Origin of the sequence: Desulforamulus aquiferis (assembly GCF_030577015.1) — a bacterium.
GTDB lineage: Bacteria > Bacillota > Desulfotomaculia > Desulfotomaculales > Desulfotomaculaceae > Desulfotomaculum > Desulfotomaculum aquiferis.
The window spans coordinates 1-57,671 of sequence record NZ_JARPTC010000020.1 but is presented as its reverse complement, the minus strand read 5'-3'; the positions used below and the strand labels follow the sequence as shown (position 1 = coordinate 57,671).

The following is a 57,671-nucleotide window of genomic DNA, read 5'->3' as shown; positions in this document are numbered from 1 at the left end:
TGTGAGTGATTTAGCAACTAACATCAACGTCAATACAAATGAAAGTCAACAACTTAAGAGATGTGCCGGACCTCTGCTGCTATGGGGACTGGGAGTAGGTTATGTTATCTCCGGCGACTATTTTGGCTGGAACTTTGGTATAGCTGCTGGTGGGTTCTGGGGGTTATTTATCGCAACTATTTTAATGGCTATTATGTATATTACTATGTGTTTAACAATTGCCGAACTAGCCACTGCCATACCCTTTGCCGGTGGCGCCTATGCCTTTGGAAGATCAGCAATGGGTCCCTGGGGGGGATATTTAGCGGGTATAGGTGTGGTGCTAGAGTATGTTTTAGCCCCGGCTGTTATTGTGAACGGTATAGTTGGCTATGTAAATATTTTGATACCCGGTGTCCCGGATTGGTTATGGGTCATAGGCTTCTATGGTATTTTTTTAGCCATGAATACCCTAGGTGCTAAGACAACCTTAAATTTTGAACTGGCTGTTACATCCATTGCTATTATTGGTTTGGCTATTTTTGCAGTTGTAGGTTTCTCTCATTTTGACATGAGCAGGGTTTGGGAAATTGCCCCCACGGCAGGGAATACCGAATTTCTACCCATGGGCTGGCTGGGGGTTTGGGCAGCAATTCCCTATGCGATATGGTTTTTTCTGGCAATTGAAGGGCTTCCCCTGGTTTCTGAGGAGTGTAAAAATCCGGCTAAAGATATGCCCAAGGGTCTCATAACTTCTATTGCAACTCTGGTTATCACAGCTTTTCTAGTGCTATTTTTAGCAGTTGGTCTTGGTGGAGCAGAGGCCATGGGTAAATCCGACAGCCCTCTGCCTGAGGCACTGGCCTTAGCTTTAGGGCAAGCTCATTGGTCTGTCAAGGGTTTGGCTTTAATTGGTTTAGCCGGTCTTATTGCCAGCTTCAACGGAATTATATTTGGTTATGGACGAGCTATCTTTGCCCTTTCCAGAGCGGGCTACTTACCCAGAGGTCTTTCTAAAGTTCATCCCCGTTTCCGTACCCCCCATGTGGCCCTGCTGGTAGGTGGTGCCATCGGTATTGTGGGTGCCATCCTTGGAAATGGAGATGTTTTAATACAAATCGCAGTATTTGGCGCAGTTATTTCTTATATTATGATGATGCTTTCCGCCATAGTTTTAAGGAAGAGGCAGCCTAATATGGAAAGGCCCTATAAAGTTCCCTTTTATCCTGTGACTCCTTATGCTGCTCTAATACTGGCAATGATTGCCTTATTTGCAGGTTTCTTTTATGCACCGAAGGTTATTCTTTGGACCGCTCTGGTTTATGCAATCTTTGTAGCATATTTTGCCTTCTATAGTCGCCACCATTTAGTGGCCAAGGCACCTGAGGAGGAATTTGCTATCCTTAAAAAAGCCGAAGAGGAATTAGGTTAATATTAAGTTCCGGCAACCTTGGGGTTGCCGGAACTACCACAACAAACAAATACCAGTGGTGAGGAGGAAAGAATAGTCTATGATGCTGAAGACTAAACTTTTTGGGCAGATCTTTTCTTTCCGAAATATTCGTGAGGTGCTGGCCAAGGCCAACGAGGAGAAATCCGGCGATATTTTAGCAGGAATAGCGGCACAATCTGCCGGGGAACGGGTGGCAGCTAAAATCGTCCTTAGTGAGCTTACTTTGGAAGATTTATTTAACAATCCAGCTGTGCCCTACGAAGAGGATGAAGTAACCAGAATCATTTACGATGGTATTAACCAGTCCATTTATAAAGAAATCAAGGGATGGACGGTAGGACAACTTCGGGAATTTATATTAAGTGACCATGCCGACATTGGCTCTATCCATCGTTTAAGCAGGGGATTAACCAGTGAAATGGTGGCAGCTGTTGCTAAACTAATGTCAAATCTTGATTTAATCTATGGGGCTAATAAAATACCCATTACAGCCCATTGCAACACAACCAATGGTTTGAATAACTGTCTGGGAATGAGACTGCAGCCAAACCATCCTACGGATAGTCCGGAGGGAATCCTGAGCTCCATGAGGGAAGGTCTAACCTATGGGGTAGGTGATGCACTAATAGGTCTAAACCCTGTGGAGGATACAGTGGCCAGCACCACCAGATCCCTGGAAACTATGTATAACTTTGTACAGGAATGGAATATACCCACCCAGGTCTGTGTTTTATCCCATGTGACTACTCAAATGAAGGCAATTGAAAAGGGAGCACCAGGGGACCTTATTTTTCAAAGTTTAGCAGGCACCCAGGCAGCTAACGATGCCTTTGGGATTAGCGTAGCTATTCTAAAGGAAGCCAGGGAGGTGGGGCTGAGGTATGGCCGTGCCACCGGGCCTAATGTAATGTATTTTGAAACAGGCCAGGGGTCCGAACTTTCCTCTGAGGCACATTTGGGAGTAGACCAGGTTACCCTGGAAGCCCGCTGTTACGGCCTAGCCAAACAATTCCAACCCTTTTTAGTAAACACTGTAGTGGGCTTCATTGGGCCGGAATATCTATACGATGCAAAGCAGGTAATCAGGGCAGGCCTGGAGGATCACTTTATGGGTAAGCTCAGTGGTGTCCCCATGGGGGTTGATGCCTGTTACACCAATCATATGAAGGCCGATCAAAATGACATTGAAAATCTGGCTGTTTTACTAACATCGGCAGGGGTGAATTACTTTATGGGCATTCCCATGGGTGATGATGTGATGTTAAATTACCAGTGCACAAGTTTCCATGATGCAGCTACTTTACGTCAATTAATGGGTATGAGACCTCTACCTGAATTTGAAAAGTGGATGGAAAAGATGGGGCTGATGGAAAAGGGCTGCCTAACATCAAGGGCAGGAGATCCTTCAATATTTGCAGGCCGTGGAGGTGTTTAAGGATGAATGAAAAGCAAATTGAAGAACTTGAGGATCTGGCTGCGGTAGACTTGCAAGGGGAGATTTTAATACCTGAACCGGAAGACAGTGCTGCCTTGGAGTATTTCAAACAATGTACTCCTGCAAGAATAGGTGTCTGGCGCAGTGGGCCTAGACCCCTTACTAGGACACTACTTAGATTCAGGGCCGATCATGCCACTGCCCAGGATTCAGTATTTAAAGAGGTTAGTGAGGAATTTTTAGCAAAATTTGACCTGGTGAAGGTTCAGACCTTGGTTAAAAATAAAGATCAGTATCTAACCCGGCCTGATTTAGGCAGAATGCTTTCAGAAGAGGATTTAGCAAAAATTTGCAAGGAGTGCCAAGGAAGCCCCCAGGTGCAAATTATAATTGCTGATGGCTTAAGTTCTAGGGCCATTGAAGCAAATTTAGAAGATATTCTACCAGCTCTGAAACAGGGGCTGTCGGCCTATAATTTACAAGTGGGAACGGATATCTTTGTTAAATATGGGCGAGTCGCCGTGATGGATGTTATAGGCATGGCCCTGGAGGCTGAGGTGATAGTGCTATTGGTAGGTGAAAGGCCTGGACTGGGAACCTCGGATAGCATGAGCGCCTATATGATTTACAAGCCCAACAAAGAAACGCTGATGGCAGACCATTCGGTGGTTTCCAATATACACAAAGGAGGTACACCTCCCGCTGAGGCGGGAGCCCATCTGGCCACAGTCTTAAAGAAAATCTATGATGCTAAGGCCAGTGGGGTTAAGCTTACCCTACAGTAAGCCAGGGGGTGAATAGTACGAATCGAGATGTTGAAAAAATAGTTAGTGTGGGTATAGATGTGGGTACAACCACCACCCAAATAGTAGTTAGCCGAATACAGGTGTGCAATACGGCACCAGGCTCCATGGTGCCACGCATGTCAATAATTGGGAAGGAAGTCCTTTACCGCAGCAATATTCACTTTACTCCGTTATTGTCCAGGGAACTGATTAATGCCCAGGGTGTTAAGGGGATCATTGACAAGGAATTTCATAAGGCGGGCATTAAACCACAAGAAATAGATACGGGTGCGGTAATAATTACGGGGGAAACTGCGAAAAAGGAAAACGCCAGAAGCCTATTAGATGCCCTGGCAGGTTATGCCGGTAATTTTGTTGTTGCAACTGCCGGACCATTACTGGAGTCTGTCCTTGCTGGAAGGGGTGCCGGGGCAGCAGCAATATCATCTGAGCTTCACCGGGTGGTACTGAATATAGATGTGGGCGGTGGTACTTCTAACCTGGCTGTTTTTAAGGAAGGAAAGGCGATAGATTCTACCTGCATCAATATAGGCGGACGGCTGATCGAATTAGATCCCAAAAGGGATTGTATAAAGTACCTGGCGCCTGCAGCAAGAATTGTCCTTGAAGAGAGTGGTCAGCACTGGCAAATTGGCCAGCGCCCAAGTATTGAGCAGCTTCGTTTCATCGTTGTGCAAATGGCAAAGGCAATTAAAAACTTATTAAATCCAGGCATATTGCCGGCGATAAGCAAGCGGATTCTTATGGGACCTCTCCTTAGGCATCAGTACCCTATACATTTAGTCAGCTTTTCAGGCGGGGTGGCGGACTTTGTATATTCTGGTGATGAGGCTACCATTGTACAAGATTTTAATAAGTATGGAGATATTGGTCCATTATTAGGGCTAGCCCTTAGAGAAGCCTTTAATGATGAGCAATGGCAGCTCATCAGGCCGAGGGAAACCATTCGGGCAACGGTAATTGGGGCCGGCACCCATTCAATGAACCTGAGTGGGAGCACAATAGATATTTCGCCAGAACTTTTACCCCTGCGCAATATTCCCGTAGTAAAACCCTTTGCTCAGGAGGTGCCCCTAAATCTTATAGAGTTTAGCAATATTCTTAAGGCACAGTTATCAGCCTATGACTCTGATGGATTTAAAGAACCAGTTGCCATAGCAATGAAGGGTCCAGGGGGTATGGGGTTTAAGAGAATCCAGGAAATAGCCTCAGAAATCGTACAGGTTACAAAGGAATATTTAGAATCCCAACCATTGATATTGATATTAGAAGAAGATTGCGGAAAGGTTTTAGGTCAGACATTAAGAGTATTGACCGGAGGAAAATGTGGCGTTATTTGTTTAGATCAAATAACTGCCGATGATGGGGACTATATTGATATCGGAGTTCCCATCATGGATGGAGCCACAGTTCCTGTGGTAATCAAAACACTTATTTTTGAAAATAGAGATTAGAACCCGTTGCCCATATGGCAGCGGGTTTTTTGCCATATTTAGCACCATTAATTAAGCTTCCCCAGGGCAAAAACAATTACTGAATAAAAAACTATGTATCCCGCTAAGATGCCTAAAAAATTTGCTAATATGTCCTTATACTCCGGGGTGCCTTTTCCTGACAGCTGATCATAGATCTCCTTGGCTATCCCAAGGGCCAGTGTCAGTAGGGCAGCAATATGGGGATGGAGGAAATGAATCAGTGTCATAAAGAGTAAAAAACTTATGAAAATATGCAGAAGTTTATCTTTTTTAAACATGTTATCACCCTTTTGCCTGAATACTAGAGTTAGATTATCCTATGGAGACATCGGTATTAATAGTCCTCAGTTCATAAAAAGTAGTAAACTATAGAGGAGAAAAAGGAATTTTCAAGGATAAATAGAACTAAACCAAACAGAGCTGGAGGAAGGAGAGTTAATATATGGAAAATCTATGGGCACCATGGAGATCAGTTTATATTGGCAAGCCTCAAACAGGCTGTATCTTTTGCGAAAAGCTTAATTCCAATGAAGATAAGGAAAACCTAGTCATACATCGCGGAGATAAAACCTTTGTAATAATGAACCTTTTCCCCTATAATAACGGTCATTTACTCATTGCGCCCAAAAGGCATGTGGGGGATATTACAGAACTTACAGATGATGAGCTTATGGAATTAAATAAGATGACGCAGTTTATGGTACAGGCATTACGGACAGCCTTTGGAAACCCCCACGGTTTCAATATAGGTATCAACTTAGGAAAGGTTGCCGGGGCAGGGATTCCAGGGCACCTACATGTACATATTGTTCCTAGATGGGATGGAGATGCAAATTTCATGGCGGTAATTGGTGACACTAGGGTAATCTCTGAGGCCCTTGATAGAACCTACGAAAAAATAATCGGTGCCATAAAGCAGCATGAATAAACATAAACAAATTGAGTCAAAGAACCGTCCCTAGACTTAAGCAACCTGACTCCTTTAGAGAAAGGAACGAGATTTCCCATGAGCCGAATTTGCATAATGGGCGGAACCTTTGATCCTATTCATTATGGACATCTTGTGGTGGCTGAAGAAGTAAGACACCAATTTGGGCTGGAAAAGGTTATATTTATTCCTGCAGCTCGACCGCCCCATAAAACAGCTAAGGAAATATCAAAACCTCACCACAGGGTAAATATGGCTAGAATGGCCACAGCAACCAACAAATATTTTGAGGTTTCCACTATCGAGCTGGAGAGAGAAGGCCCTTCCTATACAATTGACACTGTTGTAGCTATACAAGAAATATACGATGTTGATAAGGTTTATTTCATTACCGGGGCAGATGCAGTTTTAGAGATTCTGACCTGGAAAGAGGCTGAAAGGTTGCTTAGTATTTGTAATTTTGTCGCGGCAACCAGGCCGGGGTATGATTTAAATAAGCTTGCCGAAAACTTAAAGCCTTTGCCAAAGGATGTTTTTAAGAATATTATTCCCTTGGAAGTACCGGCCTTATCTATATCATCCACGGATATTAGAAACAGGGTCAGGGAAGGAAGGAGCATCAAATACCTTTTACCAGAGCCTGTGGAAGAGTATATAAGGAACAATAATATCTATCAAGGTTTTTAGCAAGGAAAAATTAATAAAGGTATTCTTACCTAAAATGGAAATATCTTAACCCAGGGTTACTGCATTTAGTGAACAGGTTCTGCAAATAATACTGCCATGAAAGAAAGCACCACAGAACCAATTGGAAAGAGGTGACATAATTGGCAACGTTATATGTAGGGAACCTTCCCTGGGCTACCAAAGCAGAGGATCTACAAGATGCCTTTGGACAATACGGCGAAGTACTAAGCAGCAGAGTTATTACAGACCGTGAAACAGGTCGCTCCCGTGGCTTCGGCTTTGTAGAGGTCAATGATCAAGACGCTGAAAAAATGGTGGCAGCCTTAAACGGAACAGAACTTGGCGGTCGTGTTATTACAGTAAATGAGGCAAAGAGCCGCGAGGCCGAACGAGCATAGTAATGACGAAACCTCCGCTTCGTTGGAAACGGAGGTTTTTTTCAGTGGAGGGTACTGGGAGTATTTGCCTGACCCTTTGGAGAAGCAAAACGGAGGGGAGAAAAAATGTATAACGAAGAATATATAATGAATAGTCTGGAGCTAATAATGCCTGAGGAAAGGTTTAGACACAGTGTTGGTGTAGCCCAAACCGCAGAAAAACTGGCGCTAAAATATAATGCTGACCCTGATAAGGCCAGATTAGCCGGCTTGCTGCATGATGTTGCCAGGGATTTTGATGATAATGAAATGTTGGCCAGGGCAAAGAAAGCGGAGCTTCAGATTAGCGAATTTGGCTTTGCCATGCCTATACTTTTGCATGGACCTATAGGAGCAATCATGGCCGGAGAAGAATTTGGGATAACTGATCAAGAGATTCTAAATGCCATAGCTTTACATACTGTTGGTTCGGAATATATGAGTCAACTGGATAAAATATTGTTTGTAGCAGATAAAATTGAGCCAAATCGAAAATTCAAGAACGTTGATATTATCCGTCAGCAGGTCGAAATGGATTTAGATCTGGCCCTGATAAGTTGTTTTGACGAGAGTATTCGCTATGCTTTAAAAATTGGCTGTCTGCTGCATCCCACAAGTATTAAGGCTAGAAATGAACTTCTTAGAGTAAGAGGTTCTTTTAGGAAATAATTGAATAGGATATAATTAGGGTATAATAAAATAATCTGTTTCCAAGGAGTGGTTTTATTTGTCGCTAAGCCCAAAGCAAATTGTGGATCTTGCTCGCAATGCAGCAGATGATAAGAAGGCAATGGATATCACGGTTTTAGATATCAGCCATATCAGCATAATTTGTGATTATTTCTTAATTTGCACCGGTAGGTCCGGCACCCAGGTACAGGCAGTTGCGGAACACATTCAGGATCAACTACGTGATGCAGGGGTAAAACCTCTACGTGTTGAGGGATTCCGTGAAGGAAACTGGATTCTACTGGACTATGGTGATGTTGTAATTCACGTTTTTAAAGAGATGGAGAGGGACTTTTATAACCTTGAAAGGCTCTGGGGAGATGCCCAGGTTGTTGAATTATCAGCTAAGAAATAAATTTCACAGCATTCGTTGACACCAGCACTTTACTTGGTTATAATAGCCACTATAGTAAATATTTTAGTTCGTTGATGGGGAGTAGTAAGGCCATTAATCCTACAGAGAGCCGCCGGTGGGTGCAAGGCGGTGGATGAAGGACTGAATCTCGCCCCGGAGTTGTTCGGTGGAAATTAAGTATACCGGACCGGGATGCCCGTTATAGCTTTATCAAGGGGGCAGGTGTTTTACCTGTCAACTAGGGTGGTACCGCGGGAGAAACCTCTCGTCCCTTATTGGGATGAGGGGTTTATATATTTTTCTAGACCAAAGCCACATATGAAGCTTATTGCACCTTTAATAAAAAGAAGATTCTGTAAAAAATACGGGAGGGATATCATGCAAAAACTTGACAGAATTACCGTGGGGGCCTTACTGGACCGTGTAGCAGCAGAGAATCCTGATAACGATGCCCTGGTTTATACTGATCGTGATTTGAGGTATAGCTACCGAGAATTTAATGAATTATGTCGTAAGGTTGCCAAGGGGCTAATGGCCCTAGGTATTCAAAAGGGTGAGCACGTGGCAATTTGGGCTACAAACGTGCCGGAATGGGTCACAATGCAGTTTGCCACAGGAAAGATGGGTGCTGTGCTGGTGACAGTAAATACAAATTATAAATCCTTTGAGGCAGAATACCTCCTTAAGCAATCTGACACCACTACCCTTGTAATGATCAATGGTACCAAGACCTCCGACTATTTGAAAATGATCAATGATTTATGTCCAGAGCTAAATCAATGTGAGCCTGGAAATCTAAAGGCCGAAAAGCTGCCCCTCCTAAAGAATGTGATTTTTGTTGGTGAAAATACCCCCCAAGGCATGTTTAACTGGAATGACATTTTAGAACTAGCTAGTCAGGTATCTGATGAAGAATTAGACGCCCGACAGGCTAGCCTTGATCCGGATGACTGCATAAACATGCAGTATACCTCAGGTACAACTGGCTTTCCAAAAGGGGTAATGCTGACCCACTTCAATATTATTAATAACGCCCATAGTATTGCTGATTGTATGTCCTTTAGCAACCGTGACCGGCTTTGCATACCCGTGCCATTTTTCCACTGTTTTGGTTGTGTTTTGGGGACCATGACTTGTGTGGTATCCGGGGCTACTATGGTACCCCTTGAGGTGTTCCACCCGGTTCGGGTTTTGGAAACCATTGAAAAGGAACGCTGTACAGCGGTGCATGGTGTTCCAACCATGTTTATTATGGAGCTGGAACAAATGGATAAAGGCAATTATGACACCAGCAGTCTGCGAACCGGCATTATGGCTGGCTCACCCTGCCCCATCGAAGTAATGAAGTCTGTGGTTAAGCGTATGGGTGCAAGTGAAATAACCATTACCTACGGCCAAACAGAAGCCTCCCCGGCAATTACTATGACCAGTACAGCTGATCCAATTGAAGTAAGGGTGGCAACAGTGGGCCGGGTAATTCCCAATGTTGAGGCTAGAATCATTGACCCTGAGACTGGAGAGATATGTTCACCAGGAGTCCAGGGAGAGATATGTGCCAGGGGCTACAATGTAATGAAAGGCTACTATAAAATGCCCGAAGCTACTGCCCAGGCCATTGATAAGGATGGTTGGCTCCATACGGGGGATTTGGGCATCATCGATGAAAAGGGTTATTTTAAGATTACCGGACGATTGAAGGATATGATTATCCGGGGCGGGGAGAACGTTTATCCCAGGGAAATTGAAGAGTTCCTTTATACCCACCCGTTGGTTAAGGATGTACAGGTGGTTGGAGTTCCCAGCTTGAAATATGGTGAAGAGGTATTGGCCTTCATTCAACCTAGAGAGGGAGCTAGTTTAACCAAAGAAGAAATTCAGGAATACTGTGTAGATAAAATTGCCAAATATAAGATACCATCCTACGTGCTTTTTGTGGATAATTATCCAACCACTGCCAGCGGCAAGATTCAAAAGTTTAAGCTTAGGGAGCAGGGAATCAATACCTTAGGATTAGAAAGTTTAACCAAAATAGAAACAGCCTAGTAATGTTGAAATATAGCTGGAATCGTGGTAAAATTTCCAAGTGATATAGATTATTTAGCATACCCATCGGCAAAAAACAAAGGCCGATGGGTAGATTGTATGCTTGGAAATAAACTGTAACTGGCTAGGAGGAAAAACTTTGCAGGAGCAATATAATTACAAGGATATTGAAACCAAGTGGCAGCAATATTGGGAAAATAATGAAATCTATCATGTTCCGGACAATTCCGAGCGACCGAAATATTATTGTCTGGAGATGTTTCCCTATCCCTCGGGCAAACTGCATATGGGTCATGTGCGCAACTATTCCATAGGTGATGTGGTAGCAAGGTTTAAGACCATGCAGGGCTTTGATGTTCTTCACCCCATGGGTTGGGATGCCTTTGGCCTGCCGGCAGAGAATGCAGCCATTAAACATGGTATTCCACCTGCCACCTGGACCTGGGATAACATTGATCATATGAGAAGCCAGTTAAAACAGTTGGGTCTTAGCTATGATTGGCGAAGGGAAGTAGCCACCTGCCATCCCGAGTATTATAGATGGGGTCAATGGTTGTTCCTCCAGTTATATAAGAAGGGTCTTTGCTATAAAAAACATGCCAGGGTGAACTGGTGCCCAGATTGCGCCACAGTGCTGGCTAATGAGCAGGTTGTGGAAGGTAATTGTGAACGTTGCAGCGCTACGGTGGAACAAAAGGAACTGGATCAATGGTTTTTCCGGATTACTGATTACTCCCAACGCCTATTAGATGACCTCAAATTATTGAGTGGTTGGCCTGATAAAGTTAAAATAATGCAGGAGAACTGGATTGGCCGTAGTGAAGGGGCTGAGCTAGCCTTTAAGGTGGAAGGCACAACTGATGAGATTGCTGTTTTCACCACCAGGCCCGATACCGTCTATGGCGTAACCTATATGGTTTTAGCCGCCGAGCATCCATTGGTAGAAAAGCTCTCCAAGGGGACAGCCCAGGAAAAGGAAGTGGCTGATTTTGTCAGCCGGGTAAGCAAATTAACCGAATTGGCTAGAACCAGTACAGAAAAGGAAGGGGTATTTATTGGTGCTTATTGCATCAATCCCTTTAACGGTGAAAAGGTTCCCATTCTAACCGCCAACTACGTGCTCTACCATTATGGTACAGGTGCGGTAATGGGTGTGCCTGCCCACGATGAGAGGGACTTTGAATTTGCCCAAAAATATAAATTGCCAATTAAGGTGGTTATTAATCCAAAGGGTGAAGAGCTAAACCCTGCCACCATGAAGGAAGCTTACACAGGCCCAGGTACTATGGTTAACTCAGGACCCTTTGATGGCACCATTAATCAACAGGGTATTAAAAGGGTGAGCCAGTATGCTGAGGAAAAGGGCATTGGTAAGGGGATAGTAAATTTTAGATTAAGGGATTGGTTAATTTCCAGGCAGAGATACTGGGGGACCCCTATTCCTATTATCTATTGTGATAAATGCGGTACACTACCAGTACCGGAAGAGCAACTGCCTGTAGTTCTGCCTACTGATGTGGAGTTTAAACCCACGGGTGAATCCCCCCTCAAGGGCAACCCCGGGTTTGTAAATGCCGTCTGTCCTGAATGTGGTGGAGCTGCCCGCCGGGAAACAGATACCATGGATACCTTTGTAGACTCTTCCTGGTATTACCTTCGTTATACCAGTGCCAGGGATAACCAGTGGGCCTGGGATAAGGAAAAGGCTAAGCGCTGGATGTCCGTGGACCAGTATATTGGCGGTGTGGAACACGCCATCCTGCACCTTTTGTATTCAAGATTCTTTACTAAGGTGTTCCATGATTTGGGTTTGGTTGATGTCCAGGAACCCTTTGAGAATTTATTAACCCAGGGAATGGTGCTAAAAGATGGAGCCAAGATGTCCAAATCCAAGGGTAATGTGGTAAGTCCTGAAGAAATTGTTGGTCGCTACGGCGCTGATACTGCCCGGATGTTTATTTTGTTTGCCGCTCCCCCAGAAAGGGATCTTGAGTGGAGTGACAGGGCTGTAGAGGGCTGTAATCGATTCCTTAACCGGGTATGGAGGTTGGTGTATTCAGTTAAGAACCAGGTGGCCAAGGCACCGGCAATTGAGGTCGGTGCAGATTTCGTGGGTGTCCACAAGGAAATGCGCCGACTGACCCACTATGCAATTAAAAAGGTGACAGAGGATGTTAGTGGCAGGTTTAACTTTAATACTGCCATTAGTGCCATCATGGAATTAGTTAACGGTATATACACCTACCGGGATAAGGTTGCCGAGGTTGAACGTGACAGAAGGGTGCTGGCGGAGGCTATAAATAGCACAATTATTTTACTGGCTCCCTTTGCCCCGCATATTGCTGAAGAGTTATGGGAGGCTACGGGCCACAAGGGTAGTGTTCACCAGGAGAAATGGCCGGTATATGATCCTTCTGCCCTGGTGGAAGAGGAAGTTGAGATTGTGGTTCAATTAAATGGAAAAGTTCGGGAAAGAATGAATATACCCGCAAACCTAAGTCCCGCTGAGATGCAGGAATATGTCATGGCCATGGATGCTATAAAACAGCTGATAGAGGGTAAGAAAATTGTAAAGATTATTCCGGTGCCGGGCAAATTAATTAATATTGTGGTAAAATAATTTTTGTAAAACTAAAGACACCTTTTTGGTGTCTTTTTATTTTCAGAAAAGGGGTGTTAGGGTTGGAATTTTTGTTGTCTCCAATTGGAGCGTACCTGTTCATCTTCTTTGCCAGGGTTATTGATATTTCCCTTGATGTAGTGAGACTTTTAATGTTAATGAGGGGAAGAAAGGTTGCTGCCAGTTTAATAGGTTTTGTTGAAGTAACAGTGTTCATTATTGCCCTTGGTGAAGTGTTCAGGGGTGGTATGGATGATCCATTTAAAATAATTGCCTATGCCGCAGGTTTTGCCACGGGTAATTATGTGGGTTCATTAATAGAAGAATGGCTGGCTGTTGGACATCTTTCCATGCAAGTTTATCCCGCAACTGAGAATGTAAACAAATTAACGGATAAATTCAGGGAACAAGGATTTGGTGTAACCAGTGTTTGCGGGTGTGGAAGAAGCGGAGAGAGGACCATATTATTTGTTTTGTTAGACCGTAAGTACCTGCCAATCGCCTTAAAGATTTTAGACGAGGTTCAGCCGGGAATATTTTATAATGTTGCAGATTCAAGGGCAGTTCGGGGCGGAATATTCCCAGCTCCGAAAAGCAGGTTAATTAAAACAAAGTAATGTATATCTACCTTGAACTTCCTGCATAATAAAAGTGTATGCAGGAGAGAAGGTGGTAGCACTGGAAGATGTATTTCCACATATATGGAGAACCATAATAATATATCTTGTGGTTCTTTTAGTGGTTAGGTTAATGGGTAAAAGGGAGATTGGCCAGTTATCTTCCTTTGATTTTGTTGTGGCCATCATTATTGCGGACTTGGCTGCCATACCAATGGAATCGCCCCATATACCCCTTTGGTATGGCATTGTTCCCCTGGCTACACTTGGAGTGTTAGAAGTAGTCTTTTCATATATTACTCTGGTTAATCGACCTTTAAGGAAAATACTCTATGGGACCCCCCAGATAATCATTGAAAATGGTCGTTTGCTAAAGCATGAAATGAGGGCTTCTCGCTATAATCTAGATGATTTGCTCAGCCAGTTGAGGGAAAAGGGCTACTATGGTATCCAGGATGTAGAGTATGCTATCTTGGAACCCTCGGGCAGGCTGAGTGTTTTACCCAAATCCCAAAAACGCCCTGTTACACCCGCAGATTTAGGTATCCAAACGGACTATGAAGGACTTCCTTCTGTACTGGTGATGGATGGGGATATTCTGAAGGAAAACTTAAATAAAGTTAACCTTGATGAACAGTGGCTGAAGGACAAGCTTAAGGAAATGGGGCTTAATCCTGAAAAGGTCCTATTGGCCACATTAAATACCCAGGGTCAATTGCTTATTGATTGCCAGAATGATAACAGGGCCAGTAAGTAGATAACTGTAAAATAATGTAGGATTATAGAAGGAAAATATCTAAGGCGGTAGAATAACTCCTATAGAATGGGAGGAACCGCTATGTTTACCATAGGCCGTAGGGAACAGGCAGTTATTCTTATTGTTATGGCTATTTTGATCTTTACAGCAGGTTTTAAGTGGGCTGGTCGTGCAAAGTCGTCCGTTGAGTTGATTCCGGCAGAAAATGAGTCGTTACAGGAAGAACAGATAATCATTCATGTGGATGGTGCGGTGGAAAAGCCAGGTGTTTACAGACTTCCTGCAGGAAGTAGGGTAAATGATGCCGTTATTCAAGCGGTAGCTCTGACAGATTCAGATCTTAGTGCAGTTAATCTTGCTGCACCATTAAAGGATGGACAAAAGATTGTAGTTCCTTACTTGATTCAAGATCTATATGAAAATTGGCCCCAGGGGGATACTGGCAGGGAAGGGGTTTTAAAGGCACCCCCTGCCAGTTCAAGTGGACTTATCAATATAAATAACGCTTCCAGTTTAGAATTGGAAAGCTTGCCTGGAATAGGGCCTGCCCTGGCGGCAAGGATAATTGAGCACAGACAGTCAAATGGACCGTTTCTAAGTATAGAAGAATTAAAAAATGTCTCTGGCATAGGTGATAAAAAATACAGCAGCATCGAAAAGCTAATTACTATTCAGTAATTAATAAGCCAGTAAGGAAGTGTAGCTATGGATATTTCCCTTCTGACCCAGTTAATTAAATTACAGTTAATGGAACAAAATATAAAAGCCGGTACCGGGAGTGTTGGGAAAAATGACAGTGATTTTTCCCTGCTGTTAGCAAAGGCTGTTTCCGCCTCAGCGGGTAATTTTGCAGGAAGAGGCATAAACGTAAATACTGCTAATCAAATAAAATCCACTTCTAGGGCTGCAGCCTCGGCATTTTTAGCCGTCGGTAATGCTAAAGAGTATGAATCCATCGTTGAGGAAGCTGCTAAAAAACATGGTGTAGATCCCGCCCTTTGTAAGGCCGTGGCCCGGGCAGAATCCTCCTTTAACTCACTGGCAGTATCAAAAAGTGGTGCCATGGGCTTGATGCAATTAATGCCTGGGACTGCCAAAAGCCTAGGGGTAACAAACCCCTATGATCCTGTGCAAAATGCTGATGGTGGTGTTCGCTATTTAAAGTCCATGCTGGATAAATATAACGGGAATGTTGAACTGGCCCTGGCAGCATATAATGCCGGACCGGGTGCGGTAGATAGGAATAAGGGCATCCCTCCTTATGGGGAGACCATTAACTATGTAGCCACTGTTAAGTCCTATAGACAATCGTATCTAGGTGGATAGTATGAATAGGCCTCTAGTGTATTTGGTGCTGGCCATGGCGGGAGGTATAGTCCTGGGGGCGATTTTTAAAGTACAAATGACCGTAGCTTTGGCAGGGGCGGTACTGGCCTGGATGGCAGCGGGAATAGGCATATTAAGGACCTGGCGGTATAATCCGTGGGTCCTTTTTTGTGCCTGTGCAGCCCTTGGGTGTCTTCTAGCCTCCTGGCATCTTGCCCAAATAGTGGATTTTGAAGAATTTAATGGTCAAAAGGTAAAGCTCCTTGGTGTGGTTATGGACTACCCGGATATAAGACCCGATGGAGTATTTTATAAGATTAGGCTAAATAATTTGGTTGCTGGTCAAAAGACCATAGAAAAGGAATGTTTGCTCAGGGTCAAGATGCCCCAGGATAAGGTGTTTAAATATGGCAGTATACTTAAATTACAAGGTAAATTAAGTATACCGGACCCCCCTGGTAATCCGGGAGCTTTCGATTATGGGAAGTGGTTGCTAAAGCAAGGGATTTCTGCCACCATAAATGTTAAGGAAATTTCAGATGTGACCCTGATGGGGCAGGGAGGAAATTTCGCAGTTATTTGGGCCCATAGTCTTAGAGAGAGCTTGGAACAAATATTTGACAAGACCATGCCTCAGGTCCAAGCCTCAGTTATTAAAGGAATAATCTTCGGTACCAGGGGAGAGATACCCTGGGATGTGCAGCTAGCCTTTAATTCCACGGGGTTAGTTCATATTCTTAGTGTCTCTGGCTATCATGTAGGTTTAGTTGTTGCCCTAGTATTAATCCTTATTAGACTTTTGAAAATTCCCCAGGGCTGCATTGCTTTTACGGCAATCCCGCTAATTTTCTTCTATGCATTAATGACCGGACTTGGGCCTCCGGTGTTTAGGGCAGCTGCAATGGCTTCTCTTCTTTTATTGGCCCATCATCTTGGAAGAGAACAGGACTGGCCTACGACGTTGGTTTTAGCTGGAGGAATATTGCTGGCTATTAAGCCCATGAGTCTTTTTGACATTGGCTTTCAGCTATCCTTTATCGCTACCTGGGGGTTGCTTTACATTACCCCGAGGCTGATACCTTATTTCTCAACCATGCCCAAAAACCTTGCCATGTTGATATTAGTTCCCCTGGCTGCCCAACTGGCCACATTGCCCCTGGTGGTTCTATATTTTAATTTAGTTTCGCCAGTATCCATACTGGCCAATGTACTTACCGTACATTTAGTAGCCCTGACCATGCTATTTGGGGGCATTGGTCTATTTGCAGGTATAATCAATCTTTCCCTGGCGGACTTTATCAATATGGGGACTGGTTTTTTGACTGATTTATTTATCTGGCTGGTAAAGCTATGTGCCTCACTTCCTGGAGCTGCCTGGTATATCCCGGCCCCACCTCTATGGGTGATAGGACTTTACTATGTATTATTAGTGGGCTTGGTGGAACTGTCGGGCAGTCAAGGGCTGCAGGAAAAACTAAGGGAATATATAAATAGAGCTAAGGAACCAAGAAACAGATACTTAGCACTTTCTGGCTTTGCGCTGCTGGTGCTGCTGGTGCTGCTGGTGCTTTGGTGCCTATGGCCGGTAAATCAGGGGCTGCGGGTACATTTCATAGATGTGGGCCAAGGTGATAGTATTCTTATAATTAGCCCGGCAGGTAAAAAAATCATGGTAGATACCGGTGGCTGGAAAGAGGAATTGGTAACAGGCAAAGGTGTGGGTCGGCAAGTGGTTGTGCCATATTTACATAGATTAGGCATTAATAAATTGGATGCATTAATTTTAAGCCACCCCCATGAGGATCACGTGGGTGGGGCCAGGGCAGTTATAGATGCCATGCCGGTAGACCTGCTGATAGTTTCACCCTATGGCTTGGAACCTGAAACAATGGGGGATAAGGGTTACGATCAACTGTTGAGAGATATGGAACAAATGGGGCTGGACATTAGGGCAGCAAAAGCTGGAGATATATTAAAAGTTGAGCCAAATATTACCCTGGAATTTCTTGCACCCTCTGAATTATTAATTGGTAGCAGATCAGATGCTAATAATAACAGCCTCGTTTTTAAGCTGAACTACCAGGAAAGAAATATATTGTTCACCGGAGATATTGAAACTGAAGCTGAAGAAAAGTTAATTCTTCAGGAACAAATAGAAAATATAGATGTCTTAAAGGTTCCCCACCACGGCAGTGGATATTTTCACCCGGACTTTTTTCAAATTGTAAACCCCCAGGTGGCAGTGATTCAGGTTGGAGCAAATAACAACTTTGGGCACCCCTCTAAAAAGACCATGGAGGTTTTAGAAGAATTAGGCTGCAGAATATACCGTACTGATCGTGATGGGGCGATAATCCTTTCCACAACTGGGAAAAGGTGGGTAGTGCATACTGGGAAAATATAAATTTACTCGAACCAAAAGTAAAAGGTTTAACATATTCTAATTATTAAAAAGGAAATGGTTTCCATGACAGATTATATTAAGGAGATTGAATTTCTTCTTGCCAGTGATACTTTTAGGGCCTTGCTATGCACTGATGCAATTCAGATTAGCCAGCTAAATGCGGTGGTGGTCCTGTTAATTAAGGCGGGAATACCCTTTGACATTAGCTATTCGCCCGGTACCAGAAGATTATCTGCTGCTGCGGAACTTACCATTTTTATTAATCCAACCACAACTTTAAACTTCACCCTGTCCTTTGAGGCGGGAGGCAGTATTTTTGGAGGCACTATAACCCCTTAAATATCTCAAGATTTCCTTTATGCAGCTTAAAGACGGTGCTGCTAATGGGGTAAGGATTATTGATGAAACTGCTTTGCCCAATCATTATAGCCTGTCTGGTATGGGCAGAATTGTTATTTGTAAACAATAAGACCACATCACGATTAGGTATCATTACCAGCCAATGGCTATCCTTTGGGAGGGTTCCTTCCCTTGAGGCTGTCAATATTGCTAACAGGCGGCTGGAGTCATAAGAATCACCATAGTTAAAGCCAAAAATTTTCCGTTGTTGATCAAATAGCTGCATGGGTTTTGCCAGATCCCTGAAAAAATTACTTTTTGCTATATGATCCAGCTCCTCTAAAGGTATATTAAGTTGATCTAGGGTAGCCTGATCCAGGAAGAAGATCCTCATCCCTTCTTCAAGCACATAGGCAATATATAATTCTTCAAATAGATGTTTGGCAAGTATGCCCTGGGTTTCATCCGGCCCAATGATCAAGGGATAAACCCGATTAAAATTTGCCTTAACATCAGAGAAGCTCACACCACTTTCCCTTTTTAAATCCTTAATGAAGGGTGCTAATACCTCGGCAATATACTTTTCCCGCATGGGGGGGTTCTGCCTATGATAGCCATTATAGAAATTATCTAGGGCCAGATCAATCCAGTATTTGCCCTTTTTCATTCTTAATCCAAAATTATCCAGATTATAAATCATTGATTTAGGAACTGCCCTTAGGATATAGGCGGAAACGGTTTTTCTAAAGGTCTGTTTATCCATGAATAAAGTACCTCCGTAAATTTTCATTCTTATGCGGAGTAAGTAAAGTCCTTTGTTATAACCATGCTACTGTAATATAATAACTTAAGGACAAATATATGCGAGGTGATTGAACAATGGCCTTGGTGGAAATTACTGTTATACCCCTAGGGACCGGTTCAACCAGTTTAAGTGACTATGTTGCCGGTTGCCTCAAGGTTTTAGAACAATCCGAGGGGGTAAAATACCAGCTTACCCCAATGGGCACGGTGATAGAGGGAGATCTGCCAATAATCATGGGAATTATAGCAAATATGCACGAACAGCCCTTTTTAGCAGGTGCATCAAGGGTGAGTACCACCATCCGCATAGATGATAGAAGGGACAAAGAAGGTACAATGGAGTCCAAGGTACTAGCTGTTCAAAATAAAATAATTAGGCCGGGTGGTACTGACTAACCATGGAGTATTATGTAGGACTTAAAAACAGCCTGGAAAGGGGTATTATTGCCCCGGTATACCTTTTTCATGGTGAAGAAGAGTATCTAAAGGAAAAAGCAATTTCGATGTTTAAGGATTATTTGTTGCCTGGCGCTGCGGATTTTAACCTTGATATAATAGATGGAGAAGGGACTGGAACTGAAATCAGCACAGTCATATCCCTGGCCGAGAATCTGCCTTTTCTTGCTGAAAAGAGATTGGTTATTGTCAAAAAAGCCCCGTGGTTTAAGGGGAAAGGAAAATCAAAGGTCACTGGGGCCAAGGTTGAAAAGCAGGATAAATCTGATGGCAATGAGGAACTTTTCTTTAAATATTTAAATGATCCTTCTCCCAGTACATGTCTAATATTTGTTACTGGTGACCCGGTGGACCGTAGAAAAAAGTTGTTTAAAGCCATTGAGTCTTCCGGTCGGGTTATAGATTTCAAATCCCTTAAGGCTGCAGAAATGGTTAACTGGGTTATTGAAAGGTTTAAGCATGCAGGAAAGAAAATTTCTCCACCTGCGGCAAGGCTGCTGGTGGATGCCAACGGTAGACTTGGTTTAATGAATTTATATAACGAGGTTGAAAAGCTGATGACCTTTGCCTGGGACAAAAAGGAGGTATCCCCCCAGGATGTTGAAATGGTCGTTGTGCTCAATCTGGAGCAGAATATTTTTACGGTAGTTGATGAAGCTGTAGTAGGTAATCTATCCAGGGCCTTGGCCGGTATAAGGGAATTGCTGACCCTGAAGGAACCACCTGTGAAGATACTAACTATGCTGGGACGGCAGTTCCGCTTGGCCATTCAGGCAGAGGCTTTGGTAAAAGAAGGCTGCCCGGAAAGGGAACTTGCAGGGAGGCTTGGAGTTCATGATTTTGTAGCTCGAAAAGCCCTGGGACAGGCCAGAAAAAGTGGTCCTGCAAGGTTACGCTATGCTTTGGAGCAGCTTAGTAGCATGGATGCAGCAATTAAAAAGGGCCGGCAGGATTTTTTGCCTGCCATTGAAAACACCTTGATAAATTTAAACAGGATAGGGGATGGGAATATAAAATCAATTCCATAATAGGATAAAAACCACCCGTTTTAACGGGTGGTTTTATTAACCAGCAATTTTGTTGAATCTCTTAGTTAGGCGAGATTTCTTTCTGGAAGCGGCATTTTTATGTAAAACGCCTTTGGTCACAGCTTTATCAAGAGCAACCAGAGCTTTACGCAGAGTGGTCTGCGCCAGTTCTTGGCTTGCAGATGCTAATGCTTCTTCATACTTGCGGATAGCGGTTTTTACAGCGGACTTTATGCGGGCATTCCGAAGAGTACGCTTACGAGTGATTTCAACCCGCTTGGCAGCTGATTTGATATTAGGCAAATTTTCTCACCTCCCCAACAACGACAATTTTACCACGACCAAATTTAAAATGCAAGCTAACTTTGTATATCATAACCGGATTTGGTCAATCATAATTACAGATTTAAATTTAGGGGGTGATAAGGTTGATGGGAATGGTTATCAGGTTTATCGTATCTGCTCTGGTACTTTTAGTTGTTAGCTGGCTTTCGCCTGGTTTTGTAGTTCATGGAGGCTTCATTGGGGCGTTAATTGCGGCAGTAGTTATTGCAGTATTAGGCTACATAGCAGAAAGCCTTCTGGGTGATCGTATTTCGCCTCAAAGACGTGGCATAGTAGGTTTTGTTACCGCCGCTGTGGTTATTTATTTGGCCCAATTCATTATTCCAAACCTACTCACCGTTACCCTGTTAGGTGCTCTCATTTCTGCATTTGTCATTGGAATCATTGATGCCTTTGTACCAACAGTAGTGCGTTAAACACAAAAATGCCCAACTACTTCTTGTAAAAGGGGGAAGTTGGGCATTTTGCATACCAATGCTGGAACCTGTGTCGCATTAGCTTTATTAGGGTGCCTAATATAGTTCTCATACCTACTCCTACCTGGGCATAACAATAATAAAAACAAGCCCCATGCCGGGAGGGGTGATTTTATTTTTTGGGATTACTTTCGTAGACAGTTTAGATATAGAAAAAAAATGCTTTTTGTACTTATAATAGGGATAATCATAACTGTATCCCTATGGTATAAGGTGCTAGATTTAAAATTAATTGGTGACAGTGGTGGGGTAGTAAGAGAAACAGTTGGCTTATTGGTAAAAACTACAATACAGGATCCTAGGGTACTTGTCTTAACCTCTATGCCTGCTTTAGCAAGATTGGATACCCCAGATGAGATGGAAAACCAAGGACATGCCATAATACTATGGGTGGCGGGACTGGCCAGAATAAATACCAGTCCCACCGGGATGCTTCTTGACCAAATACCCTTATTGGCCAAAGCTGTGGCCGGTGGGGCACCAGTTATCAGTGAAACTCCAAAGATTATAGAAGAGGAACCTGTCCTTCAGCCAGAGTTAAGCAGCGATATTCTTGTGGCAATCTATAATACACATACGGGAGAAGCTTACGCTATTTCAGAAGGTACAGAGAGGGTGGCCGGCAAAGGTGGAGTGGTAGCAGTGGCAGCCGAAATTCAACAGGTTTTGGAAAAGAAGTTTTCTATTAGAGTAGTCAGGTCGGAAAAGGTCCACGATTTGCAGTATGCCACCTCTTATATTGAATCGGAAAAAACTGCCAGGGAATTGGTGGCAAAATATCCCAAAATGCTTGCCATGTTGGATATACATAGGGATGCAGGAAAAACCAGGGAACAGAGTTTGGTGGAGATCAATGGCAATAAGGTGGCTACAATTTTAATGGTTGTAGGCTCGGATGCCAGAAGACCCTTTCCAAACTGGAAAGAAAATTATAATTTTGCTTGTCAGTTAGCTGATAAATTGGATGAGCTATATCCTGGCCTATGTATCGGAGTCCAGGTAAAGGAAGGTCGCTATAACCAGTTTCTACATCCTGGGGCCGTTTTGGTGGAAATGGGTACGGTAGAGAACTCTTTAGAGGAGGCAAAGGCCAGCGGAGAGATGTTTGCAGAAGCCCTTGGCGAGGTGCTCAAGGAGAAGCTTAAGGCTAAAGAAGTCACAAATTTAGAAGAAGAAACATTAAACCATCTAGAACTGGATTACCAAGTAGAAGAAAATGCGGGGGAAGTAATTTAGTTTCAGCCTCAGTTATCTGGCAAAATATGTATATTGTTTAAGCTAGAGGCGCATCCTAGAGTTGGGGAGGTGCCTTATTTTGCGTCGAATTTTTTATCTGCTGAGCATTTTAGTATTTCTTTCACTGATATTTATAGGTATAAATACTACCTCAAATCATTTTAATCTCTTAGTACTTCCTGAAGAACCCCTGAGGGCCTTTGAGGTACTTAAAAATGGTGAGGGCGGGGTGGAAATTCATCTACTGGGTGAAATGCTGGAAATAGACTTTGGTGAGCTGGAGTTAAGAACAGCTGAGTACTATAAAGCCGCCCTGCAGGATATTACCTCTGTAAAAGGCGAAGCCAGAGAGCATTGGGAGCTGCTGCTAAACTCAGAAAAAGTTAAGGCAGTAAACCAATGGGTTAAGGAGAAAATTTAGTTTTATTGTAAAGTTGAAGACAGGCCCAAGGGGTGCTATAATGAAATAGTATGTCGTTTTTGGGATGAGGGAGGAATTAAGTAATGGCAACGCCCCAAAACCGTATTAGGAATTTCTGTATTATAGCACATATTGATCACGGTAAATCTACATTGGCAGATAGATTATTGGAAAGTACCGGAGCCCTAAGTCAGCGTGAAATGACCGAGCAAGTATTGGATAAAATGGATCTTGAGAGGGAGCGGGGTATTACCATCAAACTGCAGGCAGTTCGCCTTTTTTATACCGCAGCGGATGGTGAGGAATATCAACTAAACTTGATTGATACCCCTGGGCACGTTGACTTTACCTATGAGGTATCTAGGAGCTTGGCAGCCTGTGAAGGTGCTCTGCTGGTTGTTGACTCGTCCCAGGGTATTGAAGCCCAGACTTTGGCCAATGTTTACCTGGCCTTGGAAAATGACTTGGAAATAATTCCGGTAATAAATAAAATTGACCTGCCCAGTGCTGAGCCTGAGCGGGTTAAAGGGGAAATTGAAGAGGTCATCGGGCTAGATGCCACTGATGCGGTTTTAGCTTCTGCGAAAAGCGGTATAGGCATTCCTGAGATTCTTGAGCAAGTGGTTAGGAAGGTTCCGCCACCAAAGGGAAATCCCAAGGAACCGCTGCAGGCTTTGATTTTTGACTCTCACTACGATGCCTACCGGGGAGTCATTGCCTATATAAGGGTTGTTCAAGGTACTCTTAAGCCAGGTATGCGTATTAGAATGATGGCTACCCAAAAGGAATTTGAAGTCAATGAAGTGGGTGTCTTTAATCCCAATATGAATTTTGTTGATCAATTAAGTACCGGCGAAGTTGGTTTTGTGGCAGCCAGTATGAAAAACGTTCAGGATGTAAGGGTGGGTGACACCATCACATCAGCAAGTAACCCGGCGCCACAGCCCCTACCAGGTTACCGTAAGGTTACACCTATGGTGTTCTGTGGGTTGTACCCGGTGGAAACAGTTGATTATGAAGATCTTAGGGATGCCTTGGACAAGCTGCGGCTCAACGATGCTTCACTAATATATGAACCAGAGACCTCTGAGGCCCTCGGCTTTGGTTTCCGCTGTGGCTTCCTTGGCCTTTTACATATGGAAATTATTCAGGAGCGTCTGGAACGGGAGTATGGCCTAAGCTTAATCACAACGGCACCAAGTGTTATATATCGGGTGACTACCACCAAAGGTGAAGTTGTAGAGATTGATAATCCGTCGAATCTACCTCCTGTTAATAACATTGAGATGATTGAGGAACCCTTTGTGAAGGCCACCATTATGGTACCAAAGGATTTTGTGGGAACTGTTATGGAACTTTGTCAGGGTAAGCGTGGAGTCTACAGCAATATGGAATATATGGGTGTCAATAGGGTTATGTTGACCTATGAGATACCCCTCTCGGAGATAATTTTTGATTTCTTTGACCAATTAAAGTCACGTACCAAGGGCTATGCTTCCCTGGATTATGAATTGACAGGTTACCGACAATCTGATTTGGTTAAGATGGATATACTGTTGAACGGCGAGCCCCTGGATGCTTTATCCTGTATCATTCATAAAGAACGGGCCCAAACCCGGGGCAGGGCTCTTGTGGAGAGGCTTCGTGCCTTAATACCCAGGCAGATGTTTGAGATTCCGGTCCAGGCGGCAATTGGCAATAAGATTATTGCCAGAGAAACTATCAAAGCCCAGCGTAAGGATGTTCTGGCTAAATGCTACGGTGGGGACATTTCCCGAAAGAGAAAGCTTTTAGAAAAGCAAAAAGAAGGTAAGAAGCGCATGAAGCAGGTTGGTAACGTGGAAATACCTCAAGAAGCCTTCATGGCTGTATTAAGTATCGAAGAAAAGTAACGAGGTGTAACATGAACGGTTATTTGAGAAATTTAGGACCTGTGCCTGACCCCGGACATACACAGCTATGGCCATAGGACTGTATATTCATGTTCCCTTTTGCCTGCGCAAATGTCTTTACTGTGATTTCGTTTCTTATCCTCTAAATAGAGAACAGGCAGATACTTACCTGGATTCTTTGATCAAAGAAATAAATTTTTACTCGGAAACCCTGTGCCCAGAAAATAAAAAGATAGCTACAATTTTTGTGGGCGGGGGAACGCCCACTTGTCTTATGCCCGGGTATTTGGAACGAATTTTGGAACAGATACATCGGGCATTTGATATTGTATCCCAGGCTGAAATCAGTATAGAGGCTAATCCCGGTACAGTTGACTTCGAAAAGCTAAAGGGTCTTAAGGAGGCCGGATACAATAGACTAAGCTTAGGAGTACAATCCACCCATCAAGATCTATTGCGATCCATTGGTCGTATACATAGTTTTCGCGAGGCAGAACAAGCCGTAGAGTTTGCCAGAAGGGCAGGATTTAATAACCTTAATCTTGATTTGATTTTCGGATTGCCGGGCCAAACCTTAGAACAGTGGAGACGAACACTGGAAGTAGTGGCGGCATGGCGACCGGAACACCTATCTTGCTATGGCCTGCAGTTGGAGGAAGGAACTCCCCTTGCGGACGCAGTGGATGCAGGAAAAACTAAAGTCTGTCCCGAGGAATTGGAATTGGAAATGTATCTGCTAGGAATCAAAACCCTGTCAACCTTGGGATATGGCCAGTATGAAATATCCAATTTTGCCAGGCCCAATTTCCTATGCCAGCATAACTTAATCTACTGGCACAATAATAACTACTTGGGTTTGGGGCCGGCTGCCCATTCATTTATGGATGGAACCCGTTTTAGCAATGTCAGCAGTCTAGAGGAATACACTAGACTTCTATTTTCGGGGAGAAGACCCATAGAAGAATCCCGTACTTTAGGGCGGGAAGAGCAAATGGGGGATACAATATTCCTGGGACTTCGATTAACTGAAGGTTTGGAGTTAAATGCCTTTAAGACACGATTTGGAGTTTGCGTGAGCGAGGTTTTTGGAAAACAGATTAAGAAATTGCAGCAGGAAGGTTTAGTGGAGCTGCACAAGGGCATATTGAAATTAACTGACAAGGGCGTACCTGTGGCAAATAGGGTTTTCTGTGAATTTGTTTAAATAGATGAAAAAAGAATTAAAATCCATTAGTTATGGCAAAATATAACTGTTTTAATAATTACTTCAATGGCAGTTGCTTGACAAATAATTTTGCTTTTGCTAAATTTTTAATTAGAATTAGCACTCAACACATTAGAGTGCTAACACCCTGCATCAGGGTGTAGTCAGGAGGTGTGCCGACGTGAAAATGGATGAACGAAAACAGCAGATTCTGTTGGCCATCATTAAAGATTATATAAATACTGCTGAGCCAGTTGGTTCCAGAACTATATCCCGTAAATATAAATTGGGGGTAAGTCCCGCAACAATTAGAAATGAGATGGCTGACTTAGAAGAAATGGGATTTATTGAACAGCCACATACTTCAGCTGGACGTATTCCCTCAGATATGGGTTATCGCTATTATGTTGACTGTCTAATGCAGAGGGAAGAGCTAACCAGGGAGGAAGAAAACACCATCCACCGGGGATATGAAAATAAAGTTCGGGAAGTCGGAGAAGTGATTAACCGGACCGGCAGAATGTTAGCCAAACTGACAAACTATACAGCCCTGGTGCGGTCACCTCAAATGGCAACAAGCAACTTCAAACATATTCAACTGGTCTTGATGGCACCAGCCCAAGCAATATTGATTGTAGTGATGGATACCGGAGCTGTGCAGCACCAAATAATGTCTATACCGGAGAGTATTACTCAACAAGATTTGGAGCAAATATCCAGTGTCCTTAACGCCAAGCTGCAGGGCAAAAACATGGACAATATCAGACTTGCACTGATTAAAGAAGTATATTTTGAGCTGCATAAGCACAGGCATATACTGGATTTGGCCCTTGAACTGATGCAAGATAGGCTAACAACGGAGGCGGAGGATAAAATATATTTAGACGGGGTATTCAATATCCTCAATCAACCGGAGTTTCACAATGTTGATAAGGTAAAGGTTCTATTATCCCTTTTGGAACAGGAGGAAATGCTGCGGGATATACTGGAGCATTCCCAGGGAATCCAGGGTGTAACTGTGAAAATTGGCAATGAAAATGCCAGACAAGAAATTCAAAATTGCAGTATGGTTACAGCCAGCTATAGGGTTGGCAATAAAGTCCTGGGGACTATTGGTGTCTTGGGACCAACCAGAATGGAATATGCTAAAGTAGTTACAGTGGTGGATCATATGACAAGGAATCTTTCCAGGGTATTGGAGAGTATTCTTAAGGGTAAAGGTTGAGTTTATTAAAGGAGGGACTGTAGTGAGTCTCAAACAGCAGGCCAGCCAGGGGGCTGAAGTAAATGAAAAACTGGCTGCCCTGATGACAAATTCAAATGCCGTTAGGGCTATTGCCTCGGCGGTGGAAGGAACCCTAGGACCAAAGGGTCTTGACACTATGCTGGTAGATAAGTTTGGAGAAGTGGTAATTACCAATGATGGGGTAACTATTCTTACCATGATGGAAGCAAACCACCCGGCGGCCAGGATGGTGATAAATATTGCTAAAGCCCAACAGGAAGAGATAGGAGATGGAACCACCACTGCCACGGTTATGGCAGGCGCCCTGGTGGGTGCCGGGGTTGAACAGGTGGCTAAGGGGGTACCGGTGGCCCGAGTCATAGAGGGCATAAGAACCGGGGTGCGGCGAGCATTGGAAGCTATCAAGGAAAAAACCCTACCCATGGAGGACTTGCGGCATTCTTGGGTTCATCAGGTGGCCTTGGTTGCTGGTAGGGAGCACCAGGATATTGCCGATTTGGTGGTGGAATCTGCCCGTTTAATTGGCCGTAATAAGTTATTGGACCCCAATTTTAAGCTTGCCGATACGGTGGTTTCTGAAGAAGGGGCCTCAAACCAGGTGTTCATGGGTGTAATCCTTAATAAGGAAACCATTAATAAGCAAATGCCAAGGAACCTGGATGATGTTAAGATTCTGGTTATTGATGATGCCCTGGAGCCTGAAGAAATTGAAGATGAGGCCCTTAGCACGGAAGCGGGCTTTGCACGTTATTTGGAACTCCAGAGTGAATTCAGAGCCAATGTGCAAAGGATAATTAATCTGGGAGTCGGTTTAGTTCTGGTGGATCGGGGAGTTGACGATATAGCAGAGGAAATGCTTACCGATGCTGGTATTATGGTGGTTCAACGAGTATTAGCAAAGGAACTCCGCCGGGCAGCAGAGCACACAGGGGCCAGGATCATTAAACGAACCGGTTTGAAAAAGGAGTCCATGGAACTAGAAAAATACTTGGGTAAGGCAAACAGAGTCCTTGAAGACGAAAAACTTGAGCAGGTTTGGATATTAAATGGCTATGGCAAGCCGATGGCCACTGTGCTGGTTGGTGCGGCCACCGAGGAAGTGGTGGGTGAGAGGGAACGCATTGCCAAGGATGCTGCTAGTTCTGTTCAAGCTTCTATCAAGGGGGGAGTTGTTCCCGGGGGAGGCTCAGTGGAATTAGCCGTGGCCAGGGAGGTAGAAAAGATCCGAGAAAACACCCGTGGTATGGCGGCCTATGGTGTTGACTGTGTGGCAGAGGCTTTAAAACGCCCTCTGGCTCAGATAGTTTCCAATGCTGGCTTTAATCCCTTGGAAAAAATAGGGGACGTATTGGCAGCCCAGGTGGAGCAAAATAATAGCTCCCTGGCAGTGGACTGTGACACCGGGGAGATAGCCGACATGCTGGAACTGGGTGTATTGGATCCGGCCCTGGTTAAAATCCATGCATTGAAGGCGGCAGGTGAGATAGCTGAAGCCATACTTAGGATTGATACCATTATAAAGATGAGAGATTATAAACAGGCTGCTGGAGATAACCATGAGCAGTAGTTTGAGGAGTGATAGAGTGACCAAAAATAATTTAAATCAGGAAGAATTAAAAAAGGAAGTGGTGGAACCTGAAGTTTTGGAACCTGAAGTAATGGCAGACAATCAGACCGAGGTATCCCATGACCCTGCTGAACTTAAAAGGCTGCTGGACGAAAAGAACGCAGAGGCAGAGGCTAATAATAACAGGGCTTTAAGGCTACAAGCAGATTATGAAAATTTACGCCGTCGCAGTCGCCAGGAGAGAGAAGACCTTATAAAGTATGGTTCTGAGCATTTAATTAAGGAATTACTACCTGTGCTGGATAATTTTGAAAGGGCCCTTGCTTCTTCCGGTGATGGTGGAGATAAGTTTGTCAGCGGGGTAGAAATGATTCACCGTCAGTTTATAGAGGTACTTACCAATGAAGGGCTGACCCCCGTGCCTTCTGTAGGAGAGCAATTTGATCCTAATCACCATGAGGCTGTTATGCAGGTGGAGGATACAGGGAGTCCGGAAAATACGGTGGTTGAGGAACTAAGAAAAGGATACTTTCTAAAAGGAAAGATAATTAGACCTGCTATGGTTAAAGTAGCCAGGTCCTAAAAATTAAACATAATTTTCTCAGGAGGTTGAAAACAATGGGAAAAGTAATTGGTATTGATTTAGGTACTACTAACTCCTGCGTTGCTGTAATGGAAGGCGGAGAGGCGGTAGTTATTCCAAATGCCGAGGGGGCACGTACAACACCATCTGCCGTAGGTTTTTCTAAAACAGGTGAGCGTTTAGTAGGGCAGGTTGCTAAACGTCAGGCTGTTAGTAATCCCGATCGCACAGTCCTTTCAATTAAACGTCATATGGGGACCAACTATAAGGTAACTATTGAGAGTAAAGACTATTCACCCCAGGAAATATCGGCCATGGTTCTGTCAAAGCTAAAGGCAGATGCTGAGGCTTACCTTGGTCAATCTGTTACCCAGGCAGTTATTACTGTGCCAGCTTATTTCAGTGACTCGCAACGTCAGGCCACCAAGGACGCCGGCAAGATTGCTGGGCTTGAAGTACTGAGGATCATCAACGAGCCTACAGCTGCAGCTTTAGCCTATGGGTTGGATAAGGGAGAGGATCAAACTGTCCTGGTGTTTGACTTGGGCGGCGGTACCTTTGATGTTTCCATCCTGGAGCTTGGTGAGGGAGTTTTTGAGGTGAAAGCCACCAGTGGTAATAACCGACTGGGTGGAGATGACTTTGACCACCGGGTAATGGAATACCTGGCCAGTGAGTTCAAGAAAGAGACCGGCATAGACCTTGCCAAGGATAAAATGGCTATGCAGCGACTAAAGGAAGCCGCTGAAAAAGCAAAAATTGAATTGTCTGGTGTAGTAACCTCAAATATTAACTTACCCTTTATTTCCGTTGGGCCAGATGGTCCGGTTCACTTGGATATTAATTTGACTAGGGCTAAATTTGATGAGTTAACCGCTGATCTGGTGGAAAAAACCATGGGCCCCACACGCCAGGCCTTAGCTGACTCAGGATTAAGCGCTAATGAAATCAATAAAGTGCTGATGGTTGGTGGCTCTACCCGTATTCCAGCGGTTCAGGAGGCAATACGCAAATTCCTGGGCAAGGAGCCCCATAAGGGTATTAACCCTGATGAGTGTGTAGCCATAGGTGCTGCCATCCAGGCAGGGGTATTAGCCGGTGAGGTTAAGGATGTCCTGCTACTGGATGTCACCCCTTTATCTCTGGGCATTGAAACCCTGGGTGGTGTGTTTACCCGCTTGATTGATCGCAATACTACTATTCCCACATCAAAGAGCCAGATTTTCTCCACTGCAGCTGATAACCAGACCTCGGTTGAGATTCACGTGCTGCAAGGTGAGCGTCAGATGGCTGGGGATAATAAAACCCTGGGTAAGTTCCAACTTACCGGAATTCCCCCGGCGCCAAGGGGCGTACCCCAGATTGAAGTCAAATTTGATATAGACGTTAACGGTATAGTATCCGTGTCCGCCAAGGATATGGGCACAGGCAAAGCACAGAGTATATCTATTACAGGAACCGGCGGTTTATCGGATGATGAAATTAATACGATGGTTAATGATGCCGAGAAGTTTGCCGAAGAGGATAAGAAGCGTAAAGAGTCCGTTGAGATCAGAAATCAGGCTGACACCATGATTTATCAAGCAGAGAAAACAATAACCGATCTTGGTGATAAGGCGGATCAAGCTCAGGTGGATAACCTGAAAAAGGCCATTGAGGAACTTAAGGCTGCCCTTGGTGGCAATGACATTGATGAAATTAAAAATAAACTGGAAGCATTAACCAAACCCTTATATGAGTTAACCTCAGCAATGTATCAGCAAAATGCACAGCAGGAGGCCCAGGGAGGTTGTGCAGGAGGTTCCTGCGGGGATACAGCGGGTAAGGATAATGTGGTAGATGCTGATTATGAAATTAAAGATGAGAAAAAAGACGACAATAAATAGTCCCCTGTAATATAATAGATAAGTGTTTCTTAAAGGCACGCATTAAAGGGAATGATTATTGCGTGCCTTTCTTCCAGTGATACTATTTTTGTAATTTTTGATTTTAGGTGGTGAAATATGGCTAAACGGGATTATTATGAAGTGCTTGGGGTTTCCCGGGACGCTTCGCCAGAGGATTTGAAGAAAGCTTACCGTAAGCTGGCCCGACAATACCACCCTGATGCCTATTCTGGTAACAAAGATGAAGCTGAGGCCAAATTTAAAGAAATTGCCGAGGCCTATGCTGTGCTCAGTGATCAGGAAAAAAGGGCTGCTTACGACCAATTTGGGCATGCAGCAACCGACGGTCAAGGTTTTGGTGCTGGCGGATTTGGCGGTGCTGACTTCGGCGGCGGTTTGGGAGATATATTTGATATGTTTTTTGGGGGCATGGGCCGCCAACGCACTGGTCCCCAAAAGGGTAGTGATTTGAGGATTAACCTGGAAATATCCTTCAAGGAAGCTGCCTTTGGCCTGGAGAGAGATATCCAGGTACCAAGGATTGAAACATGTGACACCTGCGCTGGTAGTGGGTCTGCTCCTGGTAGTAAAACCAAGACCTGCGGTATCTGTCAAGGCACCGGGCAAGTTCAGATTGCCCAAAACACACCCTTTGGCAGAATAGTGCAAAGCCGAACCTGTGAGCAATGCCGAGGTACCGGTAAAGTAATTGAAAAGCCTTGCCCCACCTGCCGGGGAATGGGTCAGGTCAGAAAAACCAAGACCATTCATATCAAAATTCCTGCCGGTGTTGATGATGGCTCCAGATTACGCTTAAATGGTGAAGGCGAGGCAGGAATCAGGGGTGGTCCTCCGGGTGACCTATATGTTTATTTGTCAGTTCGCCCCCATAAAGATTTTGCCAGGGATGGCAATGAGGTTATTTACGAAATGAATATTAGTTTTGCCCAAGCCGCCCTGGGGGATGTTGTGGAGGTTCCAACCCTTGATGGTACTGCTGAACTAAAGGTGCCCGAAGGCACTCAAACCGGCACCGTTTTCCGTATCAAAGGAAAAGGTGTGCCGTATCTAAATGGCAGTGGGCGTGGCGACCAGCATGTGAGGGTAAAGGTAACCACTCCAACAAAATTAAGTGATAAGCAGAAAGAGCTACTCAAAGAATTTGCCCGCTTGGGCGGAGAAAACCCCCAGGGCGGCAACAAAAACATCTTTGAAAAAATGAAAGATGCTTTTATTGGCTGATAAGCCAAGACATACCCAAGAGGAGGGCTATAAAGCCGTGAATTGGTTAGAAATTGCCGTCCATGTGCCCCATGAAGGAATAGATATGGTCAGCAATATCTTTGAGGAACTTGGTGCTGGCGGGGTTGTGATTGAGGACCCCGCCTTAATTTCTAGATATATAGCTGCTAATATATGGGATCATTATGAGTTCCCGGAGGAAGTACTAAATCGTCCTATGCCGGTGGTTAAAGCTTATTTGCCGGATAATGTGGATTTGGAGGACAAGCTTGCTTCGATTCAGATTAGACTGGCGGAATTACCTTTGGAGAATCTTCCTAGGGTGGAGACCATTAGGGTTGCTGAAGAAGATTGGGCTACCTCTTGGATGGCTTATTATAAGCCGGTGGAGATTGGGAAGAAACTGGCAGTAAAGCCTAGTTGGGAAGACTATTCTCCACCTCCGGGACGTCTAGTGTTGGAGCTAGACCCTGGCATGGCCTTTGGCTGCGGAAATCACCCCACCACTACCATGTGCATGGAGTTTTTAGAAGACATAGTCCAGGGAGGAGAAACTGTAGCAGATGTAGGGACCGGTACAGGGATACTGGCAATTACTGCAGCCAAGCTGGGGGCAGCAAAGGTTTTTGCTGTGGATCTTGATCAAGTGGCCGTGGATATAGCTCGGGAAAACATTGGTCTAAACGAAGTTCAAGGACAGGTAGATGTATGTCAGGGTAATCTGCTGGACAAGGTTGAGGGACCGCTGGACATTGTAATTGCAAATATTATAGCCAATGTTATTATCCTTCTAGCACCGGATGTTTCAGGGATTATCAGGCCGGGGGGGTATTTTATCACCTCTGGAATTATTCGGTTTAGGGCTGAGGAAGTAAAGGAAAAACTAGAACAAGCCGGTTTTATAGTACTAGCTACACGGGAAGACGGGGAATGGGTGTCCTATCTTAGCACTTTGGAGGGATAAATTTTGGCCCGCTTTTTTATAGAGCCTCATCAGATAAGGGAAGATAGTGCAGTCATAACCGGACCGGATGTAAAACATATTGTAAGGGTATTACGCATGGAACCTGGTGCTACCTTAACCCTCCTGGACGGCAGAGGTAAGGCTTTTAAGGCTGAGATATCTGAGATACATAAAGAGGAAATAAAATGTCGCCTACTGGGTAAAGAAGATCAGATATCTGAACCAAACCTTAAAGTGACCTTGGTTCAAGGTTTGCCTAAGGGGGATAAACTGGAAAGTATTATACAAAAATGTACCGAATTAGGAGTGCACCGGATTATACCCCTAGCGGCTAAGCGCTCGGTGGTAAGGCTAGAAGGAAAAAAGATTATAGAACGACAGGAACGGTGGCAGAGAGTTGCCCTAGAAGCCTCCAAACAATGCCGTAGAAGCGAAATTCCATCGGTTGATAGATTATCCTCCTGGGAAGAAGTGTTTACGGGAATTCCCGCAGGTGCTCTTCTGCTGCTGCCCTGGGAGGGTGAAAAGATGCAGCATTTAAGTAAGGTGCTGTTGGTTGAATCGCCCCGGGAGGTTTATATATTTATCGGGCCTGAGGGGGGCTTTGAGCCGGAAGAGGTTGACAGGGCAGTTAAAGAGGGCTGTCATAGGGTTACACTGGGTTCGCGGATTTTAAGAACCGAGACTGCGGGACCAGCGACCTTGACTATGGTATTATTCCACTACGGTGAAATCGGGTAGGAGGTATTGTGTATGTCTAAAACAGCCGCCATTTTTACACTGGGCTGCAAGGTAAACCAATACGAGTCATCGGCCATCGGAGATTTATTTCGTCAGGCTGGTTATGAAGTAGTTGAGTTTGAGCAGCCAGCGGATGTTTATGTTATCAATACCTGTACAGTAACCCACCTGGGGGACCGAAAATCCAGGCAAATAATTCGTCGGGCCGTCAAGCAAAACCCTGCTGCAGTGATCGCTGTCACAGGTTGCTACGCCCAAACATCCCCGGGTGAGGTTTTGGAAATACCCGGAGTTGATCTGGTGGTAGGAACTAAAGACCGCAGTAGAATTGTAAGCCTAGTGGAGAATTACTCCAAGGATAATGGTCCTGTTAATGTTGTTGAGGATATTATGCTGAGTGATTCCTTTGAAGAACTTCCCACCCCTGGGGATCAAGGCAAAACACGAGCTTTCCTTAAGATCCAGGAAGGCTGTAATAGTTATTGCTCTTATTGCATTATTCCCTATGCCAGAGGACCCGTAAGAAGCCGTTTACCTGAAAATGTCTTAAAGGCTGCGGAGGAAATGGTTGCCCAGGGTTTTAAAGAGCTAGTGCTTACTGGGATACACATTGGCGCCTACGGTCAGGACTTACCTGGTCGGGATATGGATTTGGCCTGGCTGGTAAACAGATTGGCTAAAGTTCCTGGCCTTAAGCGGCTAAGATTAGGCTCAGTAGAACCCCATGATATAAATTTTGCCCTAATCAACGCTGTGGCAGATCATGGTAATGTTTGCCGGCATCTTCATATTCCCCTGCAAAGTGGCGACGATCGTATTCTGGAAAAGATGAAGCGGCGTTACAACACCCATGAATTTGAGAGGCTTATTACTGTTATCTGTGATAACATTGATGGAGTTGCCATCACCAGTGATGTGATTGTTGGTTTTCCGGGTGAAACGGAAGAAATGTTTTTGAATACCATGAGAACGGTGGCCAGGGCCAGGTTCGCCGGAATACATGTTTTTAAATACTCACCAAGAAAGGGTACTCCCGCAGCAGAATACACGGATCAGATTTCTGCACAAGATAAGGAGAGCCGTAGTAAACGGCTAATTGATCTTGGGAAGGAACTATCCCATAATTTTGCTTTTCAGCAGGTTGGAAGGATAGTGGAGGTTTTAGTGGAACAACCCCATGAACAGGATTTAGAGCTTTGGGAGGGGCACACTGATACTTACCTTAAAGTAATATTTCCAGGAGATCAATCCCTGAAGGGTGAAATTGTTAGGGTTGAATTAATAGGAACCGAAGAATCTCTATTAAAAGGCATAATAATTTAAACTACATTGCAGGATAATATTGAAGGTGTGTTGAATACACTTTTAGGAAAGACTATGTTCAGGTGTTTTTCCAGTTATCAGTGGGAGGAGGTGTTTTTGGTGCAAGACTGCCTCTTTTGCAAAATAATATCCGGGGAAATCCCCGTGCAAAAAGTATATGAAGATGAAAAAGTACTGGCCTTTAAGGATATAAGTCCTGTGGCTCCTGTTCATGTGCTGATTATACCCAAGAAGCATATAGCCACCCTGGTGGACCTAAATAGTGATGATTCTGGGCTGATGGGACATATAATTACTGCTGCCTCAAATATTGCCAAGGAATTGGGCATCTCTGAGAAGGGATTTCGACTGGTTTCCAATTGCAAAGAAGAGGGAGGCCAAACGGTGTACCATATCCACTTCCATTTAATTGGAGGAAGGCAAATGCAATGGCCACCGGGCTAAACTGTTGACTGAAAGAAGTTGCCATTGTATAATAAACTGGTATTGATTTTTTTGGAGTTTTTACCTATCATAGATGTGGTTACTGTAATTGGTTTTATGGATTGGCGGAGGGAGGGAAATTGAGTGGCGGAAGTTAGAGTAGGCAAAAACGAGACACTGGACAGTGCCCTCCGGCGCTTTAAGCGGACATGTCAAAAGGCTGGCGTTTTAGCCGAGGCACGTAAACATGAACACTATGAGAAACCCAGTGTAAAAAGAAAGAAGAAGTCCGAGGCTGCACGTAAGCGTAAAAGCTTCAGATAATTAAAAATGATTACAAAGGGAATGCTTGGCATATAGGTATGCCAAGCATTTTTTAACATAGTGCTTTGTAGTAAGATATTTCCAATAAAACTGGGAAGCTCCTTTTGGGCAATCCGGTTCTAAAGACAGGAGGTGAGCTTATGTTATTTTTGTCAGAGATGTCTGCTTGGTTGGCTGCCTTTGCCATTATCCTTGGGGTATTCGCCCTGGTATTGGAAGTATTTTTTGTACCAGGCTTTGGCGTGCCAGGGGTTTTCGGCGTTGTTTTACTTGGTTGGGGTGTCCTGCTTTTATCGGTCGATATCTTTCAAGCTACTCAGGCATTAACTGTAGCACTAGTAGTAACCTTTGTGGTGCTGGTTGGAGGGGTTTGGCTAGCAGGCAAAATAAATTTTTGGAACCGGGTGAAGCTGGACAATCGTCAAGACCGTAAAGAAGGTTATGTGGCACCCAGCCGAGATCTGGAGGAATTACTTGGAAAAGTTGGAGTGGCAGCTACACCTATGCGACCGGCAGGTTCAGCACTAATTGACGGTAAGAGGATAGATGTAGTTACTGAAGGAGATTATATTGGTCCCGGGACTCCGGTGCTGGTTATTAAAGTTGAAGGTGGGAGGGTAGTAGTTAAAGCAACCGACAATGTTTAATAAGACAGACTTTGACAGGGAAGAATAAAAATAAGTTTTTAGTTACCAAAGGAGGAAATGGTATTGATTAGTATTGGCGGATTATCTTTTCTTGTATTAGTAATGCTTGGAGTTGTGCTTTTTGTTACTCTGATGAGTTTCATACCGGTAGGGCTGTGGATTTCGGCCCTGGCGGCAGGGGTTAAGGTGGGTATAATCACCCTGGTTGGTATGAGATTGCGTAGGGTGCCACCTGCACAAATTGTCAATCCCCTCATTAAGGCAGACAAGGCAGGCTTGGCTGTAAATGTGGATCAGTTGGAAGCCCATTACCTGGCTGGAGGTAATGTTGATAGGGTTGTTGATGCACTGATTGCTGCAGAAAGGGCAAATATTCCCCTGCAGTTTGAGCGGGCAGCGGCCATTGACTTAGCAGGTCGTAACGTGCTGGAGGCTGTTCAAATGAGTGTTAACCCAAGGGTTATTGAGACACCTATCATCAGTGCTGTGGCCAGGGATGGTATTGAGGTTAAGGCTGTTGCCAGGGTTACCGTTAGAGCCAATATCGACCGCCTGGTGGGTGGTGCCGGTGCGGAAACCATTATAGCTAGAATTGGTGAAGGTGTTGTAACCAGTGTGGGTAGTTCCGATACCCATAAAATGGTATTGGAAAATCCTGATAGCATTTCTAAGACCGTTTTATCAAAGGGGCTTGATGCTGGTACTGCCTTTGAAATTCTATCAATTGACATAGCTGATGTGGATGTAGGTCGTAACATTGGTGCTCAGCTTCAAACCGATCAGGCTGAGGCTGATAAAAACATTGCCCAGGCCAAGGCAGAAGAACGCAGGGCTATGGCAGTAGCCCAGGAACAGGAAATGAAGGCTAGGGTTGAAGAGATGCGGGCTAAGGTGGTAGAAGCGGAATCTGAGGTTCCCAGGGCTATGGCTGAAGCCTTCCGCTCCGGCAGACTTGGTGTAATGGATTATTATAATATGCAAAACATATTGGCAGATACCAAGATGAGAGAGTCCATATCCGGTCCTGGTAATCAGGAGAACCAGGCAAAGGGAAAGAAGACGGAATAGGGAAGTGATGCCCCTTGGAAAATCTAATAATTTTGGCCATACTCTGGGCAGTATTCAGAGCATTGGCCAACAAAGCCAAAGGGAGGATGCCGGCGCCTGAACGGGAAGAGGAGCAACCAGCCCCTCGTTCCTATAGATTACCCCAGGATCTCCGGGGAAAATGGGGACCAAAGGGTGAGGAAGCAAAGGAAACGACCCCTCCTACTCCTGGATATCCTAAGGATGTTTTGGATATGGGTCCTCCAGAGGAAATAGTTTATCAACAGGAAGAAGAACTACCGAGAATGTTTGAAACTGCTGCTGTGGAGCCTCCAGCGCAACCAAATACAGCAGATGCAAGAAGAAATAAAAAGAAAACAAAAGGTGAAGAAAAAGTTTCCCATAAATGTTTTGACCATAAAGACATGGGACCTGGGATGCTTCGTCAGGGAATAATTCTTTCAGAAATCCTTGGCCCACCTGTTGCAAGGCGTAAAAGGAATAGGTACCAATAATTAGTAATTTTCCCCTCCTCGGGTGCATAAAGATAATCCCGAGGAGGGGATTTTAATGTCCTTTAAGGATTTGCAAAGGAAAGTGAAAAAGCAGTTTTCTGATTTTTTTGAGATCCCAAGCGATGTAATGTTGGACTTGCCCAAAATAGTTTTGGTGGGCAACTTACAGGTGTTTATTGAAAATCACAGGGGTATCGTGGAATATAACTCAGATAAGGTTCGGATCAAGGTTGGGGATGGCGAGGTCGGAATTATCGGTGGGAACCTGATGGTAAGAAATATTAAGACAGATGAAATTTGCGTAGATGGACAGATTAAATCCCTCACTTTCCTTGAGCCTGGGGAGGTGTGGTAAATGGTATTAGCCAGAATACTATCCTTTATTTTGGGTTATGTATCTATGGTTATTAAAGGTGATTTTCTTGAGAAATATGTAAATATGGCCACCAGCAGGGGAATATATCTATGGGATATAACCAGGCTGGGTAAAGACCAAATTATGGTTAAGGTAAGGATTAGTGATGTAAGGCCCTTGCGCCATATCGCAAGGGCCACCAAGTGTCGATTTAAGATTCATCAGCGTTTTGGGCTACCTTTTTTAGTTGATCGTCTTAAGAAGAGGAAATTGCTGGCCATTGGTGGCCTTGCATTTCTAGTCATTCTCTATTTCCTGTCTTCCTTTGTATGGTTTGTTGATGTGTCCGGTGCTGAGAAACTGTCAAAGGATGAGATAAAAAAATATGCCGCTGAATCGGGCTTGAAACCCGGAGTAACTAAGTGGGGTGTGGATACAAAGGAAGTGGAGAAGAGTATCCGTGAAAAACTTCCCTCTGTTGCCTGGGTAGGAGTAACCCTTAAGGGTACCAGGGCTACCATTGAGATTGCTGAGCGTAAACTGGTTGTGGAGGATGAAAACCGTGGGCCAGCCCATATCGTAGCCGCCAAAGCTGGATTAATTAAAGAAGTGCTTGTTCTCAAAGGACAAGCGATAGCAAAGGAAGGGGATACTGTGCTTCCTGGGCAGATTTTAATCAGCGGTGAGGTTAAAGAAGAGGTTAAACCTGATACTACTAACCAACCTTTACCTGAGGGACAGGATCCCCCGGAAGCAAAATTCATTAGTCATTATGTTCAGGCCAAAGGTATTGTCAGGGCCCGAGTATGGTATGAGGGCTATGGTGAGTGTCCGCTAAATGAAATTAAGGAGAATATGTCGGAGCGCCAAAAAACCTCTACCCGTATTAAATTTGGGGGCAAGGAAATAATCATATCAGGTCCTAAAAACTCTCCTTACCAGCACTATAAAGAAGAGATGACCTCTAAAAGTCTACCAAAATGGAGGAATATCGAAATCCCCGTCGAACTTATAAGTGTGCAATTTAAGGAAAAAGTCATTACGCGGGTTAATCATGGCGAAACCGGGGCAAAGAATGTAGCAGGTCAAAAAGCTATAGAAGAAGCAAAATCTAGACTTCCAAATGGAGCTAGAATAGTTGAGGAAAGATTGGAAGAGATAAGTACCGGGAAAACTGAAGACTTAATCAGGGTCAGGGCTTTTATTGAGACAATTGAAGATATAGGACAGGGAAAACCTTTTAAAGCTAATGAGGAGGTTAACTATTGACCGAACGTGTTGAAGCAAAGGTTGTAATTAACGATAACGAGGCGGCTGCAGCCATATTCGGAAAACAAGACGAACACCTTAATTTGTTGGAGCAAAGTTTAGGAATAAGGGTGATAGCCCGGGGAGAAGAAATAACTATTATTGGGTCACCTGAACAGGTGGAACAGGGGAAAGAGATTTTTTCTCAACTAAAGGAGTACTTTCAAGCCGGCAATCATATTGGCAGGCATGAGATAAACTATGCCATTAGGTCTGCCAAATCTGGGGTTAAAGGGGCACTTTCAAGTTTAGGCAAAGATATTGTGCTGGTAACTGCCAGGGGAAAGCAGCTAAAGGCCAAAACCTTAGGGCAAAGGGATTATATTAATAATATCAGGAAAAATGATATTGTATTTTCCATAGGACCTGCGGGAAGTGGTAAAACTTATCTTGCAGTGGCTATGGCGGTAAATGCTTTGCGAAAAAAAGAAATAAACAGATTAATTCTTACCAGGCCAGCAGTGGAGGCAGGAGAAAAATTAGGCTTTCTGCCAGGGGATCTTCAGGAAAAGATTGATCCTTATTTGAGGCCACTATATGATAGTCTGTATGATATTTTGGGAATGGAACACACACAAAAATACCTAGAGAGAAATATTATTGAAATTGCACCACTGGCTTATATGCGTGGAAGAACCCTGGAAGATTCCTTTATTATCTTAGACGAAGCTCAGAATACCACGCCTGAGCAAATGAAAATGTTTCTTACAAGACTTGGATTTGGCTCCAAGGCAATAATTACAGGGGATATTACCCAGATAGACTTGCCAAAGGGCCAAAATTCCGGCTTAATTGATGCTAAAAGGGTTTTGGAAGGAGTTAAGGGTATTTCTTTCCAATGGATGACTGCGGCTGATATTGTACGGCACCCCCTGGTAATAGAAATTATCCGGGCTTACGAACAGCAGGATGAGCAGTAGGACTGGCCTTCTGACAGGTGGGGAGTGAGTAATTAGTAATGTTGTTATTACGCCGAATAGGTGGAGGACTGTTAAAGGCTCTCAAATTCTTATTTAAAAATAAAAATTTCCAGCGCTATATTGCTGCTGGTTTGTTCTTTGTGCTTATAACAATGCTTGTTGCCTTTGAATTTGTACCCCAAAAGGTTAATCTGCAAGTTGGTCAAATATCTCCATCAACCATTTTTGCTCCTAGATCTGTGGTCTATGTTGATCAGGAGAAAACCACTGAGGAACGGCAGAAAGCCATGGAGAGGGTACAAAGACTTCCAGAGGTTAACAGGGATGTTCCAATTAATGTTCAACAGGATATCAATCAAGTTTTAGATAGTGTTAAAAAAGTTCAGGCAGATACTGAAGCCGATGAGGATATAAAAACAAATCGGGTTAAGGCATTGATTCCATTTAGCCTGTCTGACCAAATTATTAGAGATATCGCGGAGGGAAACCCCGCCAGCACTGACCAACTGGCCGAGGGTTTAACTGTGATTCTAACTGATGTATATGCCCAGGAAGGCGGCATCACTTCGGATAATATTGAAGAGGCTAAAAATCAGGCCTCAAATAAAATTGTCGACAGACAATTTCAAGAGCCCTATAGGCTGTTAGGTCAAGGGTTGATCAAACATTTCTTTAGGCCAAATGCCTTCTTTGATCCGGAAAAATATCTAATGCAACAGCAGGAAGCAGCCGAAAGTGTCCCTCCGGTACGGGTTAATATACAGTATAAAGAGAGAATAATATCCCAGGGGGATGTTGTTACCGAAGAGCATATGGTAAGGCTCCAAGCACTAGGCTTGTCAAGGCCGGGACTTACCCTAGGCACCCTTATAGGAACCGGTTTGTTAGTAGCACTGCTCATGTCGGTAATACTTCTCTACACCTATATTCACCAGAGGGATATTTATAGAAAGAGCAGCTATCTGTATCTGATAGGGATTATCTTTTTAATGACCCTAATAGTTTCCAGGGCGGTTATGGCCATCAATATAACCCAATGGCCTGAGTTGGGAGCTTTATTTGGTTTCCTAGCACCGGTGGCTGCGGCCGGCATGTTAATTACCATTCTTTTAGATGCTCGTCTTGCCATGCTGGTGGTGGTAAACTTAGCCTTGCTGCTGAGTGTAATGTCAGGGAACAATTTTCAGTTTGCTCTAGTTGGTTTTATTGGTGGAGTAACCGGGGTATTTAGCGTATCCAAGCTGAGTCAGAGGGGTGATCTGGTAAAGGCCGGCATTTATGTTGGGGCCATTAATGTTATTATCATTGCCATAGTAGGGTTGATTAACGGGTCCCCCTGGTATCTAATTGCCACCTCAGCCCTCGGTTTAGGTATTGCCAATGGATTGCTTTCCTCAATCTTAACTAATGGCGCATTACCCTACTTAGAAACCAGTTTTGGCATTACCTCTACAGTTAGACTGCTGGAACTATCTAACCCCAATAACCCGCTGTTAAAGAAACTTTTGACTGATGCACCTGGAACCTATCACCATAGCATTCTAGTGGGTAATTTAGCCGAGGCGGCAGCGGAATCTGTTGGTGCAGAGCCGCTGGTGGTCAGGGTCGGAGCATACTATCATGATATTGGCAAAATAAAGAGACCTTACTTTTTTATTGAAAATCAATTGGGTGGGGATAATCCCCATGATAAAATAGCACCATCATTATCCACGCTAATATTAACCTCCCATGTTAAGGATGGAGTTGAATTGGCTAGGGAGCAGAAACTACCCCAGCCTGTGGTGGACATTATCGAGCAGCATCATGGAAAAAGTCTTGTCAGCTTTTTCTATCACAAGGCCTTAGAAGGTGATAGGAATGAATCTGTTAATGAGGAAGACTTCCGTTATGAGGGTCCAAAACCAAAGACAAAAGAGGCAGCTATTGTCATGCTGGCGGATAATATTGAAGCAGCAGTAAGATCACTGCAGCATCCGACCGCTGGCAGGGTAGAGGGATTGGTTCGTAAAATCATCAAGGACAGGCTTATGGACGGGCAACTGGATGAGTGTGACCTGACCTTTAAAGATTTAGATGCCATAGCTAACAGCTTTGTACGGGTGCTTTCGGGTATTTTCCATAACCGAATTGAGTATCCTGACATGAAACAGGAAATGGAAAGGAGAAAAACTCGAAATGCCGGTCCTAACAAGTAATTTGCAAGAAGAAATTTCCCTTGAGGAAAGTCTCATCCTACTAGTTGAAAAAGTAGTAAAGGAAACACTAAAGCTAGAAGGCTACTCTACCGAAGCTGAAGTGGGCGTAATATTTGTAGATGATAACTATATTAAGAGCCTTAATGCAGAATATCGTGGTATAGACAAGCCCACGGATGTACTCTCCTTCGCCCTAAACGAAGGGGAAGAAATGCCGGAGGAAGAGGATGCAGAGGAACTGCTGGGTGATATTGTAATGTCACTTCCCACCGCACAACGCCAAGCGCAAGAGTATGAGCATAGCTTTGAGAGGGAAGTGGCTTTTTTAACTGTCCACGGCTCATTGCACCTCCTGGGCTATGATCATCAGACAGAAGAGGAACGTCAACTTATGCGAGAGAAGGAAGAGGCTATCCTAAATGCTTTAAAGATAACCAGGTGATACTTGTGAATTCTAAAGGAATCTTAAGTAGTTTTGGCTATGCCCTGAGGGGTATAATCTATGTAATTGGTACCCAAAGAAATATGAAGGTTCACCTAACAGCAGCACTTCTGGTGGTGACGGTGGGCCTTTTTTTGCATCTGACCAGTATTGAGTGGCTAAGCATTTGTTCAGCAATATTTTTAGTCTTAATTGCTGAGTCCTTGAACACTGCAATTGAGGCTGCCGTTGATTTAGCCACCAGTGAACGGCATCCCCTGGCAGGTATAGCCAAGGATTGTGCCGCTGGAGCTGTACTGCTGGCCGCCATTTACTCCCTAGTTGTGGCCTATCTAGTATTCTGGCCAAAGATTTCCAGCATATTCTTTGGCTAACGTCTAAAGGAGTTGTTTAAATGACAATCACTGCGGAAAAACTTATAGAAATGGCACTAATAGCCAGGGATAATGCCTATACACCCTACTCTAAGTTTAAGGTTGGTGCTGCTCTATTGACTAAGGACGGCAAGGTATTTTCCGGCTGCAATGTGGAAAATGCCTCCTATGGTCTGGCCTGCTGTGCTGAACGAACAGCAATCTTTAAAGCTGTATCAGAGGGCCATAGGGATTTCGATGCCATAGCTGTGGTGGCAGATGTCCCCGAATATTGCTCCCCCTGCGGGGCCTGCCGACAGGTACTGGCCGAATTCGGAGGAAAGATCCAAGTACACATGGGCAATCTAAAGGGCCAATACCGCACATCCAAAGTAGAAGACCTGCTGCCAGGCTTCTTTGGCCCCAAGGATTTAGAATGAGTCAGTGGACGGTTCAGAAATTTAAAATTTGATACCTTTAAGTTTTAGGAGGCTTTATATGTTAAATACCCCAGAGGGATTTCGTTCAGGATTTGCAGCCCTTGTAGGGCGGCCTAATGTGGGAAAATCTACACTATTAAACAAGCTTGTTGGGCAGAAGGTTGCCATCATGTCTGATAAACCCCAGACAACTAGGCATAAAATTCACTCGGTACTTACTAGAAATGAGGCCCAGATCGTATTTCTAGATACACCTGGCATACATAAGCCGAAGCACAAGCTTGGTGAATATATGGTAGACGTGGCTCTAGGTGCCCTGAGGGAAGTGGATGTGGTTTTATTTTTAGTTGAAGCCACGGATGATCCGGGAGCGGGGGATAAGTACATTGCCGAACAGTTAAAAGAGATTAAAACTCCAATATTTTTAATGATTAACAAAATTGACCTAATAAAAAAAGAAGAAGTATTGGAGAAGATTAGTCGCTATAAGGATCTGCTCCCCTTTGCTGAACTGATTCCTGTATCTGCCATAGATGGAGAAAATGTGGACAGGTTAATACAAACTATAATTAAATACCTGCCGGAAGGACCACAATATTACCCCACTGACATGATTACCGACCGACCGGAGCGTTTTATTATGGCGGAAATAATTCGTGAAAAGGTCTTGCATCTGACAAGTGAAGAAATCCCCCACTCAGTGGCGGTGGTTGTTGAGCAGATACAAGAGCGAAATAATGGGGTTGTGGCATTAAATGCAGTAATATTTACCGAGCGGGAATCCCAAAAGGCTATCCTAATTGGTAAGGGTGGACAGATGCTTAAAGAGGTTGGTCGACGGGCCAGGGAAGAAATAGAAAACCTCCTAGGCTCAAAGGTTTATTTAGAACTATGGGTAAAGGTAAAAAAGGATTGGCGCAATAAGATGGCGGATCTCAGGAATTTGGGGTTTTCCCAGGAAGAGTAGAAAGTTGGGGATGCCTTTTGGGTCTCGTCTGGTCTTACTTAAGAGCGTCTTTGTTGGGTACCGATTGCAGGGGAAGGAATTTGGGGGTTTGTTAGTTGGATGGCTAACAGACCCCTTTTTTGCGGTAATCTATAGGCTCCCCAGTCAGACGAGACCAAAGGAAAAGCTCCTAAGCAATCACCACCGCTTGACTAGATCATTCTCTAAACCAAGCCGGTCAAGGATGCGTCCAACGGTTTGAATAATAAGGTCTTGTATGGTAGAGGGATGGTGATAGAAGGCGGGCATGGGTGGTTGAATTACCGCGCCGGCATGGGCTAACTTTAACATGTTCTCCAGGTGAATGGTATTCAGGGGGGTTTCCCTGGGTACCAGGATTAACTGTCGTCCTTCCTTAAGGGTGACATCTGCGGCCCGCACAATCAGGTTCTCGGCATAACCATGGGCTAGGCCTGCCAATGTCTTCATGCTGCAGGGACAGATGACCATACCCTGATGTTTGAAGGAACCGCTGGCAACTGATGCAGCAAGGTTGTCAAAGTCATGACAAATGTTAGCAAGCTGAGCTACCTGTTGTGGGGTGTAGGTTGTTTCTAATTCTATGGTTTGCTTGGCCCAGGAACTCATTATTAGATGTGTTTCCAATCCAAGCTTGTTAAGCTGCTGTAAAAGAGTAATGCCGTAAATAGCACCTGTTGCTCCGGTAATAGCAACTATTATACGCATGTACACACCTCCAACACCATTTTACAACCATTCCTTAGAAAAGCAAAGACGGGTCATATTTGTGATTACAAAAGAACATCTAATCGTTGGGAAGTAGTATAATATAAATCAAAGATAAAAACTGAAGGTGATAATAATTTCAGTTAAAATATATAATCTTGACGCCATTGTACTTAAATCCCGGGATATGAGAGAAGCGGATAAAATATTAACCCTTTTTTCTTTGCAAAGGGGAAAGCAGCGGGTGGTTGCCCATGGTGTGGCGAAGCCTAAAAGTACTAAGAGGGGGGCAGTTCAACCCTTTTGCTACTCTTCTTTGCTGATGCACAAAGGGAGAGATTTAGATTCCATCAGCCAAGCAGAGCTAAAGGAATCTTTTACCGAGCTAAGAAATGATTTAGACCGCTTGGCCTTTGCAGCTCAGATGGCTGAATTGGCAGATGGTTTTACAGAAGAGTGCGAGCCTAATCAGGCAATATTTGCCCTTCTGCTGAGCACCCTGCATGTCATTGCCAAAGGAGATGCAGAACTTGCCCTGCGATTTTTTGAAGCCCGATTATTAGCCTTGTCAGGCTTTTTGCCGGAATTGGATTCTTGCAGCGAGTGCGGTCAACCATTAAAGGAGGCTAAGGTCAATTTTGAGCAGCAGTTGGGGGGCTTTGTATGCAGGGAATGTATTTCTGCTACTGGAGTAAAAGCTACCTTTAATCGCGGGAGCCTTGAAGTATTAAAAACCCTTTACCGCTGGGATTTGTCTAAGCTTCACCAACTAAAGGTGTCAGATATAATCAGAAAGGAACTAAAGGGTCTACTTAGGGCATATATTGAATATCATTTGGAAAAAAGATTAAAAACTGCAGAATTTTTGGATAGATTGTATAAAAATAAGTACTAGAGGGGAAAAGCTATATAACGATAATTGTTCATAAAGGAGGACTATTGCGTGACCAGTGAACTGGAAAAAATAGACCTTATCAGGGCCCGTCTTGGTGTTGGTTATAAAGAGGCTAAGGAAGCCCTTGATCTAGCTGGAGGGGATGTTGTGGAAGCCCTTATCAGCCTGGAACAGAAAAACCGTCAGTGGAACGAAAAACTGCACGGTAAAGGTAATGAATTTATGGGTCAAGTTAAACATATTTTTGAAAAGGGTCAGAAGACCAAGGTAAAGGTTAAAAAAGATGACCGGACAGTGGTTGAATTTCCTGCCACGGTTGGTGCCCTAGGGGTGCTGGGAGCCATGGCCAGTACACCGGTCCTGATTATCGGTGCATTAGGCAGTATTGTAGGCTTGGCCAATAATTACAGACTTGAATTTGATGATCCTAAGGATCAGTGGCAGCCTGAAGTGGAGGTTCCCAATAAACACGAGGACAACACTCCTAAGCATTAAGAGTATTGACAATAAACTAGTAATTTGGTAAATTGTATGCTGTAATTCAAGAATAGGCGATGAGGGAAAAGATACTTGGAGAGTTGTTTTGACAGCGAGCCGGGTTAGTGTGAGCCGGTAAAGCAAGCCGAGTGGTGGAGCTCCTGAGCTAACTTTTAATTAAGGTGGATTGCCCCTTGGGCAGTCAAACAGGGTGGAACCGCGGGAGAGATCTCCCGTCCCTGACTTATGTCAGGGACGGGAGTTTTTATTTTCATTTATATTATCAGAGGAGGAATACACTTGAATTTTCAGGAGTTAATTCTGACCTTAAATAAATTTTGGTCAGAGCAAAACTGCATCATCCAGCAGCCCTATGATATTGAAAAGGGCGCCGGTACTATGAACCCGGCCACTTTCTTAAGGGCATTAGGACCAGAACCCTGGCGGGTTGCCTATGTTGAGCCGTCCCGCCGCCCCACCGATGGTCGATATGGAGAAAATCCCAATCGTTTGCAGCACTATTTCCAATACCAGGTAATCCTAAAGCCGTCCCCTGATGAGGTTATCACCGTTTACCTGGATTCTTTGCGGGCAATTGGCATAGACCCGGACAAGCATGATATTCGCTTTGTGGAAGACAATTGGGAATCACCCACCCTGGGAGCCTGGGGCTTAGGCTGGGAAGTTTGGCTGGACGGTATGGAAGTAACTCAGTTTACTTATTTCCAACAGTGTGGCGGCATTGATTGTCATCCAGTTTGTGCGGAAATAACCTATGGCTTGGAACGCTTAGCCATGTTTATTCAGCAGAAGGATAGTGTCTTTGATATAGTATGGGTTGGTGACGTGACCTATGGTGATGTCTATCATCAAAACGAGGTAGAACAATCTGGCTATAACTTTGAACATGCCAATACGGAAATGCTTTTTGACCTATTTGATATGTATGAGACCGAGGCTACAACCATTGTTGAAAAGGGACTTGTACTCCCGGCCTATGATTACGTACTAAAATGCTCCCACACCTTTAACTTGCTCGATGCCAGAGGCGCCATCAGCGTTTCAGAACGGCAGGGGTATATTGCCAGGGTCAGGCAGATGGCCCGGGCCTGTGCACAAGCCTATGTTGAGCAGCGTGAGAAGCTAGGATTTCCTTTGTTAAAGAAAGGAGCTAATAAAAATGGCTAAGGATTTTTTACTTGAAGTTGGCATAGAAGAAATGCCTGCCCGTTTTCTTGGGCCGGCTTTGGGACAATTAAAGGAACTGGCAGCTAAAATGCTGCAGGAACAAAGGATTAACTGTGGAGATATTGCAACCTATGGTACACCACGCCGTTTAGTTCTTCATGTTAAGGATGTTGCAGAGCGACAGTCTGACCTGGAAAAGGAAATAAAGGGGCCTGCGAAAAAGGCAGCCTATGATATTGATGGAAATCCCACCAAAGCCATACAAGGATTTCTAAAGTCTCAGGGGGTAAACTTAGAGGACCTGGTGGTTCGACCAATTGGTCAGGTTGAATATCTATATGCCATAAAGAGAGAGGAAGGACGCCCCGCTGCTGATGTACTGGCTGAGATTACACCTGCCATGATAACGGGACTTCATTTTCCTAAGCCAATGAGATGGGGTTCACTGGAAATGCGCTTTGCCCGCCCTATCCGCTGGCTGGTGGCCCTCTATGGAGAACAAGTAGTTCCCTTTGAGTTAGCAAATCTAAAATCAGATAGATATACCTTTGGTCATAGATTCTTAACCACAGGTGGCTTTGAAATCCTTAACCCTGATGATTACTTTAATAGAATTAGGGCTGCCTATGTGTTGGTGAATCCGGCTGAGAGGAAAGAGATAATCTGGCGTCAGATTCAGGAGTTAGCTGCTGCAGAGGGTGGGCGGGTTGAGCCTGACGAAGATCTTCTAGAGGAGATCACCAATATTATTGAGTGGCCCACAGCTCTGTGTGGTAGTTTTGATGACAATTATCTTAACCTGCCCGAGGCCGTTCTGGTTACACCCATGAGGGAGCACCAAAGATACTTCCCTGTTATGGGCGAGGACGGAAAGCTATTAAACAAGTTTATCGCAGTAAGAAATGGTACCAGTGCACATATAGAAATTGTAACCGCCGGCAATGAAAAGGTGCTGCGGGCTCGTTTGGCCGATGCTGCCTTTTTCTTCGATGAGGATTTAAAACGTCCCCTAGCTGAAAAGGTGGAAGGACTTAAAAAAATTGTCTTCTTAGAAGGATTAGGTTCCATTGCAGATAAGGTTGATAGGATTGGTGCCCTGGCAGAACACATTTCTGAAACCATGGGGGCCAATGGGGTTCAAGCGGAGCAAATTCAAAGGGCAGCCCTTCTGGCTAAGGCTGACCTAGTGACCAATATGGTTTACGAGTTCCCGGAACTACAGGGTCTGATGGGTAGAGAGTATGCTCTCCGCAACGGTGAAGACCCAGTGGTGGCCGAGGCCATATTCCAACACTATCTGCCAAGATCTGCCGGTGATCAACTACCTGATACTTTGGCAGGAAGAAGCCTTAGCCTTGCGGACAAGATGGATACCATTGTGGGCTGCTTCTCCATAGGAATCCAGCCAACAGGCTCACAGGATCCCTATGCCCTGCGCCGCCAGGCCCTTGGGGTATGTAACATCATTATTGATGGCAGACTTCATATTTCCCTGGATCAAATAATTGAATGGGCCTACCAGGGCTACAGCGAAGGTGTGGAACTCAAACAGGAGCTAAACCAGGTTAAGAATGAAATTCAAGAGTTCTTCAAGCAAAGACTTAGGGGAATATTGACCGACAGAGGACTGACCTACGATACAGTGGAAGCAATACTAGCTGCTGGCTTTGAGGATATTACAGATGTAGTGGAACGTGGTCAGGCCCTGGCGTCCTTTCGGTCTGAACCAGCCTTTGGTGCTTTAATGACCGCATTTAACAGGGCTAACAGCCTGGCAAAACATGCAAAGGTAAGCGACATGGTGGAGGAGCGATTGGAGCATCCTGCTGAGGTAGAATTATATCGTCAATTGACCTTGCTGATAAAAGAGGTTCAACCCCTGGTGGAAAAAAGAGAATACACCATTGCTTTCGAGAGAATAGCCGGTATAAAGGATCACCTGAATAACTTCTTTGAAAATGTTATGGTAATGGTTGAGGATCAACAGGTAAAAGCAAACCGTCTGGCCATGCTCAAACAATTAACTGATTTAAGCTTAAGTATGGCAGATTTCAGTAAAATTGTTGTGGAAGGATAAAAAATAGCTTTTTGATCAAATTTTTTTGAAAAAAGAAGGGATTTTTTTATCGATATAATATATATTATATATATCGTTTTTGGTAATTAGTATGTCATATTGAGGGTTGGGGGTAAGGGGATGGAACTTTCCAAAAGGCAGGAGACTATTTTAGAAATAGTAAAAAAGAATGGTCCCATCACCGGTGAGCAAATTGCAGAGCAACTCAACCTTACCAGGGCAACCTTAAGACCGGACTTGTCTATATTGACCATGGCAGGATTATTAGAGGCAAGACCTAGGGTAGGGTACTTCTACAGTGGAAAATCCACCGACCGGGTCCTGGCGGATAAAATCACCAGGATTAAGGTTGGTGACGTGAAGTCAGTGCCCATTGTAGTTCCAGAAAGCTGCACCGTCTACGATGCGGTGGTTACCATGTTTATTGAAGATGTGGGCACCCTATATGTTGTTCGGGATGGTGGACTCTTAGAGGGAGTTGTTTCCCGGAAGGATTTGCTAAAAACTACCCTAGGCGGTCAAGATATCAATAAACTGCCGGTAGGGGTTATTATGACCCGCATGCCTAACGTCTACATGACAGATGTTAATGACTCAGCCTGGTTAGCTGCCCACAAGCTACTGACCCATGAAGTGGATTCCTTACCAGTGGTTAGAACTGTTCCTGGTACTAAGGGAAAAGAGTTTGAAGTTGTAGGCAGATTCTCAAAAACTAATATCACCCGAATCTTTGTAGAATTAGGTGAAGGGTCCTGAGGAGGGGATTGACCATTATAGCGCCGAAAGATGATAATCCGGTAGTATATATTGTTTCTGACTCCATTGGTGAAACTGCTGAGCTGGTTGCCAAGGCAGCTGTTAGCCAATTTAACGGTGGCAACGTGCAAATCAGGCGAGTTCCTTACGTCAATGATCCCCAGGACATAGTGGATGTGGTTGATGAGGCTCGTGGTCAAAACTGCATTGTTGCTTTTACCCTGGTTCTTCCTGAATTGAGGGAAGTACTGGTTAGAGAGGCTGACCGACATCATATTCCAACAGTGGATATTATGGGTCCTTTCCTGGATGCCCTGACCCTAATAACCTCAGGGCCGCCAAAATTAGAACCAGGATTAGTTCGTAAGCTGGATGAAGAATATTTTAGACGAGTAGAAGCAATCGAATTTGCTGTAAAATATGATGATGGAAAAGACCCAAGGGGTCTTTTGAGGGCGGATCTAGTTATACTTGGAGTATCTAGAACTTCAAAGACTCCCCTGAGTATGTACCTGGCGCATAAACGTATTAAAGCAGCTAATGTGCCCCTTGTGCCGGAGGTTGCTCCACCCCAGGAGATTTTCAACCTTCCGTCCCATAAAGCTATCGGTTTAACTATCAAACCACAACAGCTTAATTTTATTCGTACCGAGAGATTAAAGACCCTGGGATTAACCTCCCATGCGGATTACGCCAGTCCTGAGCGAATTTTAAAGGAACTGGAGTATGCAGAGTCAATCATGAAGAGGGTTGGCTGCCCAATAATAGATGTAACCAACAAGGCGGTAGAGGAAACTGCCAGCAAAGTTTTAGAAATCTATTACCGGGGCGAACGGCATAGGTAAGCTGTATTTTAAATGTAGTTGAAGTGATTTTGTATTTATAACTGATACTTGTTTTAAAGGTGAGAGGTTTAACCTCTCACATCTAATTTTGAATCGGGGAGGATTAAAATGGCTGCTGCAAAATACGTTTATACCTTTTCGGAGGGAAAGGCTGATATGAAAAGCCTTTTGGGTGGTAAAGGAGCCAATTTGGCTGAGATGACAAATATTGGTTTACCTGTGCCCCCTGGTTTTATAATCACCACAGAGGCCTGTAAAGAGTTTTACAAAGCAGGACGTCAGTTTCCAGAGGGTATGGAAGCTGAGGTGGAGCAAAAGGTTACTTGGTTGGAGCAAACCCTTGGTAAGAGTTTTGGAGATCCTAACGGACCATTGTTGGTTTCGGTTCGTTCAGGGGCGGTAATATCTATGCCTGGCATGATGGATACTGTACTTAACCTGGGTTTAAATGACAACACTGTCATCGGCTTGGCCGCCAGCAGCGGTAATCCTCGCTGGGCCTATGACTGTTATCGACGGTTTATCCAAATGTTTGGAAATGTTGTGTTAGACATTGAACATCATAGGTTCGAAGCAGTTTTAGAGGACCAAAAATATAAAAGAGATGTAAAGTTTGACAACCAATTAACTGCCGAGGATTGGCAGGAGGTAATTAAACAATATAAATATATTGTCCGCAGGGAGACTGGTGCTGAATTCCCCCAGGATCCTAGAGTGCAACTTTATAAGGCGATCTATGCTGTATTTAATTCCTGGGAAAATGATCGTGCCAATGTATATCGGAGAATACATAAAATTCCTGACGATCTTGGTACAGCAGTAAATGTACAGACCATGGTCTTTGGTAATATGGGTGATGACTGCGGAACCGGGGTTGCCTTTACCCGCAATCCTTCCACGGGAGAAAACATCCTTTATGGGGAGTATTTAACAAATGCACAGGGTGAAGACGTGGTTGCAGGCATTCGTACACCTTTACCTATATCAAAGCTTCAAGAGGAAATGCCCGATGTATTCCAACAGTTTTCCACTACCTGCACATTGCTTGAGAACCACTATAAAGATATGCAGGACATTGAGTTTACCATTGAACGCAACAAACTATGGATGCTGCAGACAAGAAACGGTAAACGCACTGCCCAAGCTTCCATTAGAATCGCTGTTGAAATGGTGGAACAAGGCTTAATTACAAAAGAAACAGCCATTTTACGTGTTGACCCAAATCAATTGGATCAACTGCTGCACCGGAGAATTGATCCTAACGCCACCCTGGATATTTTAGCCAAGGGTTTGCCGGCTTCCCCCGGCTCAGCTTCCGGTAAGGTAGTATTTGATGCTGATTTAGCAGAAAAGATGAATGAGCAGGGGCAAAAGGTCCTGTTGGTAGGTACAGAAACCACTCCTGACGATATTCATGGCATGGTGGCTTCCCAGGGGATACTCACCTCCAGGGGGGGTATGACCAGCCATGCTGCTGTGGTAGCCAGGGGTATGGGAAAACCGTGTGTATGCGGTTGCGAAGCAATTAAGATTGATATGGAAAACAAGCAATTTTTAGTTGGCAATCATGTTGTTAAAGAGGGAGATCTAATCTCCATTGATGGGACCAGTGGCCAGGTCATAATTGGTGAAGTACCAATGATTGAGCCTGATTTATCAGCAGAGTTCTTAAAGCTTTTGGAATGGGCAGACGATATTCGCTCCTTGGGGGTAAGGGCTAATGCCGACACTCCTGAAGATGCTGCTAAGGCCAAGGAATTTGGGGCCGGGGGAATCGGACTTACTCGTACCGAGCATATGTTTATGGCCCAGGATAGATTGCCCATTGTACAGGAAATGATCTTAGCAACAACTTTGGAAGAAAGGGCCGAGGCCCTGGCAAAACTGCTCCCCATGCAGGAAGGAGATTTCTATGGCATACTGAAGGCCATGGAAGGTTTGCCTGTTTGTATTCGTTTATTAGATCCTCCTCTGCATGAATTCCTGCCCAACGCAGAAGAATTAGCAGTGGAAATTGCCAAACTAAAGCTGACTAATAGTGACTCCGATAAAATAAGAGAGCACGAAGATCTACTTCGCAAGGTGCGTTCCTTGTCTGAATTTAACCCAATGCTTGGACACAGGGGCTGCCGCCTAGGCATTACATGGCCGGAGGTGTATGCCATGCAGGCAAGGGCCATCTTCCAGGCTTCAGCAAGGCTGGTTAAAGAGGGCTATCAGATAGAACCGGAGGTAGAGATTCCCCTGGTTATTGAAATTAAAGAGCTTGCCTACTTGAGAGAGCTAGTAGAAAAGGTGGCAGAAGAAGTTATGGAGTCTACGGGGGTAGATTTCCATTACACCGTGGGAACCATGATCGAGGTCCCCAGAGCTGCGCTGCTGGCTGATGAGATTGCCACCCAGGCTGAGTTTTTCTCCTTTGGCACGAATGATCTAACACAAACCACCCTTGGCTTCTCCCGTGATGATGCGGAGGGTAAGTTCATGCATGCTTATATAGACAAAAAAATCCTTACCGAGAATCCCTTTGTAGTATTGGACCGCAAGGGTGTTGGCAAGCTTATGCAGTGGACCGTTGAAAATGCCAGACGTGTAAAACCAGATTTATTGATTGGCATCTGCGGGGAACATGGTGGTGAACCTAGTTCTGTAGAGTTCTGCCATATGATTGGTTTAGATTATGTAAGTTGTTCTCCATACCGGGTGCCAGTTGCCAGATTGGCAGCAGCCCAAGCGGCTGTAATCGCCAAAGACCAATCCAAAGGCAAGGCAACGGAGTCTGGTCAGAAGTAGGAAGGCCTTATGTACCAAGGGTTTGAGAGACTTGGTGTAAGGGTGTTATCTCTTAGTGTTTTAAGAGGTAGCACCTTGTTTTTTATTCAAATATGGTATTATGGAACATAAAACGGGTCGTAAAAGGGCTATTATGGAATACTTTTTTGGGTAGAATTAGTGTCGAGCTCTTAAATAGTTAGAAACCGAATAGCTTTTTAAGATAGGGTATTGTCTTTTAGAAATTATAAGAGACAGTACCCTATTTTTAATAGCATGTTGACATGATGTATAAACGTGGATTTAAAAATTAAAGTGAAACAAATATTAGTTGCTATTAGCAACTAATTAGGTTATTATATTAATAATTAATAAGTTTATAAGGAGTTATTATGGATGAAAGTGTAAACAACTTTAAGAATTTTAAAGTTACAGATACGTTGGGGCATATTGTAAATAGGGTTGCTATTATTATGAGAAAAAAATTGACTGCTCGATTTAAGGAAGAAGGAGTGGAACTAACACCTGAAGAGTTTGCAATCTTATTTAAATTATGGGAAGAAGATGGTCTTTTTCAATCGGAAATAACAGAGAAGACATTAAAAGATAAAACCAGGGTGACAAGGCTTTTGGATAATCTTATTAAAAAATCCTTTGTGGAAAAAAAGATAGATAAAAACGACAGAAGAAGCTATCAAATATTTTTAACCGATAAAGGTATACGCCATAAGTACAGAGTTTTACCGATTGTCAGGGAAATTATGAACCAATCATCAAATCAAGTGTCTTCAAGGGATCTAGAAATTACTATTAAAACACTCAAAAAAGTCTTTGAAAATATAAATAGTGTTTTTTGACAATTAAGGAAGGGATGGGAAGGTACCCGATGAATATAATTGAGAGAATAATTCTTAAAGTAATTAGAAATAAGGTAAAAAAGTGGTTTGATTTAGAACGTTCATTAACATCTTTGGAAAATGTTCACACTTCGGTTGAGAACTCACCAGAAAAAAGCTGGCCTAATCCTGATAAAATTCCAAGTGGGGAGGAAGTTCCTTTTAGCTTAAAGAACATTCCTATTGTTGGACATAGTTTGAGGTCATCTATAGATGAAGGGATAAAAGCGATTAAGAGTATCCAAGAAAATCCCAAGTCGGGTCAAGTCTCGATAACAGATCCTGAATTAAAAGAATTTGAAGAGTTGGCAAAGTTAAAAGGTATTGGTGCTATTGGATATACAAAACTACCGGCTCATTTTATTTTCAAAGATAGGGCTGTTTTGTATGACACGGCTATTGTATTGATCATGGAAATGGATAGTATAGCTATAAAGAATGCTCCAAGTGTAGATACCTTTAGAATGGTTATGTCAACATATGATAAATTGGGTGAAATAACAAATTTATTAACAGAAAAACTAAGAAAGATGGGGTATCAAGCACAGGCAAGCCATCCTTTGGGAGGTTTAGTATTATATCCGCCACTGGCTGTTCAGGCCGGAATGGGGTGGTTTGGTCGACATGGACTTTTAATAACACCTCAGTTTGGCCCACGCCAAAGAATAGCAGCTATATTTGCTAATATTGATAATTTGCCTCTTTCAGAAGGTAACGAGCATTCATGGATTGAAAAATTCTGCAATCGATGTGGTAAGTGTATTAGAAAATGTCCCTCAAATGCTATTCTTGAGTTGCCAATTGAGCATAATTCAGGGCGAAAAACTCATATTATCAGAGAAAAATGTTTGCCTACATTTGTAAAACAACAAGGATGCACAATTTGTGTAAAAGAATGTAGTTTTACAAACAACAGTTATAAAGATTTGTATGAAAGATTTAAAGTACAAAACAAGTAAGGGTTTTTATGGTTATGTAAAAAGTGTTCCATAATGTGAGAAAACGGTAATTAGTCTATTTTGATAGCAGCCGCCCAGGCCTCGGTTAAGACAAAGTAAGCACTGAGTCAGATGTAGGATGCATGGCGTGAAAGCCTTGGGACGTAATAAGTTAAGAGAATATTAATATCACATAAATAGGGTGATGACAGACCGAATTTTGGATGTCAACACCCTATTTTTATATGAAAAAAGTGTATTTTTGATGGTTCAGTATTCAAAAAATATGCATTATGGGTTACGATAAAAATTATAATGATTTATAAACAGGCCATCCCCTTAAATATGTCAATCAGTTATGCAATTTTAGGGATACTAA

58 protein-coding genes and 1 other annotated feature are annotated in these 57,671 nt (G+C 43.9%); of the genes, 54 read left to right on the top strand and 4 right to left on the bottom strand.

Going from position 1 to position 57,671, the window contains the following annotated elements; genetic code table 11:
• The first annotated feature begins 1 nt into the window (after position 1).
• From eat to P6N53_RS13535, 4 genes are all read left to right on the top strand, one after another.
• A complete protein-coding gene (eat, locus tag P6N53_RS13550) occupies positions 2–1,411 on the top strand; it encodes an ethanolamine permease (RefSeq protein WP_304544056.1) in 1,410 nt (469 codons plus the stop codon).
• A 79-nt stretch (positions 1,412–1,490) separates the two neighbouring features.
• Positions 1,491–2,867, top strand: coding sequence for an ethanolamine ammonia-lyase subunit EutB (locus P6N53_RS13545; RefSeq protein WP_304544054.1), 1,377 nt, complete (start codon positions 1,491–1,493; stop codon positions 2,865–2,867).
• Between the two features lie 2 nt (positions 2,868–2,869).
• Positions 2,870–3,652 (top strand): ethanolamine ammonia-lyase subunit EutC, encoded by a 783-nt coding sequence (gene eutC, locus P6N53_RS13540; protein ID WP_304544052.1) that lies wholly within the window; start codon positions 2,870–2,872, stop codon positions 3,650–3,652.
• An 8-nt stretch (positions 3,653–3,660) separates the two neighbouring features.
• Positions 3,661–5,127 carry an ethanolamine ammonia-lyase reactivating factor EutA gene (locus P6N53_RS13535; RefSeq protein ID WP_304544050.1) on the top strand — a complete coding sequence of 489 codons (1,467 nt, stop codon included), beginning with the start codon at positions 3,661–3,663 and terminating at the stop codon, positions 5,125–5,127.
• Positions 5,128–5,174: 47 nt separating this feature from the next.
• Here the strand turns inward: P6N53_RS13535 and P6N53_RS13530 are convergent, their stop codons facing one another.
• Complete coding sequence (locus tag P6N53_RS13530) at positions 5,175–5,426, bottom strand: YfiM family lipoprotein (protein ID WP_304544048.1); 252 nt, start codon at positions 5,424–5,426, stop codon at positions 5,175–5,177.
• 164 nt (positions 5,427–5,590) lie between these two features.
• Here P6N53_RS13530 and P6N53_RS13525 point away from each other — a divergent pair, with 164 nt between their 5' ends.
• The 13 genes from P6N53_RS13525 to P6N53_RS13465 all read left to right on the top strand — a co-directional run bounded on the left by P6N53_RS13525 (position 5,591) and on the right by P6N53_RS13465 (position 18,369).
• Positions 5,591–6,076 carry an HIT family protein gene (locus P6N53_RS13525; RefSeq protein ID WP_304544046.1) on the top strand — a complete coding sequence of 162 codons (486 nt, stop codon included), beginning with the start codon at positions 5,591–5,593 and terminating at the stop codon, positions 6,074–6,076.
• 78 nt (positions 6,077–6,154) lie between these two features.
• Complete coding sequence (gene nadD / locus P6N53_RS13520; protein WP_304544044.1) at positions 6,155–6,763, top strand: nicotinate-nucleotide adenylyltransferase; 609 nt, start codon at positions 6,155–6,157, stop codon at positions 6,761–6,763.
• 140 nt (positions 6,764–6,903) lie between these two features.
• Positions 6,904–7,161 (top strand): RNA recognition motif domain-containing protein, encoded by a 258-nt coding sequence (locus P6N53_RS13515; RefSeq protein ID WP_304544042.1) that lies wholly within the window; start codon positions 6,904–6,906, stop codon positions 7,159–7,161.
• Positions 7,162–7,266: 105 nt separating this feature from the next.
• Positions 7,267–7,848, top strand: a complete 582-nt coding sequence (yqeK, locus tag P6N53_RS13510) for a bis(5'-nucleosyl)-tetraphosphatase (symmetrical) YqeK (protein ID WP_304544040.1) — start codon at positions 7,267–7,269, stop codon at positions 7,846–7,848.
• Between the two features lie 58 nt (positions 7,849–7,906).
• On the top strand, positions 7,907–8,263 hold the full coding sequence (gene rsfS, locus P6N53_RS13505) for a ribosome silencing factor (RefSeq protein ID WP_304544038.1): 357 nt from the start codon (positions 7,907–7,909) through the stop codon (positions 8,261–8,263).
• A 62-nt stretch (positions 8,264–8,325) separates the two neighbouring features.
• Positions 8,326–8,539 (top strand) — a binding site (T-box leader).
• 102 nt (positions 8,540–8,641) lie between these two features.
• A complete protein-coding gene (locus P6N53_RS13500) occupies positions 8,642–10,306 on the top strand; it encodes an AMP-binding protein (RefSeq protein WP_304544036.1) in 1,665 nt (554 codons plus the stop codon).
• Between the two features lie 139 nt (positions 10,307–10,445).
• Positions 10,446–12,926: a leucine--tRNA ligase gene (gene leuS, locus P6N53_RS13495; protein ID WP_304544034.1), complete on the top strand. Its 2,481-nt coding sequence runs from the start codon at positions 10,446–10,448 to the stop codon at positions 12,924–12,926.
• 62 nt (positions 12,927–12,988) lie between these two features.
• Positions 12,989–13,543: a DUF2179 domain-containing protein gene (locus P6N53_RS13490; protein WP_304544032.1), complete on the top strand. Its 555-nt coding sequence runs from the start codon at positions 12,989–12,991 to the stop codon at positions 13,541–13,543.
• 61 nt (positions 13,544–13,604) lie between these two features.
• On the top strand, positions 13,605–14,300 hold the full coding sequence (locus tag P6N53_RS13485; RefSeq protein WP_304544088.1) for a DUF421 domain-containing protein: 696 nt from the start codon (positions 13,605–13,607) through the stop codon (positions 14,298–14,300).
• A gap of 81 nt (positions 14,301–14,381) precedes the next feature.
• Positions 14,382–14,978: a ComEA family DNA-binding protein gene (locus tag P6N53_RS13480; RefSeq protein WP_304544031.1), complete on the top strand. Its 597-nt coding sequence runs from the start codon at positions 14,382–14,384 to the stop codon at positions 14,976–14,978.
• A 27-nt stretch (positions 14,979–15,005) separates the two neighbouring features.
• The gene (locus P6N53_RS13475; RefSeq protein ID WP_304544029.1) at positions 15,006–15,626 is read left to right on the top strand and encodes a lytic transglycosylase domain-containing protein; all 621 of its coding nucleotides are present in this window, start codon (positions 15,006–15,008) and stop codon (positions 15,624–15,626) included.
• A gap of 1 nt (position 15,627) precedes the next feature.
• Positions 15,628–18,030, top strand: a complete 2,403-nt coding sequence (locus P6N53_RS13470; protein ID WP_304544027.1) for a DNA internalization-related competence protein ComEC/Rec2 — start codon at positions 15,628–15,630, stop codon at positions 18,028–18,030.
• Between the two features lie 63 nt (positions 18,031–18,093).
• Positions 18,094–18,369, top strand: a complete 276-nt coding sequence (locus P6N53_RS13465) for a hypothetical protein (RefSeq protein WP_304544025.1) — start codon at positions 18,094–18,096, stop codon at positions 18,367–18,369.
• On the opposite strand, the gene P6N53_RS13460 is transcribed toward P6N53_RS13465, so the two are convergent.
• Positions 18,356–19,132: a DUF1444 family protein gene (locus tag P6N53_RS13460; RefSeq protein WP_304544023.1), complete on the bottom strand. Its 777-nt coding sequence runs from the start codon at positions 19,130–19,132 to the stop codon at positions 18,356–18,358. The genes P6N53_RS13465 and P6N53_RS13460 overlap by 14 nt on opposite strands.
• Before the next feature lie 116 nt (positions 19,133–19,248).
• Between P6N53_RS13460 and P6N53_RS13455 the strand changes: the two genes are divergently transcribed.
• Together P6N53_RS13455 and holA are read left to right on the top strand one after the other, a co-directional pair.
• Positions 19,249–19,569 carry an MTH1187 family thiamine-binding protein gene (locus P6N53_RS13455; protein ID WP_304544021.1) on the top strand — a complete coding sequence of 107 codons (321 nt, stop codon included), beginning with the start codon at positions 19,249–19,251 and terminating at the stop codon, positions 19,567–19,569.
• 2 nt (positions 19,570–19,571) lie between these two features.
• Positions 19,572–20,657: a DNA polymerase III subunit delta gene (gene holA / locus P6N53_RS13450; RefSeq protein ID WP_304544019.1), complete on the top strand. Its 1,086-nt coding sequence runs from the start codon at positions 19,572–19,574 to the stop codon at positions 20,655–20,657.
• Between the two features lie 36 nt (positions 20,658–20,693).
• Here holA and rpsT read toward each other — a convergent pair whose 3' ends face one another.
• Positions 20,694–20,960, bottom strand: a complete 267-nt coding sequence (gene rpsT, locus P6N53_RS13445; RefSeq protein ID WP_304544018.1) for a 30S ribosomal protein S20 — start codon at positions 20,958–20,960, stop codon at positions 20,694–20,696.
• Positions 20,961–21,088: 128 nt separating this feature from the next.
• Between rpsT and P6N53_RS13440 the strand changes: the two genes are divergently transcribed.
• From P6N53_RS13440 to era, 26 genes are all read left to right on the top strand, one after another.
• Entirely contained in the window at positions 21,089–21,418 is a 330-nt protein-coding gene (locus P6N53_RS13440; RefSeq protein WP_304544086.1) for a phage holin family protein, read from the top strand.
• Between the two features lie 273 nt (positions 21,419–21,691).
• The gene (gene spoIIP, locus P6N53_RS13435; RefSeq protein WP_304544015.1) at positions 21,692–22,714 is read left to right on the top strand and encodes a stage II sporulation protein P; all 1,023 of its coding nucleotides are present in this window, start codon (positions 21,692–21,694) and stop codon (positions 22,712–22,714) included.
• 79 nt (positions 22,715–22,793) lie between these two features.
• Positions 22,794–23,135 carry a hypothetical protein gene (locus P6N53_RS13430; protein WP_304544013.1) on the top strand — a complete coding sequence of 114 codons (342 nt, stop codon included), beginning with the start codon at positions 22,794–22,796 and terminating at the stop codon, positions 23,133–23,135.
• Between the two features lie 83 nt (positions 23,136–23,218).
• Entirely contained in the window at positions 23,219–25,027 is a 1,809-nt protein-coding gene (lepA, locus tag P6N53_RS13425) for a translation elongation factor 4 (RefSeq protein ID WP_304544011.1), read from the top strand.
• 67 nt (positions 25,028–25,094) lie between these two features.
• Entirely contained in the window at positions 25,095–26,231 is a 1,137-nt protein-coding gene (gene hemW, locus P6N53_RS13420; protein WP_304544009.1) for a radical SAM family heme chaperone HemW, read from the top strand.
• A 181-nt stretch (positions 26,232–26,412) separates the two neighbouring features.
• A complete protein-coding gene (gene hrcA, locus P6N53_RS13415; RefSeq protein WP_304544007.1) occupies positions 26,413–27,456 on the top strand; it encodes a heat-inducible transcriptional repressor HrcA in 1,044 nt (347 codons plus the stop codon).
• A 22-nt stretch (positions 27,457–27,478) separates the two neighbouring features.
• On the top strand, positions 27,479–29,044 hold the full coding sequence (locus P6N53_RS13410; protein WP_304544005.1) for a TCP-1/cpn60 chaperonin family protein: 1,566 nt from the start codon (positions 27,479–27,481) through the stop codon (positions 29,042–29,044).
• A 16-nt stretch (positions 29,045–29,060) separates the two neighbouring features.
• A complete protein-coding gene (gene grpE, locus P6N53_RS13405; protein WP_304544003.1) occupies positions 29,061–29,627 on the top strand; it encodes a nucleotide exchange factor GrpE in 567 nt (188 codons plus the stop codon).
• Positions 29,628–29,662: 35 nt separating this feature from the next.
• A complete protein-coding gene (gene dnaK, locus P6N53_RS13400) occupies positions 29,663–31,513 on the top strand; it encodes a molecular chaperone DnaK (protein ID WP_304544001.1) in 1,851 nt (616 codons plus the stop codon).
• Between the two features lie 117 nt (positions 31,514–31,630).
• A complete protein-coding gene (gene dnaJ / locus P6N53_RS13395) occupies positions 31,631–32,755 on the top strand; it encodes a molecular chaperone DnaJ (RefSeq protein WP_304543999.1) in 1,125 nt (374 codons plus the stop codon).
• A 37-nt stretch (positions 32,756–32,792) separates the two neighbouring features.
• Positions 32,793–33,719, top strand: a complete 927-nt coding sequence (prmA, locus tag P6N53_RS13390) for a 50S ribosomal protein L11 methyltransferase (RefSeq protein WP_304543997.1) — start codon at positions 32,793–32,795, stop codon at positions 33,717–33,719.
• A 3-nt stretch (positions 33,720–33,722) separates the two neighbouring features.
• Positions 33,723–34,460 carry a 16S rRNA (uracil(1498)-N(3))-methyltransferase gene (locus P6N53_RS13385; protein WP_304543996.1) on the top strand — a complete coding sequence of 246 codons (738 nt, stop codon included), beginning with the start codon at positions 33,723–33,725 and terminating at the stop codon, positions 34,458–34,460.
• A 12-nt stretch (positions 34,461–34,472) separates the two neighbouring features.
• On the top strand, positions 34,473–35,783 hold the full coding sequence (mtaB, locus tag P6N53_RS13380) for a tRNA (N(6)-L-threonylcarbamoyladenosine(37)-C(2))-methylthiotransferase MtaB (RefSeq protein WP_304543994.1): 1,311 nt from the start codon (positions 34,473–34,475) through the stop codon (positions 35,781–35,783).
• A 99-nt stretch (positions 35,784–35,882) separates the two neighbouring features.
• A complete protein-coding gene (locus P6N53_RS13375; RefSeq protein WP_304543992.1) occupies positions 35,883–36,227 on the top strand; it encodes a histidine triad nucleotide-binding protein in 345 nt (114 codons plus the stop codon).
• A gap of 123 nt (positions 36,228–36,350) precedes the next feature.
• Positions 36,351–36,530, top strand: coding sequence for a 30S ribosomal protein S21 (rpsU, locus tag P6N53_RS13370; protein ID WP_304543990.1), 180 nt, complete (start codon positions 36,351–36,353; stop codon positions 36,528–36,530).
• Positions 36,531–36,670: 140 nt separating this feature from the next.
• Positions 36,671–37,177 carry an NfeD family protein gene (locus tag P6N53_RS13365; RefSeq protein ID WP_304543988.1) on the top strand — a complete coding sequence of 169 codons (507 nt, stop codon included), beginning with the start codon at positions 36,671–36,673 and terminating at the stop codon, positions 37,175–37,177.
• Between the two features lie 72 nt (positions 37,178–37,249).
• Positions 37,250–38,245 carry a flotillin-like protein FloA gene (gene floA / locus P6N53_RS13360; protein ID WP_373323051.1) on the top strand — a complete coding sequence of 332 codons (996 nt, stop codon included), beginning with the start codon at positions 37,250–37,252 and terminating at the stop codon, positions 38,243–38,245.
• Between the two features lie 14 nt (positions 38,246–38,259).
• On the top strand, positions 38,260–38,739 hold the full coding sequence (locus P6N53_RS13355; protein ID WP_304543984.1) for a hypothetical protein: 480 nt from the start codon (positions 38,260–38,262) through the stop codon (positions 38,737–38,739).
• A 55-nt stretch (positions 38,740–38,794) separates the two neighbouring features.
• Positions 38,795–39,094, top strand: a complete 300-nt coding sequence (gene yqfC, locus P6N53_RS13350; RefSeq protein ID WP_304543982.1) for a sporulation protein YqfC — start codon at positions 38,795–38,797, stop codon at positions 39,092–39,094.
• Positions 39,095–40,363 (top strand): sporulation protein YqfD, encoded by a 1,269-nt coding sequence (gene yqfD, locus P6N53_RS13345; protein WP_304543980.1) that lies wholly within the window; start codon positions 39,095–39,097, stop codon positions 40,361–40,363.
• Entirely contained in the window at positions 40,360–41,322 is a 963-nt protein-coding gene (locus P6N53_RS13340) for a PhoH family protein (RefSeq protein ID WP_304543976.1), read from the top strand. The genes yqfD and P6N53_RS13340 overlap by 4 nt, the downstream gene beginning before the upstream one ends.
• A gap of 38 nt (positions 41,323–41,360) precedes the next feature.
• Entirely contained in the window at positions 41,361–43,520 is a 2,160-nt protein-coding gene (locus tag P6N53_RS13335; protein ID WP_304543974.1) for an HD family phosphohydrolase, read from the top strand.
• Positions 43,501–43,962: an rRNA maturation RNase YbeY gene (gene ybeY, locus P6N53_RS13330; protein ID WP_304543972.1), complete on the top strand. Its 462-nt coding sequence runs from the start codon at positions 43,501–43,503 to the stop codon at positions 43,960–43,962. Before P6N53_RS13335 ends, ybeY begins: the two co-directional genes overlap by 20 nt.
• 5 nt (positions 43,963–43,967) lie before the next feature.
• Positions 43,968–44,336, top strand: coding sequence for a diacylglycerol kinase family protein (locus P6N53_RS13325; RefSeq protein WP_304543971.1), 369 nt, complete (start codon positions 43,968–43,970; stop codon positions 44,334–44,336).
• 20 nt (positions 44,337–44,356) lie between these two features.
• The gene (locus P6N53_RS13320; RefSeq protein WP_304543969.1) at positions 44,357–44,755 is read left to right on the top strand and encodes a cytidine deaminase; all 399 of its coding nucleotides are present in this window, start codon (positions 44,357–44,359) and stop codon (positions 44,753–44,755) included.
• A gap of 58 nt (positions 44,756–44,813) precedes the next feature.
• On the top strand, positions 44,814–45,722 hold the full coding sequence (gene era, locus P6N53_RS13315) for a GTPase Era (RefSeq protein ID WP_304543967.1): 909 nt from the start codon (positions 44,814–44,816) through the stop codon (positions 45,720–45,722).
• A gap of 177 nt (positions 45,723–45,899) precedes the next feature.
• Here the strand turns inward: era and P6N53_RS13310 are convergent, their stop codons facing one another.
• The gene (locus P6N53_RS13310; protein WP_304543965.1) at positions 45,900–46,448 is read right to left on the bottom strand and encodes a UbiX family flavin prenyltransferase; all 549 of its coding nucleotides are present in this window, start codon (positions 46,446–46,448) and stop codon (positions 45,900–45,902) included.
• A 127-nt stretch (positions 46,449–46,575) separates the two neighbouring features.
• On the opposite strand from P6N53_RS13310, the gene recO reads away from it, so the two are divergent.
• The 9 genes from recO (at position 46,576) to P6N53_RS13265 (ending at position 57,313) form a co-directional block, all read left to right on the top strand.
• Positions 46,576–47,343 (top strand): DNA repair protein RecO, encoded by a 768-nt coding sequence (gene recO / locus P6N53_RS13305; protein WP_304543963.1) that lies wholly within the window; start codon positions 46,576–46,578, stop codon positions 47,341–47,343.
• A gap of 48 nt (positions 47,344–47,391) precedes the next feature.
• Positions 47,392–47,838, top strand: coding sequence for a DUF4342 domain-containing protein (locus tag P6N53_RS13300; RefSeq protein ID WP_304543962.1), 447 nt, complete (start codon positions 47,392–47,394; stop codon positions 47,836–47,838).
• Between the two features lie 282 nt (positions 47,839–48,120).
• A complete protein-coding gene (gene glyQ / locus P6N53_RS13295) occupies positions 48,121–49,008 on the top strand; it encodes a glycine--tRNA ligase subunit alpha (protein WP_304543961.1) in 888 nt (295 codons plus the stop codon).
• Entirely contained in the window at positions 49,001–51,085 is a 2,085-nt protein-coding gene (glyS, locus tag P6N53_RS13290; protein ID WP_304543960.1) for a glycine--tRNA ligase subunit beta, read from the top strand. The genes glyQ and glyS overlap by 8 nt, the downstream gene beginning before the upstream one ends.
• Before the next feature lie 120 nt (positions 51,086–51,205).
• Positions 51,206–51,841, top strand: coding sequence for a transcriptional regulator CcpN (gene ccpN, locus P6N53_RS13285; protein ID WP_304543958.1), 636 nt, complete (start codon positions 51,206–51,208; stop codon positions 51,839–51,841).
• A gap of 8 nt (positions 51,842–51,849) precedes the next feature.
• Positions 51,850–52,686 (top strand): pyruvate, water dikinase regulatory protein, encoded by an 837-nt coding sequence (locus tag P6N53_RS13280; RefSeq protein WP_304543956.1) that lies wholly within the window; start codon positions 51,850–51,852, stop codon positions 52,684–52,686.
• A 108-nt stretch (positions 52,687–52,794) separates the two neighbouring features.
• Positions 52,795–55,479 carry a pyruvate, phosphate dikinase gene (ppdK, locus tag P6N53_RS13275; RefSeq protein WP_304543954.1) on the top strand — a complete coding sequence of 895 codons (2,685 nt, stop codon included), beginning with the start codon at positions 52,795–52,797 and terminating at the stop codon, positions 55,477–55,479.
• Between the two features lie 371 nt (positions 55,480–55,850).
• Complete coding sequence (locus P6N53_RS13270) at positions 55,851–56,315, top strand: MarR family winged helix-turn-helix transcriptional regulator (RefSeq protein ID WP_304543952.1); 465 nt, start codon at positions 55,851–55,853, stop codon at positions 56,313–56,315.
• 29 nt (positions 56,316–56,344) lie between these two features.
• The gene (locus P6N53_RS13265; protein ID WP_304543950.1) at positions 56,345–57,313 is read left to right on the top strand and encodes a 4Fe-4S binding protein; all 969 of its coding nucleotides are present in this window, start codon (positions 56,345–56,347) and stop codon (positions 57,311–57,313) included.
• Positions 57,314–57,671: the final 358 nt, after the last annotated feature.

Bases quoted from the DNA above. Each gene is read 5' to 3' on its own strand.
- P6N53_RS13545 (WP_304544054.1), top strand. From the start codon at position 1,491: ATGATGCTGAAGACTAAACTTTTTGGGCAGATCTTTTCTTTCCGAAAT.
- eutC (WP_304544052.1), top strand. From the start codon at position 2,870: ATGAATGAAAAGCAAATTGAAGAACTTGAGGATCTGGCTGCGGTAGAC.
- P6N53_RS13530 (WP_304544048.1), bottom strand. From the start codon at position 5,426: ATGTTTAAAAAAGATAAACTTCTGCATATTTTCATAAGTTTTTTACTC.
- P6N53_RS13525 (WP_304544046.1), top strand. From the start codon at position 5,591: ATGGAAAATCTATGGGCACCATGGAGATCAGTTTATATTGGCAAGCCT.
- nadD (WP_304544044.1), top strand. From the start codon at position 6,155: ATGAGCCGAATTTGCATAATGGGCGGAACCTTTGATCCTATTCATTAT.
- yqeK (WP_304544040.1), top strand. From the start codon at position 7,267: ATGTATAACGAAGAATATATAATGAATAGTCTGGAGCTAATAATGCCT.
- P6N53_RS13500 (WP_304544036.1), top strand. From the start codon at position 8,642: ATGCAAAAACTTGACAGAATTACCGTGGGGGCCTTACTGGACCGTGTA.
- P6N53_RS13480 (WP_304544031.1), top strand. From the start codon at position 14,382: ATGTTTACCATAGGCCGTAGGGAACAGGCAGTTATTCTTATTGTTATG.
- P6N53_RS13475 (WP_304544029.1), top strand. From the start codon at position 15,006: ATGGATATTTCCCTTCTGACCCAGTTAATTAAATTACAGTTAATGGAA.
- P6N53_RS13470 (WP_304544027.1), top strand. From the start codon at position 15,628: ATGAATAGGCCTCTAGTGTATTTGGTGCTGGCCATGGCGGGAGGTATA.
- P6N53_RS13465 (WP_304544025.1), top strand. From the start codon at position 18,094: ATGACAGATTATATTAAGGAGATTGAATTTCTTCTTGCCAGTGATACT.
- P6N53_RS13460 (WP_304544023.1), bottom strand. From the start codon at position 19,132: ATGGATAAACAGACCTTTAGAAAAACCGTTTCCGCCTATATCCTAAGG.
- P6N53_RS13455 (WP_304544021.1), top strand. From the start codon at position 19,249: ATGGCCTTGGTGGAAATTACTGTTATACCCCTAGGGACCGGTTCAACC.
- holA (WP_304544019.1), top strand. From the start codon at position 19,572: ATGGAGTATTATGTAGGACTTAAAAACAGCCTGGAAAGGGGTATTATT.
- P6N53_RS13440 (WP_304544086.1), top strand. From the start codon at position 21,089: ATGGGAATGGTTATCAGGTTTATCGTATCTGCTCTGGTACTTTTAGTT.
- lepA (WP_304544011.1), top strand. From the start codon at position 23,219: ATGGCAACGCCCCAAAACCGTATTAGGAATTTCTGTATTATAGCACAT.
- hemW (WP_304544009.1), top strand. From the start codon at position 25,095: ATGGCCATAGGACTGTATATTCATGTTCCCTTTTGCCTGCGCAAATGT.
- dnaK (WP_304544001.1), top strand. From the start codon at position 29,663: ATGGGAAAAGTAATTGGTATTGATTTAGGTACTACTAACTCCTGCGTT.
- dnaJ (WP_304543999.1), top strand. From the start codon at position 31,631: ATGGCTAAACGGGATTATTATGAAGTGCTTGGGGTTTCCCGGGACGCT.
- mtaB (WP_304543994.1), top strand. From the start codon at position 34,473: ATGTCTAAAACAGCCGCCATTTTTACACTGGGCTGCAAGGTAAACCAA.
- P6N53_RS13365 (WP_304543988.1), top strand. From the start codon at position 36,671: ATGTTATTTTTGTCAGAGATGTCTGCTTGGTTGGCTGCCTTTGCCATT.
- yqfC (WP_304543982.1), top strand. From the start codon at position 38,795: ATGTCCTTTAAGGATTTGCAAAGGAAAGTGAAAAAGCAGTTTTCTGAT.
- yqfD (WP_304543980.1), top strand. From the start codon at position 39,095: ATGGTATTAGCCAGAATACTATCCTTTATTTTGGGTTATGTATCTATG.
- P6N53_RS13335 (WP_304543974.1), top strand. From the start codon at position 41,361: ATGTTGTTATTACGCCGAATAGGTGGAGGACTGTTAAAGGCTCTCAAA.
- ybeY (WP_304543972.1), top strand. From the start codon at position 43,501: ATGCCGGTCCTAACAAGTAATTTGCAAGAAGAAATTTCCCTTGAGGAA.
- P6N53_RS13320 (WP_304543969.1), top strand. From the start codon at position 44,357: ATGACAATCACTGCGGAAAAACTTATAGAAATGGCACTAATAGCCAGG.
- era (WP_304543967.1), top strand. From the start codon at position 44,814: ATGTTAAATACCCCAGAGGGATTTCGTTCAGGATTTGCAGCCCTTGTA.
- P6N53_RS13310 (WP_304543965.1), bottom strand. From the start codon at position 46,448: ATGCGTATAATAGTTGCTATTACCGGAGCAACAGGTGCTATTTACGGC.
- glyS (WP_304543960.1), top strand. From the start codon at position 49,001: ATGGCTAAGGATTTTTTACTTGAAGTTGGCATAGAAGAAATGCCTGCC.
- ccpN (WP_304543958.1), top strand. From the start codon at position 51,206: ATGGAACTTTCCAAAAGGCAGGAGACTATTTTAGAAATAGTAAAAAAG.
- ppdK (WP_304543954.1), top strand. From the start codon at position 52,795: ATGGCTGCTGCAAAATACGTTTATACCTTTTCGGAGGGAAAGGCTGAT.
- P6N53_RS13270 (WP_304543952.1), top strand. From the start codon at position 55,851: ATGGATGAAAGTGTAAACAACTTTAAGAATTTTAAAGTTACAGATACG.
- P6N53_RS13265 (WP_304543950.1), top strand. From the start codon at position 56,345: ATGAATATAATTGAGAGAATAATTCTTAAAGTAATTAGAAATAAGGTA.